Source organism: Dapis brunnea BLCC-M229 (genome assembly GCF_050015995.1).
In the GTDB taxonomy this organism is placed as follows: domain Bacteria; phylum Cyanobacteriota; class Cyanobacteriia; order Cyanobacteriales; family Microcoleaceae; genus Trichodesmium.
In genome coordinates, this window is record NZ_JBNHEP010000202.1 from 1 (window position 1) to 40,620 (window position 40,620).

Here is a 40,620-nt window from a genome sequence, read left to right on the forward strand (position 1 = left end):
CTTAAATACTTCTTCATGGCCATCTTTAGCTTTTTTTTACAAACAGTCTCTTAAGCAACAGGAATTAAAGTTTTAGAGTTTTGATGTATTTTGAGATTTTGATGGTTAATTGTCTTTGGATAGAGGAAATTTTTTTAATTATCCAGATAGAGTAAATCTCCAGAACTCTGATTTGTTTACAGCATTAGAGCTGCTATGGAATAAATTCAGAATATATTGAGATTTTTATGATTTATTCTATTTGAATAGAGGAGATTTTTTTCAGTTATCCAGATAGAGTAAATCTCAATAACTCTGATTTTTTTTACAGCAGTCGATAAAATTCGGGAAGTAGGCGAAAAACTTAAATATAGTAGTCGCCATTACTAGGGCGGATATTCTCGCTCTTCTCAAATTTATTCACAGCAATAATTTAATTTCCCACTTCTGAATTATGACTTCTAACTTCTGACTTTAGCTATATATTCTCTCCCTTTTTCCTACCCCTCTACTCTCAGTATTTTGGTAAGCATTCAGCTATTAGAATTCAGCTTTTCCTGTAGAATGCTGCGCAAACAGCTTTTAAATGTAATAACTTGACTTCGGTTAGCACTCATGTGACCAATTTATTCATAAGTTTTAATTTTCCTTGAAGACTAATTCCTCCTGAATGTGTGATAATTGATTAATAACTCATAGCTGATAGCTGTTAACGTTAGCGAAGCTCCTCTGAAAGAGGCAGTTCCGACCCAGGAGGCTAGCTGACGGCTGAATGCTTACGTATTTTGATACCTATAACTAGGGTAAATTATTGATAGTGAACTTTTTACAGAAGTTAAAAGTTAAAATTTAAAAGTCAAAAGTAATATTTTATAGGCTCAAAACTTTTACTATATAGTAATTTGAGGAAATTATTTCATACATTACATATAATTTGAAACTATTTGTAACATCTTTCAAGTGAATTGGTATGAGATGAAGTGAGTGGAGTAATGGAGAAAAAGAAACAAGGAAAAATCCTCTAATACTATTTATTTAACCAATAATATCGATCTAATCTCTTCCTACTCTCCCACTTTTGCTTCTCTCCAAAGCTTTGAAGACTTATGGGTAAGGAATATATCTAAAAATAAGGGGGGATAAAAAGTTATATGAAATACGAAAAATAATGGTACTTAATTAATATCCCCATCTCCTCATCTCCTCATCTCCTCATCACTCCATCTCCCTTTTTAAGGAGATAAAAAAACAATATTCTTTATTTCAAACCTCCCTATTATTAGAGATGCTGATAACTAATAACTGATTTTAGGTAGGGACAAGTTCGCCTGGCCTTAATTTTGCCCATTTACCCATTTCTTGTAGAAAACTTTCACAACCGACAACATCCCATTCCATCTCAATTTCGTCTTGTTTGGGACGAATATTGACATTAATAGTAGGTTCAACCGGTTCAAAATCTGGATTTTCTGTTAAATGAAGTTGTTCGTGCTGAGTTTCTACAGCATGATAAGTGACACACCGATCTACATAGTGGCAGTTAACACAAATACACATTTGTAAGTACCTCGTTGATGGTCAAGTTTCATCTTAATTGATACAATAATTTTCTATCTTAAATGATTTGATAAGTTGTCAGCATTCAGCTCCTAGCAGTCAGCTATGAGCAATTAATAATAAATAATTACTCCTCAAGTCAAGGGAGCGTAGTTTGGCAGTAACTTTTTATTCTCTCTAAATTTCAAAGGTTGCTGTTACCTCATCCTCTGATCAATAACTCATAGCTAATAGCTGACGGTTGAATACTTACGATAAGTTTATATTTTAACCCAAATTAATTTGATCTGGAATCGAGCAATTTTTGTCCTAGAGACAAAGGTTATTCCAGGGGAAAAATATATTTTTTTCAGACATAATGTTAACTTTAACCTAGGTAACACTCTAACTGCAAAGAAATTCATTTGATTTTTGTGGCAATGTCGATAAATTCCCTGTCTGCTTTATCACCGGAAAATTGGCCATTTGACGGAAGAATGCTCCCCCAACCTGTTTATTTAGTAGGTGGTTCGGTGCGGGATGCTTTGCTAAAACGGAAGAGGGAATATTTGGATTTAGATTTTATTATCCTTGACCAAGCAGTTAGTATTGCCAGAAATATTGCCAAGGAATATCAAGCGGGGTTTGTGGTTTTAGATGCGGAACGAAAAATTGCCAGGGTAGTATTTAAAGGAACGACAGTTGATTTTGCTGAGATTGAAGGTGATAGTCTGGAGGAAGATTTATGGCGACGAGATTTTACGATAAATGCTATTGCCTATAATCCTTTTACTGATGAATTGATAGATTTATTTAATGCTCTGAAAGATTTGCAAGAGGGTATTATTAGAATGGTAAAATCTGGGAATCTTAGAGAGGACCCCCTCCGACTATTACGCGCATATCGTCAAGCAGCACAATTAGGTTTTGTTATTTCGCCAGAAACTCAAACAACTATTCGAGAGTTTGCACCTTTGCTTACCCAAGTCGCAGCAGAAAGAGTGCAGACAGAATTAGGTTATTTATTGAGTCATCCTCAAGGAATGGTTTGGATAGAAAAAGCTTGGAAAAATGGTCTACTCTCAGATTATTTTCCCGCAGCAACAGAAAATCTGGAAATAGGAAAAAAGGTAGAGATAGTAGTAGAGCAGTTAGAAAAAAATTGGTCTAATTTGGGAGTAGAGTTAGCAACTGGGGTGCGCGATACCGTCAAAACATCTTTATCTTTATTGGCGATCGCTAAATTAGCAATATTAGTTAATCCTGACGCAGAAAAAGCGGAAGTAGAATTGATGCGGTTGAAATATAGCAATGCAGAAATTAAAAGTACAATTGCCGTGATTAAAGGTTTAGCAAAACTGTCAGAAAGAGAAATTTCTCAGATGTCTGTTAGACAGCAATATTTTTTATTTCAAGAAATAGGAAAAAATTTTCCTGCTCTAGCAGTTGTAGCAGTGGCAAAAGGAATATCTAGAGAGGAAATTAATTGTTTAATTCAACGTTATATTAATCCAGACGATCCAGTTGCTCATCCCATAGCTTTATTGAATGGAAATGATTTAATTACAACTCTAAAATTACCTAAAAGTCCGATAGTTGGTCAGCTTTTAACAGAAATTAAAATAGCGCGAGCTGAAGAAAAGATTTTTACTAAAGGCGAAGCAATTAAATTAGCAGAAAAGTTAATTCAATCAAAAGAGGGAATAGGGAATAGGGAATAGGGAGTAGGGGAGTAGGGGAGTAGAGGAGTATGGGAAAAGTAAAAATAAGAATAATTAACAATAAATAATGTGCTAATTATCAAAAAGTTTCTATGTGCCTATGTTAATTACTTAATAATTGAAGTATCACCTAAAGTCTAGGATTCTTTTTTTTAATTGGTATAACAATAGTTTTGATGATTTTTAAATTCCTGGCGATCGATAAAGTTAATTTTGAATAGTAGAAGTCATTAGAGGTTAGCTATTATCACTTTTTTATACTAAATCCTGTTTTGAAAGTAAGGTTTATGGTTTATCGTGAGGTAAAGCAGAAGGCAGAAGGGTTAGAAAGGAATTTGAAAAACGTAGTTTTGATAATCGGATTTAGTATTACTTCTAAATTCTTACTTCTTACTTCTAAATTCTAAATTCTAAATTCCTAACATGACATACTTTTTTATTGGTGGATGTCCTCGCTCTGGAACTACTTTATTACAAAATATTATTTGCTCCGATACCAATGTTAATCCGTTAATTGGAGAAGTAGGTTATCTGTATCATTTAGTTAATGCTTATAGTACGGGTAAAATAGATTTTGAAAGCCAGAGCAAATATTATTTTTCTGATATAACAGAACTCAGAAATTTTAGTGCTGAATTAGTCAATAAATTTTTAGAACATATTCGGAAATGTTATATTGATGCTACTCATATTATTCTCAAATATCCCCTCATAGGAGAATTATTTCCAGATATTTATGAGTTGGTAGAAGATGTAAAATTTATATTGATTATCAGAGATCCGCGAGATACTATTGCTTCTTTAATTAATGTCGGAAATAAAATGGCAAGTTTGGGTGAAAATAGACATTTAACTCCCATGTTTACAGAAAGAAAATTATCAGAATTTATAGAATTTTATCGCCGTGCTTATGCACCTTCCTGGAATTGTAAATTAGTAAGCTTTCAAAGTAAGGTTGCTTATATCAAATATGAACATTTGGTACTTAATCCCACTGTAGCTATTCAACAACTTCAAGATTTTACTGGTTTAAATTTAAGTAGCTCTATAAAAGATGATAAATGGCAGCGGAGTCAAATTAATTATAGTCAGTTAAGTGATGCAGAAAAACCTTGGTATTCAGAACTTTATGGCAAAGGAATATCACCTGCAAGTGTGGGGAGTTATCGTCAGGTTTTGCGACAGGAAGAAATTAATTTTATTCAGAGAGAGGCAGCAGATATATTCAGAATTTTTGGTTATTAAAAAGTAGCTACCTAATAAATTTAGAATTTAGAATGGCTTTGTTGTATGAAAACATATAGCTACCGCACAATAGGCAAGCATATGTACTTCATACTTCTACAACTATTGTCCAATAGACATCTCCAAAAATCAAAAATGAAATCAATTCACCCTTCTGAAATCAACAATTTCATTCCCTCCATACCTATTCCCTCTCTTGGTGCGCGTTCCGCAAGCGAGCTGTCGTCGTCGCGGAGTCGCACCGCTATTCCCTATTCCCTGACTTCTACAACTATTGTCCAATAAATAAATCAAACATCAAGCAACAAGCAACCTTAGATAAAAAATGCTGAAACTTATACCTGTAAAGGCTTTTAGAGATTTAACTATTGGCCAATAGAATAATAGAAATAGGGTGATATAGCTGCCACTAGGTTCACCTTTTATGTCGGCTCTGGCAACCGAAAAGCGGAACGGATGTTCTATGGCTATTACAACAAAGCCACTGGAGAGTACAAAGTTATTCTAAAAAAAGATTTACTTTCATTCTTGAAAGTATTACTGATAAAAGCTTACAGCACATACAGCTCAGTCTCGCGAGTTTCTAACTTGGAGTAGCCATGGCTAGCCATGGCTACTCCAAGAACTTTGTACTGTCTAGTTATTAATTATTAATTATTAATTATTTCCCCCCTTTTTAGTTAAATTTTTCTTTTTGCAGTCATAGGTAGGGTAATCATAAATTCTGTACCTTCTCCCAATTGAGATTTCACTGTAATTGTACCGCCATGTTTTTCTACTACAATAGACTTAGTGATCGCCAATCCTAAACCCGTACCTTTTCCGACAGCTTTTGTAGTAAATAAATGGTCAAATATTTTTTGTTTAACTGATTCACTCATTCCCTTACCATTATCAGCAATAGTAATTTTTACCTTTTCATTTTCGACCGATGTTTGAATTGTAATTCGGTTAGGATTAGCTTCAATTTTGGTAAAATTGCGACCGAGATTTGATTCATCCAAAGCATCAATCCCATTGGCAATAATATTCATAAATACCTGATTTAATTGACCAGGGAAGCAATTAATCACAGGGATATTACCGTAGTTGGTCACAACTTCAATAGCTGGACGAGTCTGATTAGCTTTGAGACGATGTTTGAGAATTAAGAGAGTGCTATCAATCCCTTCATGGATATTAAACGGTACTTTGTAATCTTTGTCAGCACGAGAAAAAGTGCGGAGACTGGTACTGATGTTTTTGAGTCTGTCGCACGCCATCATCATCGAATCAATCATCTTGGGTAAGTCTTCTAAGCTATAATCTAAGTCAATTTCTTCGGCATGATCGATAATTTCATCGGTTTTGTTAGGGAGACTTTCTTGATAGAGTCGTAAATGTTCAATAATATCTGTAATAGTAGGTTTAGCTAGCTCGATACTCGCGGAAATAAAGCCCAAAGGATTGTTCATTTCATGGCCGACTCCGGCTACTAAGTTACCCAAGGCCGACATCTTTTCACTTTGGATAATTTGTAATTGAGCTTGTTGCAGGTCAGTTAGTGCTTTTTGTAAATCTTGGGATTTTTGCTCTAAAGCAAGTTCAGCTTGTTTGCGACGACTAATATCCCATGTCATCCCATCCAAAACCAGAGTTCCATCAGCACGTTGGGCAATTCGAGCTTCGCAGTGAACCCACTTGATGATTCCTGATGGTGTTACCATACGGCCTTCCCAATGCCAGGGATCTAGGTTTTGTATAGAGTCGGCAATAGACTGATTATGCTCAATAATATCATCTGGATGTATCATATCTGTGAGAATTTGAATATTGCTAATCGCTTCTTCTGCGGTGACTTCGTAGAAACGATAACAGTCAGCACTCATGTAGGTCAAAGTTCTGAGTCCCGATGGACTAATGCAAAATTGATAAACAAGACCAGGTACATTGTCTACCAGATTATGAAAACGAGAGTTGCTTGCACTTAATTCGGATAATGATTGCTCTAGCTGTTGCGCATATTGCTGTGACCGCTCATAAAGTCGGGAATTTTCCAGAGAAATAGCCACTTGAGTACAGAGTAGATTGAGGAGTTCGACGCTATCCCTGGTAAATGCTCCCGTTGCTAAATTATTTTCTAGATATAAGATTCCCTGTAACTTGCCTTGATGTAAAATTGGGCTACACAAAATACTCTTAGGCTGCTGACTTATGATGTACTGGTCATTAGTTAAGCTCGGCTCGTTACTCACATCAACAAACATAACAGTCTGCCTTTCATGCTTCACTTTATAAATTAGCTTCAGGGGAATCACCTGACTATCCTCAATAGGAAGGTGCTGCAACACAACTGGCTCTTTCCCCACGGTAACCGACCCTTCAATCAGCAAGCGTTCTTCTGGCAGGAGCATTAACACACATTTATCAGCTCCCGCATTTTCGATGACGATGGAAAGTAGTAATGACAGTAGTTTTTCTAGTTCCATTTCACTAGAGAGTGCTTGGTAAGCTTTGAGAATGGTAGCTAAATCTAAGGCAGCAGAGACACTGCTGGTAGCAGTTGCGGAACTCGTCGATGTGAGAGTCCCTAATGGCAAAGTAGTTTCGTGATTCAAAAGGGTCGAACTGGTTCGCTGTAGTATGGCAGTCAGCAGTTGGGGATAGCGTTTTTCTAAGTCGGCGATTTTGGCTTTTGCTCCCCAACGAACATAACAGTAGTAAGCTTCCTGCATATAGCCGCTCGCGACTTTTTGTTTGCCCCAATCTAAGTAAAATTTGGCTGCCAGTTCGTTACCGAGTGCTTCTTCTTGGATATATTCGTTTTCTTGGGCTAGTGAAATAGCGCGCTCGTACAATTCTATAGCTTCCGTTTTGTTACCCAAGACGCGGTATCGTTCTGCTTCTACTAAATAAAACTTTGACAAATAATTTTCTGGGGAACGATCTGCCCAATTTTTCATTTTTTGTTGATTAGCAGCGACTAATTTCAACACATCTTCTTGTGTCGATGTGATTAGTTGATTCCATGCTGCTAATCTTGCCAAGGAATCATAGAAGGGAAAAATTGGTACGGCAGCATTACCGACTAAAACGCCAATGTAAGTTTTACCTAATTCTGCTGTAGCGATCGCCTCGGAATAATCATCAAACAGATAGTGCAGAAACAATTTTGAGAGATAAAGTTGGGCTAGTGCGTAGGCATCATTAGCTTCCTGATGTACTGATAACATGGTTGTTTCTTGATAAGCAGATCCATTCAGTTCCCAAGGTTTTTGATCGTCATCTACGTCATCCAATAGATTTAAAATTAACTGCCAATAAATTTTTAAGTAGGTGCAAATTGTTTGTTGATTAAATTCACCCATTGCAGCAGTGTAGTTAGCTATCTTTTGTTCAGTCTCAGTCAATTCTTGCCCGCTCCAAAATGAATTGAGGCTATTATTTAAGGCGCAATATCCGACAAACTCAATCTCTCCGCGATCGATACCAACTTTATAGCCTTTTTCTAAAAATTTGATTGTAGTGTGTAGCGGTTGTTGCCAATGACGAATGAACCCATTAAAAATATTCAAAATTCGACATTCAAACTGCTGACAATCAAATTTATCTAACAGTTGATTTGCCAGTATTCCAAATTTATAGCCTAATTCAATGTTGCCTAAGACACCGCAGAGAATCAGTCCATACATTACGTAAGCATAAGCTGAAAGTTCTGTGTTGCCAAATTCTAATGATAAATTCACTTGTTTCAAAACCAGCAGAGGCAACAAGTCTGGTGCGCCTACATAAGCTGGTGCAATGGTAGTTGAGATAATTTGCATGGCAGCAAGTTGATCGGGATCTGTCATTTTTGGCAAGGTAATCAGTTCTTCAATTTCCCAACCGCTTAAATTATTTTTTGTCTCTTCAATTGCTGGTTCTAAATCTACTTTTTCGGGATACGCTCCAAAGTTAATCTCTAGTTTTTCTAATACTTCTAATCCTGTTGATACGGCATCTTGCAACTTGTTTTGTGCAGTCAAAGCTTGAATATTAATGTCGTAAATTTTCACTTTGTCTAAAAAAGTTTTAGCGTTTTGCAACACAGTTTCTACGCATTTTTTCATCTGTTCAAAACTGCCATTAAGATAAGCGGTTTCGGCAGCAGATTCAAACAAAGTTAACGCCAGGATATAGTTAGTTTGCCAAGAATTTTCAGCAAGTAATTTGCATCCAGTAAATAAATATTCTATTGCACTTGCATAAGCAGTTGCCGCCTTAGCTTTACGCCCCGCAAGTAAATTTAACTCCGCTAATTCATGTCGTTTCAGCCGCTCTTTAATTAATTCCGAACCAAAATTTAATTGATTGACAATGGCAAAAATATTTTCTTCTAGTTCATTTTTTGATGTGCTGTTAAGCAACAAATTTCCAAGTTTTAAATGAGTGGTTTGTTTCTGATTTTCAGGTATCAGTGAATAAGCTGCTTGCTGGATACGATCGTGTAAAAATTTATATGAAGCTGTTACTTTTCCATTATCATCGCCCAAATTATTAATGAATGAATCTTGTTGATAAAACTTGTAAATATCGCTAATGGGTAAAATCAATCCTGACTGCAACGCTTTCCACAAATCGGCAGATGTTTCTACCTCTAATTGCTCCGAGACAATTGCTAAAGTTGCTAAATCAAACTGATTACCAATACAAGCAGCTAACTGCAATATATTTTGAGTTGATGTTGGCAATTTTTGTAATTGAAGTGCCATAAATTCAACGACATCATCTGTAAGTGCTTGCTGATTTACTCGTGCCATATCGCATTGCCAACACCCTAATTGAAAATCAAATTCAATCAGTTTTTCCTGATACAATGCTTTGAGAAATTGTGTCGCAAAAAATGGATTTCCTTGAGTTTTTTGATGAATTAATTGAGAAAAACTTAAGGCTAAATTTTCTGTACATTTCAGTGTATCAGCAACTAATTTATTAACTTGTACTTTACTCAATGGCAATAAAGTAATCGTATTAACTATTGCCTCTGTTTTTTCAATTTCACTCAAAGTTAACATCAATGGATGTGCTGGATTAACTTCATTATCACGATATGCTCCAATTAAAAATAGATAATTTGTATCAGCAATTAATAACTGTATTAACTTCAATGATGCTGAGTCTGCCCATTGTAAATCATCTAAAAACATCACTAATGGATGTTCTACACTGGTAAATACTTGAGTGAATTTTTGAAATAATAAATTAAATCTATTTTGAGCTGCTGTACCTAATAATTCCGTTACAGGTCGTTGTTCGCCAATAATTTTTTCTAATTCCGGGATAACTTCAATAATAACTTGCCCATTCTCTCCAACAGCCTCTAATATCTTGCCTTTCCATTCCTGAATTTTACTATCACTTTCTGTTAATAATTGCCCCATTAAATCTCGGAAAGCTTGCACAAATGCACTGAAAGGAATATTCCTTTGAAATTGGTCATATTTTCCTTTAATAAAATAACCCCGTTGCCTCACAATAGGTTTATGAACTTCATTAACAACCGCTGTTTTACCAATCCCTGAAAACCCAGCTACCAACATCATTTCTGCTCTGACTTCACCCCCCTTACTAAGAGGAGACTGGGGGGGATTACTAACTCTTTCAAAAGCTTCAAGTAGGGCTAATACTTCTGCCTCTCGTCCATAAAGTTTGTCAGGAATAATAAAGCGATCGCTAATATCCCGTTGCCCAATTTCAAAATCTTCAATTTCCCCAGTTTCTATTAGTTGGTGTAAACAAGTTTCTATATCTAATTTTAATCCTAATGCACTTTGATAGCGGTCTTCTGCATTTTTTGCCATCAACTTACTGACAATTTTTGAAAGTACAGACGGAATTTGTGGGTTAATTTCATTGACTACAGGTGGTGATTTTGCCAGATGACAATGTACTAATTCCATTGCATCATTTGATGTAAATGGTAACTCTCCTGTGAGTAATTTGTAGAATGTTATACCTAAAGAATAGAAGTCTGTACGATAATCAATGCCACGATTCATTCGGCCTGTTTGTTCGGGAGAAATATAAGCAAGAGTTCCTTCTAAAATATTAGGATTAACCAGTGTTTGGGTTTCTTTTGGTAGTAGAGAAGCGATGCTAAAGTCGATTAATTTTAGTTGTTGGGTTTCGGGATTAATTAATATATTGCTAGGTTTAATATCTTTATGAATAATGCGTTCGTGATAGAGTATATCTAAGGCATTGCAGAGGCTAATTGCAACTTCTAAAAACTCTATTAAATATAGTTTTTTTTCCTTTTTGACAAGCCATTCTTGAAGAGAAATACCGCCAAAGTCTTCCATTACCAAGGCATAACCATTTTCGTATGGTTCTAGGCTATAAGTATGGATAATTAGGGGAGAATTAAGATTTTTAGTAATGGTATATTGATTGCGAAATTGTACTAATTCGCTAAAACTGGGATAATCATTTTTCAGTAGTTTGATAACTACAGGTAATTGGTCACTTACTCGATACCCTTGATAAACAATAGTTCTATAACCATTGTAGAGTTCTTTGCTGATGTGATATCCTAAAAGATTTACTTTTTTGCTAACCATAGTGCTAAATCCTATAAATCCTGTAGAGTTCTAAATTTAGTATTCTAAAATTTTTGAATTAGTTGACAAAATCATAGTAAAAATTGTAGCTGCTAACTCGTATTCCGGCAATCTTAAGTAGGTTTAGGAATTTTGAATTTATGATACTCCAAGCTATAAATGATTGTCTGGCAATTTTATGGCGATCAAGCCACCAGAATTGATATTACTCCCCATTTTTATCAGATACTGTTGCTCAATTAAATATACAGCAGATTCCATGTAAATCTGGCAAGTAGTTCATAGTCTAAATAATCAAAGCTTATTTAATAAAATACTCAGGATTGGAAAAACTATATTCTTTCCTACTCCCTACTCCCTACTCCCTGCTGTACTTCATAAACCTGGAATACGCTATAAATAAACTATTTCTGATTCTCATTCTTAAGGATTCATCAAAATAATTTATCCTCCTACTAATTCCATTTGATAGTCTGGATGTTCGGCTACCAATTTCTCTTAAGTAGGTAAGCATAAATAAACATTAAAACGAAAAATCTGAAAATAAAACTAGAAGCCTATTTTTAAAAGGTTTTCACTAGAAATATGAATTTCCATCGCTATTTTACGGATAATTACACCCACCTAGTTAATATCCTCATAATTATTATCTGGGAACATAGCAATTTTGGTAATATTTTTCTCATATAGTAATCCTATTTAAGTTGTAATATTTTGGTGGTAGGGGCGAATGGCTATTCGCCCCTACATGAGTCATAATTTACTCATGTTTTCAGTTCAAATTAACTATTATAAAAATTGTCACAATCAATGCGCGGATTGCTATAGATATCTCCAAAAAATAAACTTCCCCTTTGTTTAATATAAGCAAGAGAAGTCAAAGTCACTTCACTTTCGTTTTTCGTACCTTTTTCCTAAAAATATCTTCCCTGTTGCCTACTATGCGCAAAAAGTCTATATCTTTATTCGGAGATATCTAATGGCGAGGCGATCGCAATTAATCTTTGTTCCTTGTTATATATTTTGCTATTTTATTATATCAATGATAATGATATAATTTAAGACTGTTTAAAAATCATCCATAGAGGCCATTAGTTATGAAGTCTTAGGAAAAACTTTATATATATATAGTGTATTTTTCTCTTATAATAAAAATCCGTCACTATATATAGAGTAGAGTGCATTCTTACATGACCCCTAATACCCAACCACAAATTAATTATTTCCGAGAATGGACTAATAGCTGTGTTGATGACCAATTAATCCACCTGAATGTTGTCCCATTAGAAGGACAACGACCTTATGAATTTTTATTTTATTCTAATGCCATTCCTCGACGTAATGATGGTCGAGTAACGAGCGAAATATTAAAGCGATACCAACATATTGAAGAAGGTGGATGGTGGTGTTCTGGAATTGATTTACTCTCAGGAGAAGAAGACCTTTGGGGTTGTTTCAAACCTAGTCAACCACGTCATAGTTACGATCAAAAAAAATTAATTAAATACGAACATCCTCCCAAAACTCCTACCAGTTTATTTGCTCTAAAAATTCCCCTACATTTATGGCAGAAAATAGCTAGTCATTATCAATTAGAAATTCTCCCAGAAGATATTGATAATAATCAACCAGACCAGGGTTTTTGGCAATGGTTTATCGCCCATCCTCAAATACCTTTATGTATTACTGAAGGAGCGAAAAAAGCAGGAGCTTTACTAACAGCATCTTATGTAGCTATTGCATTACCAGGAGTATTTGGTGGATACCGAGTTTCGAGAGACGAATATGGCAACCGCATTGGCAAACCAAATTTAATTCCCCAGTTAGAAAAGCTGATTAATAATCATCGAGAAATTTATATTGCATTTGACCAAGATACTAAACCTAAAACTATTAAAAATGTTAATGCTGCCATTAGAAAAACTGGATATTTACTCAGAAGAAAGGGATGCAAAGTTAAAGTAATTTCCTGGAATCCAGAATTAGGTAAAGGAGTAGATGATTTAATCGCTAATCAGGGAAAAAATATTTTTGATGAGGCTTATGAAAAGGCATTACCTTTAGAACTTTGGAAAGCTAAATCATTTAGCCGTCTCACATATCCCGTAAATCTGAGAGTTAATAGCCGCTATCTTTCAGAACAAAATATTTTTGCTTATTTAGGCAATAAGAATTTACAGAAATTAGATAATCTCGATTTAGCTTATAGTACAAATTTTCCAGCAAAACTTGTAGGGATAAAATCTGCTAAAGGAACTGGAAAAACTAAGTTGTTAGAAAAAATAGTTGCTGAAGCTGTAGCTCGTAATCAAAAAGTTTTAGTTATTGGTCATCGGGTGCAATTAGTACAAGAATTATGTCAACGTTTTGGATTGAAATATATTACAGAAGTCAATTCAGAATCCCAAAAATCCCAAGATAAATTATTAGGCTTAGGTTTATGTATTGACTCTTTGCATCCTAATTCCCAAGCAAACTTTAATCCGGAAACTTGGTCGGATGGAATAGTAATTATTGATGAAGTTGAACAGGTAATTTGGCATGGTTTAAATTCTAATACTTGTAGGCAAAGTAGAGTAGAAATTCTCAGATGTTTTCAAGCATTAATGCAAAATGTTTTAGGAGGTATAGGTCAAGTATTTATAGCTGATGCTGACCTCAGCGATATTTCCATAGATTATTTACAAGCTTTAGCAAGAGTAAAGCTCGAACCTTTTATTATTCAAAATGATTGGTTGCCTGGAGAAAAAGAAGCTTGGCAAATTTTTAATTATCCAGAAACAACTCCCAAAAGATTAATAGCAGATTTACAAAAACATATTCGTGAAGGTGGCAAACCAATGGTTTGTTTATCAGCACAAAAACTAACAAGTAAATGGGGAACTCGTGCCTTAGAAGCTTATCTCAAAAAACAGTTTCCCCAATTAAAAATTCTGAGAATAGATTCGGAATCTTTAGCAGAACCAAATCATCCTGCTTATGGTTGTATCAAGTCATTAAATCAAGTATTACCAAAATATGATATTATCTTAGCTTCTCCCTCAATTGAAACTGGAGTTAGTATTGATATTCAAGGGCATTTTACTTCAGTTTGGGCAATTGCTCAAGGAGTGCAGGGAGCAACATCTGTTTGTCAATCTTTGGGTAGAGTTCGTGAGAATATTCCCAGATATTTATGGGTAGCAAATTGTGGTTTTAATCAGGTAGGTAATGGTTCGACTTCCATAACTTCTTTACTTAATTCTGAACAGCGCTTAACTCAACTGAATATTAGATTATTACAACAATCTGATTTTGATAGCTTAGATGATTTGGAAGTAGGTTTTCAGGCAGAATCTTTTTTGTGTTGGGCAAAAATGGCGGTTCGTTTTAATGCTGGAATGAATCAATATCGACAGTCTGTTTTAGAATTTTTACGAATAGAAGGGCATCAGATTATAGAAATTTCTACAGAAGTTTTACCTGATAATTTAAAAGAAAAAAAAATCTCAGAAACCCCTACAGAACTTAATACTTTGCAGTCAGCTATAGCTACCGTAATCAAGCAAAATTATCAGACAGAATGTGAGGCGATCGCTACTGCAAAAAATATTAGTTTATCTGAGTATCAAAAACTCAAAAAAAGATTATCAAAACCAATTAAAAAACAACGAGAACAACGAAAATTTGAGTTAATGTTGCGTTATAACATTCCCATAACTGCTGAATTAGTTGAGAAAGACGATCGGGGATGGTATCAACAGTTGCAACTACATTATTTTATGACAGTAGGGCGACCATATTTAGCAGTGCGGGATGGAGAAGTAGCAAAAAAATTGTTGGATTTGGGTAAAGGTAATATTTTTATTCCTGATTTTAATGATTGTTTATTAGGTGCAATTATTGGAGTAATGGAACTATTAAAAATACCCTCATTACTCAAGGATAAACAACGGGAATTGAAAAATATCGATCCAGATTTACAATTATTAGGAAAAACAGCTTTGTCAAACCGAACAGAAATTAAAACCATATTAGGAATAGGATTAGCTGCCAACTCTAGTCCAGTTACAATTGTGGGACGTTTTTTAGATAAAATTGGTTATAGTTTGGAATTTTTACGAACAGAAACTCACCAGAAAAAGCGATTGCGAATTTATCGAATTGTTAATCCTGATGATGGTAGGTTTGAAGTATTTCAACAATGGTTGAGTGGGAGGAGATTAGAGAATGGAAACTCTTACCAGGGTAAAATTAAAATTGGATTATAATCGAATATGGAGAAACTGGCAATATTAATGTCGGCTTAAACGCTAAACTTTGGAACTGGAATCCCCAAACTAAACCAGGTAAAATTTTGATTTATCCACAGGTTTAAAACTCCCTAATGGTGCAAATTATTCTCCTGATTATTCTTGGATTAAAATTGAAATATGGAATAGTTTAACTCCCGAACAAAAAACTAGATTTTTACCTCTTTGCCATGATTTTTTTAGTGTAATAAATGTCACATGAACATAACTTATATGATATCCAATATCTAGTTTTTTTGAAATAATTTATCCTGATTTTATTGTGCTAAATAACTAGGATTTGCGCTCAAAAGTATGAATGAGTTCGGGTAGAACTCAGAATTCAGAATTCAGAATTATGAATTCTGAAGGAACAGGGAATTTAGAAGAATGTAGTCAGAAGAATTATCCCTTGATTTTTCTGCGATATTTAGCCTCAGATACTAAGTTTTTAGTTGCTCAAGCTGAAAAAGTTACACTTTTTTCCCATCTAAAAAGTCTAAAACATATATCTGTAAACGCTTTTAGATTTAATCGGCAAGCCCTAACTAGAGTGTAGTATGATTATGGTACTATTTTTTCCTTGAATAGAAAAAACCTGTATCATAATCTACCAAATCAAAACAGCCAATCTGCTATGATTCTAAATCACTAAAAAAACATCATCAAAACTCCATGCGCCTAGAGCAGTTGCAAGCCTTTCTATGGGTTGCAGAAACGGGTAGCTTTCAAGAAGCAGCACTAAAATGTAACGTCACCCAATCAACAGTCAGTCGGCAAATACAAGCCTTAGAAACAGAAGTCGGTGCTACCCTATTTCACCGTAGCAACCAAGCTAAACTAACCCTAGCAGGAGAACATTTGTGGCCTTATGCTCGGAAAATTTGCCAAGCTTGGGAAAATGCCACCCAAGAAATAGCCGAAATGCTAGCCGGAAAACAGCAAGAATTATGTGTCGCAGCTATTCACTCCGTCTGCGCTGCCTACCTCCCTCCTGTCTTGGAAAAATTTTGTCGCCACTACCCAGAAGTAAAATTACGGGTAACTGCTCTAGGAAGCGATCGGACCCTGAAAGTTCTCAAAGACGGTTTAGTAGATATCGCCATCGTCATGAATAACCGCTTATTTACCACCAGTCCAGAAATGGTAATGGATGTTCTCTATACCGAACCTATAGAAGTATTAATGGCAGCAAACCATCCCCTCACCAAATACAAACAAATACCCTGGGTGGAACTTATTCGCTACCCCCAAGTAGTTTTCAAAGATGGGTATGGAATGCAGAGATTAGTCAAAGAGCAATTTGAACGACTAGGAGCAAAACTCAATGCAGTATTAGAGTTAAATACCCTTGATGCTTTCCGAGGAGTAGTACGACAAGGAAATTTAATTGCTCTACTACCCTATTCAGCTTTAATAGATGCTAGACTTGACCCCACTCTAGCTATTAGAACAATAGGTATAACTCCTGCAACTTCTAAAGTATCATCAACAAAAGATTCTGTTTGGAGTCGTGAAGTGGTAGTAGTGACAACTAGCGATAGAATGGAAATTCCGCCAATAATATATTTTTGGCAGTTAGTTAAAGAATTAATTCCAGGAGGAGTCAGGAAAGTTAAAAGTCAAAAGTCAAAAGTCAAAAGTTCAAATTAATCTATGATATCAAATCCCTATAATTAGTTATTGGGTGGTGGTGCATTGTAATAGACATCTCCAAAAATTATCAAGCACTTACTATAACTATCTTTCAAGGAGCGATGTAGCTGCGGCACTTGCTCCCTCCGCCAACGCCAGTTTTTCCAGATAGTCATTTTTTACGCGCTTTTCTGATTCTTTTTTATGAGCATTTTCTCTTAATTTTCTTAACTGTATATCGGTTATACCAATGACTCTCTTTGTCTGTTCTGGATAGTTACTAAGATATTCTAATACTTGATTCAGATCGGGACTATATTTAGACACTAGACTACTATAATTTTATCTTATAGCGCTACTTGAATCGGGAATAGGGAACACTTAACTGGGAACAGGAGACTATCAAAGGATTTGAGGATTTATAAATGTCAAATACCTTAATGCGTAGCGCTATAATTTTTATTTTGGAGATGTCTAATGGTCGTCCATTGTAATTATTTTTGTTACGAGAACAGTGGGAGCATCTTGCTCCCGTGCTAGTAGGCATTGCTTGTTCCTATCTATACTATGGAAGCCCTAAGCGTATCTCCAGAAAAGAGGGAGTAGAGAGTAGGGGGAAAGAATTTATGAGTTAGTGTCGATAATGAGCATGATTTTTTATTATTAGATATGTCTATTTGGTATCAATCTCCAGGATATTTATTTTTGAGGAGCGCTCTGGGGTCTAGGGGAATTAGGCATGCTTGAGAAAAAGATTGAAAAATACTCCCATACACCTCCAATACCCCATCTTCCCACACGGACCACACTCCCTTTTCATAGATCCGCTTAGGGGTTCTATAGCACTACGTCTTTTGGTGTTTGACAATAAATTTTCCTTGTAACAGAACAGGGAATAGGGAATACGGAACAATGGTCGCCATGACAACTTTTCAGTATTAACTAATTCTTAGTAATGAAAAAGTAATGAAGCAGAATAGTTTTGATATCCTTAACTATATTTAAAACTACCAACTAAATTAACCGGAGAGATAAATCAGATGAGCGATCGCTTTCGAGAATTACTTAAAACCATTGGCAGTGGTACTCACACAGGGAAAAGTTTAACTCGCCAACAAGCAGCAGCAGCAATGGGAATGATGTTGTTAGGGGAAGCAACACCTGCCCAGATAGGTGCTTTCTTAATTGCTCACCGTATTAAGCGTCCCACTGGTGAGGAGTTGGCAGGAATGTTAGATGCCTACAAGGAATTAGGGCCAAAACTCCGAAGTCAACCATCTATGGGTGCAGTAACAGTATTAGGTTGTCCTTATGATGGGCGATCGCGTACTGCACCAGTCACCCCACTTACAGCTTTAATTTTGGCAACGGCAGGAGTGTTTGTTGTGATGCACGGTGGAGCGCGGATGCCGACCAAAGAAGGAGTACCTTTTCTTGAGATATGGCAGGGTTTGGAGGTTGAGTGGGAAAAATTATCGCTGATGGAGGTGCAACAAGTATTTGAGCAGACTGGTTTAGGGTTTGTTTATCTACCAGAACATTTTCCCCAAGCAGATGTTTTAGTAGAATACCGTCGAGACATTGGTAAACGACCACCTCTGGCAACGATGGAATTAATTTGGGTGCCGTTTATGGGAGAAGTTCATTTAGCTGCGGGATATGTTCATCCTCCTACAGAAGGTATGTTTCGTGAAGCATTGGAATTACATGGTTTGAAAAATTATACAACGGTGAAGGGGTTAGAGGGGAGTTGCGACTTACCACGCGATCGGACAGCTATTATTGGGGTGTCGATGCCATCTGGGTATAATGTCACGTTTGAACGTTTGTTGTTACATCCGAGTGACTATGGTTGTGGTGGGAAGGAGGTTGTATTAGGTTCAACTGCGGAGTTAGTAGAGGAGATGCAAAGAGTTTTGCAGGGTAAGGGTAGTGAGTTAATGTCAGCAGCTATTTGGAATGGGGGTTTTTATTTATGGCGTTGTGGAATTTGTTCTGATATTAACGAAGGTTTGTCAAAAGCGGAGAGTTTATTAAGCAGTGGTGAAGTTGGGGATAAGTTGAGGGAAACTAAGGCAAAAATTGGAGAAAAAATGTAGTAAAAAGTCAGGTAGGTTTGGCAGGGATAATTATACAACTAATCAGATAATTTAACGGTTATATTCCTTAACCTACCGAACATATTTCAATCTATTCAATTCAAATATAGAGATGCTATAACATAAGTGCTTTAGCACTATACTCGAAATATACCATGTGCATAATAGATTTTTATAGTTATAATTTGTGATATTTTTATGATAGACTAATGTAACTAAATACAAATCATTCTATATGTTGAAGGAGAAAAATTATGACGGCAAAAGTTATTTCTATGTTTAATAACAAAGGTGGTGTTGGGAAAACAACCATTATTTGGAATTTAGCTGTTTCTATAGCATCTATGGGTCATAATACACTTCTAATTGATTTTGACCCTCAATGCAATCTATCAATTGCTACAATTGGGTATGAAGAATTTGCTGAATATCTTAAGGAATCAGAGAAGTTTCCTTATGGCCGAACAATAAGAGCCTATGCGCAGCCTTACATTTACCAAATGCAGATTAATAACATACATTTAACCCAACCTAAGCATAAACCAGACCAACAATTAGAAAAGCCAGGAAATTTAGACATAGTACCTGGTGATTTTTGGTTGAATAAATTTGCTGACATCCTAACAGTTGGAACAGATGTAGTAAGTGGAGCTGGATTATATCGATTTTTAGTTCCATTACTATTAGTAAATAGACTATCTGACACATTTAACAAGTCATATGAATATGTCTTAATCGATCTACCTCCATCTTTTAATACACTTGTTCGGTCTGCTTTATACTGCTCAGACTATTTTTTAGTTCCTTGTACTCCTGACCTATTTTCTGCATATTGTATTGGTTTAATTGGTGAGGTATTACCCAGTTTTGTTAAGGATTGAAAGCAAGGAAAAGAGAGATTTCTGGAATCTAATAAATTTGATGACCTTGTATGACACAAAGGAAAACCAAAGTTTGGTGGCTGGATTTTTAATGGTTTTGATACTAAGGGTGGAAAAAAATTGGGAGCTGACCAATATCAATACGACAAGATATTAAAGATAATTGAAACAAGACTAATACCAGACCTTAAAAAAATATCTGATTATAATTGTGTTCCTGAGTTTATTAAAAATTTGGAACCAGTAGCCAATATCGAAGATTTAAATGTTATGGCTCCTGACAGTATAGGTCAAAACGTTCCAATTAAATATTTATCAACAAAAAAACCAACTAGAGGTGCAATAAGTTCTACTTCATGGAATCGAGGTCAGACTAGATTAATGGAGGATATGGACAAAGAATATGACAAATTAGGAAAGCATATAATTGATAATTTCACTTAGTAAATATAGTATTGGTAAAAAGCAATAAAAATTAAATATATTCTATCGGAGTAAGTATGAGTCATCCCCATATAGAAAGTAAATTTGCCATCTGCATCAACAACAAAAACTATCCAACCTCATTAGAAATTCGCAAAATTTATCAAGTCATTCCCGACACTACCGCCAGCAAACATCAAATGATTCGAGTCATCAACGAATCAAACAAAGATTACCTCTACCCAAGCAATTATTTCATCCCCATTGAATTACCAAAAGCAGCATGAATTGTCTTTTCCATAACACCTTAAAACCATGCAAATTAAACAACAAAAAAACTACACCCCACCGAATACCTAAACATTGAAACAAATTCACAACAACGACACGAATACATCAATGGTGAAATTATTTCCATGACTAGTGGAACTCCAAATCATAATCAGATTGCTCTTAATTTCAGTGCAGCTTTAAATTTTTCTCTCAAACGTCAACCTTATAGAGTATTTATTTCCGACCAACGACTTTGGATTCCGAAAAAACCCATCTATACTTATCCTGATGTGATGATTACTCCAAGTAATTTACAACTACAACAAGGAAGAAAAGATACAATTACTAACCCCATAATAATCGCGGAAGTTTTGTCAAATTCTACTAGAAATTATGACAAAGATAAAAAAAATGCAGCCTATCGAACTATTCCTAAATTTCAATAATATCTACTCATAGACCAATACACAATCCAAGTCGAACAATATTATAAAGCTGCTCAAAAACAATGGATTTTTTCAGAATATAATGAACTCGAATAAACTATCTCTCTTGACTCAATTAATTTTCAAATAACCCTGGCAGACATTTACGATAAAGTCGAATTTTAAACAACAGAAAACAACGATAATTAGAAAAATTCAAACTTATTTCTATTGGGTTTCGTTACTCTCAATTAATTTTCAAATAATCCAGGCAGATATTTATAATAAAGTTGAATTTGAAACAACAGAAAACAACGACAATTAAAAATATTTAAACTTATACCAAATTCAAAAAAGGTCGTTAGAGTATTAATCTCTAAATTACCGATAAATAAAGGTATAAAGCCTCTTCTTTAAAGGATAAAAAAGCGGTTGAGGGATGGCGAGGTCTCCTCGCCATATCCAATCAACCAAGAGAAGAAAAAAAATCCTTTTTAACCGATCCTATCTATTTTAAGAAGAGGTAATTATTAATTATTAATTATTAATTGTTAATTATTGAACACCAGCAGAGAAAACTACTGTAGCAATATTTTATGAAATTGGTATTATTTCTGTTGGGTTTCGTTCCTCAACCCAACCTACTGTAAATACTAAAAATCCTACTTACAAGAAGATCAGGATACTCTCAATAGTCAAAAATTAAATCTTGATAAACAACAAGTATCACTAATTCCTAACTTCTATACTATTAAAATAGTAAAAAATTTCAACTTAAATTCAAAAAGGAGTCCCGCGCTGTAATATCTGATTCAGCGTCGGGAGGAATTTTTGAGAACAAATAAAAATCTGTTTCACTATTGATTTTATTCACAATTTGAAGTATCGTATAATAATGAAACAGATAACGACTATATCCTGCAAATTGAAGGTTTCCCCAGAAGTAGCAAAAGAAATGAATGCTACCATGGAAATATTTGCTAATGCTTGTCAGTATGTTCATAACAATAGTGATCAGAAACTGACAAATAATGTGGCAATGCAATCTTTAATGTACGATACAGTTAGAGAAAAGTTTCAGTTATCAGCACAAACTACAATTCACGCCATTAGACGAGTATGTTCTAATCGCAAAACTTCTATAACTAATCATATTAAAAAAGAATTAACTTTTGCACCAACATCAGTTGATTACGACAGTAGAACATTTAGTTTAGATACAAAGAAATGGATTGTGAGTTTAAAGCTTTTGAGTAAGCGCACAAAGTTTGAGTTATTAATAGGTAATTATCAACGTGGAATATTAAAAGGTCGTAAGGCTACTTCAGCAGTCTTAACTAAAAGAAATGATGGAACTTACTATATAAATATTCATGTTAATCATATTGTTCCTGAGCCAAAGTCAACAAATAAAATAATAGGAATTGATTTAGGCAGGACAGATATAGCCTCAACATCTGAAGGTGAATCATGGTCAGGTAAAAATATAACTTCTAAGAGAAATCATTATTCTCAAATGAGAGCAGTTCTACAAAGAAAAGCATCTAAAGGCACTCGTAGTAGTCGGAGAAGATGTCGGCAACTACAGCAACGGTTATCAGGTAAAGAACGACGCTTTCAGAAACAGGTTAATCACGAAATAACAACTTATTTAGTCAAAAAAGCAGCGACTAATAAGAATTCAATTGCCATAGAAGATTTAGCTAATATTAGAAAAAGAACTAATCAGCAACCAAGAAGTAGGAAAGAAAGAAGATTATCTAATAGTTGGGCTTTTTATCAGTTCAGAATGTTTCTTGCTTATAAATGTGTGTTACATGGCGTGAAATTAATATTAGTTAATCCAGCATATACAAGCCTTACTTGCCACAAATGTTTGCATATAAGTCCGACAAAAGAAACTACATATAGAAAGGGTAAAAACTACCACTGCTTGAATTGTGGGTGGAAAGGCGATGCTGATTATAATGGTGCCAAAAATATAGCTGCTTTGGGGTTGAGTGTAAACCAGCCTAGAGGTTCAGAATTTCTGTCTTGTGCAGTAGTTCTAGGGCTACCAAAAGCCCGCGCTGTAAAGAATTTCAGCGCCGGGTAGTTTACTATATCTAAAAACAATGGTAGGTCCTACTCCTAACGGATTTTATGAATTAACTTTAGATTCTGATAATTTTCAGCTAACTCCTCAATTACTAGCAAATTTGCCTGGAGGTTTACTTGGTTTAAGTGGCAATGACTCAATTATTGGAGCTGAAGATGCAGAAATTATTAATGGTAATCGAGACAACGATTCAATTAGTGGAAATCAAGGCAATGACACAATATTCGGAGGCAAAAACTCAGACTCTATTTTCGGTGGAGATGGGGATGATTTTCTCAGTGGAAATTTAGGCAATGATTAAATTTTTGGTGATGCTGGAAACGATATATTGAGAGGAGGAAAAGAAGATGATTTTCTCAATGGTGGAGAGAGTGATGATAGTTTGTATGGAGATTTAGGAATAGATACTCTGATTGGAGGAAACGGTGCAGATGTATTTTTCCTTTCCCAAGAAGCAGACATAATTACTGACTTTTCAATAGGCGATCGCCTAGATTTACCATCAGGTTTAATAGCTAATGATTTAACATTTGAAACTACCACCCCAGGAGGCAACGATACTTTCATTAAAATTCGACAATCAGGAGAAATTATTGGTTTATTATTAGCTACCTTGCCAGCAGAAATAGACCAAAATACTTTATCTTTTATAGATATATCCGGTAATGGAAACCTTAACAGCAGCTTCATAGAAACCGAACCATTAGCATCAGAAAATATCCGCATTTCTCTAGATTCATTACCACAACCTTTTGCCAGTGATAGTGCTTCTAATCCTGCCGATATTATTCCAGTTCCTGATAATCCAACTTTGCAAGTTCCTGATGGATTTACAGTTAATGTATTTGCTGAAGATTTAGAAAGACCTCGTTGGTTAGCAGTCACTCCGACCGGAGATGTATTAGTAACAGAAACACCACTAAATCAAATCCGTTTATTGCGGGATACAGACGGCGATGGAACAACAGATTTTTCTCAGATTTTTGCCTCAGAAACAAATGGATTAAATCAACCTTTTGGCATGGCTTTTACTGAAGATTATTTTTATGTCGGAAACACAGATTCAATAGTTAGATACCCCTACAATATTGGGGATATACAAATTAACGGCACTGGTGAAAAAATTGCTGACTTACCAACAGGAGGTCATTGGACTCGGAACTTAGCAATTTCTGAAAATAATCAACTTTTTGTTTCTATTGGTTCCCTCTCCAATGTATCTGTCGAACCATTACCTAGAGCATCAGTTCAAGTAATGAATTTAGATGCTTCCGATCGACAAACTTTTGCTTTTGGTTTAAGAAATCCAGTAGGTTTAGACTTTAACCCAATTACAGGTCAACTTTATACTACTGTAAATGAACGGGATGGATTAGGAGATGACTTAGTTCCTGATTATTTAACAGGATTAGAACAAGGTGAATTTTATGGTTGGCCTTATGCTTATTTATCTCCTAATTTGGAAGACCCCAGAAGAACAGGAGAAAATCCTAATTTAGTAACTCAAACTCAAACTCCTGATGTTTTATTTCAATCCCATTCTGCACCTTTAGGACTCCAATTTTATGATGAAGCAACTTTTCCAGAAGAATATCAAAATGGAGCATTTGTTGCATTTCGAGGAAGTTGGAATCGTCAGGAACCTACAGGTTATAAATTAGTATTTGCACCCTTTGATGAAAGTGGAAATCCTACAGGAGAATATCGAGACTTTTTAACAGGATTTTTGGATATTTCAGAGGAAACAACTTGGGGTCGTCCGACTGGTTTACAGGTATTGCCAGATGGAAGTTTATTATTTACTGAAGAAGTGAATAATCGGGTTTATCGTATTCAATATAATGAGTGATATTAAATCCGAGACTAATATTTGGGGCGGTATGTTATGTAGCGAATTTAACAGAATTTATTGATCTACTGACTAAAATATAGTATGTGTAATTTTATAATTGTTACTTAATCAAAACTATAGTGCTATAGTAAAAATGACTTATATTGGAACTAGAGAAGCAGCTTTCTTATTGGGTATTTGTTGTCAACGAGTCAGAGTTCTACTTTCTCAAGGTAGAATAAAGGGAGCTTACAAACACAAAGGTTTTTGGCAAATTCCTCTTTATGGGAAAATTCCTGTTGTCATACCGGGAAGTAGAGGTCCAGAAGGTGTTTGGTGTAAGAAACTGCGGAAGAAGCCGACAAAGATTCATGTTAATCAACATAAAATTAAATCCAATGGCAAAAGAATTAAATACGATCCTCAAATGACTCCAGATCAACTGATTCCAGTAATCACTTTGAAGCAAGGGGGTCGTAACGATATGGGTTATCAGATGGAAATACATGGTCCGTGTCGTATAGTTTATAAACCTTATGAACCTTTAGATTGTGGAGCGCATTTGTGGATAGAAACCTATTATCCGGTGCAGTTTGTCGATACTCAGTTTAATCCTGTGGCTGCGAGGCGATCCTATCAAAACGTCAAATGTAAATACGGTTAGTGATGAGGAGCATCAACTGCCAATAGACCTCTCCAGAAAATAAACTTGCTCTTTATTTAAGAGAAGCTAGAGTTGTAAAATCAACTCTCCGAAATCATTTTTCGTATCTTTTTCGTGAAAATCTATTCCCTGTTAAGTGTTATACCAATTCCCATGCATTAATGCTATACTTGGGAAATACTTCATTTATTGGCGTTGCATATTTATGGGATGAATTAGTGTGGGGAGAAGCGGGAGTGTGGGGGTGTTGCATAGGGTACGCATTGCAATTATAATTTTAGAGAAATGAGGAAGTAAAAGATGGGATTTACCTTTTATCATTGATTCATCCCGCGCTTCAGCAACGCCCATTTATTAAGTAATTAACACAACCTGAATAACTTTTTTGCTAATAATTAGCAAGTTAGTGTTAATTAGACATCTCCAAAAATAAAAAATAAAATCAATTCTTATCGATAAATTATCAATTATTTTTCCCTGTTCCCTGTTCCTTGTTCCCTCTTTTCTGGAGATGTCTATTATTCTTATGTTTACTTCTTCTCCACTCCCGTACTCCCCTACTCCCCCGCTCAATAAAATGTAGAAAAGTTTTTGAGAAATGGTATTAAGTGTTCCCTGTTTCCTAGTAACCACAAAAAATCTATATCTTTATTCGGAGATGTCTAATAGTAATATGAAATCTGTCTAATTATTCACGGATGCCATTTATTACAGAATAAGAACCAGCTATTCTCAGTGAAGTTGTTGAACTAGCTATACTGAGGTTAGTAAGGCTGCACGCAAAGTTTAAGGGAGAAGATTTTGATCCCTAATGATTCAAAAGTGGTATGAGATAAAGAACAAAAGTAGAGGGTTTAGCTGGTAAACCTAGTATTATATTTCTGTACTGTAATTAATTAACAACTTAAGAAACACTTATGTATTGTGACTACCTAGTACAAATTCTCACCGCCCGTGTCTACGATGTAGCTCAAGAATCTCCACTTGAACCTGCTTCCAATCTATCAACCCGCCTTAATAATAACCTCCTACTCAAACGAGAAGATATGCAGTCAGTCTTCTCCTTCAAACTGCGGGGAGCTTACAACAAAATGGCTCAACTGCCTCCCGAAATTCTCTCCCGTGGAGTTATAGCAGCTTCCGCAGGCAACCACGCTCAAGGAGTCGCCCTCGCTGCAACTTACCTCAATACCAGCGCCATCATAATTATGCCAGTAACTACCCCCCAACTAAAAGTTGATGCTGTCAAAGCTAGGGGAGGAGAAGTTGTTTTGCGTGGGGAAACTTTTGATGAAGCTTATAAATACGCCCGTCAACTGGAAGAGGAAAAAGGCTTAACTTTTATTCACCCCTTTGACGACCCCTACGTTATCGCCGGACAAGGTACAATAGGTATGGAAATTCTTCGCCAATACCAAAAACCTATCCATGCAATATTCGTTGCTATCGGTGGTGGTGGGTTAATTTCCGGTATTGGCGCTTATGTCAAACGGTTACGCCCCGAAATCAAAATTATTGGTGTTGAACCTGTTGATGCTGATGCCATGTCACAATCTTTAAAAGTCGGACATCGAGTCCGCTTACCCCAGGTAGGATTATTTGCTGATGGCGTAGCAGTACGACAAGTAGGGGAAGAAACATTTCGCCTCTGTCAAGAATATGTAGATGATATTATTCTCGTAGGAACCGATGATACCTGTGCGGCAATAAAAGACGTTTTTGAAGATACCCGCTCAATTTTAGAACCTGCCGGAGCATTAGCGATCGCTGGTGCCAAAGCTTATGTTGAACAAGAACAAATTCAAGGAGAAACTCTCATCGCTGTCGCCTGCGGAGCGAATATGAACTTTGACCGTCTGCGCTTTGTCGCCGAACGCGCCGAACTGGGAGAACGTCGCGAAGCTATCTTTGCAGTTACCATTCCTGAAACTCCAGGAAGTCTCCGCAGGTTTTGTGACTGTCTGGGCAAACGTAATATTACTGAGTTCAACTATAGAATTGCTGAGGAAAAAGAAGCACATATTTTTGTTGGAGTACAAATAAAAGACCGCGCTGATGCTGCGAGAATACTAGAAACATTTGAAACCCAAGGTTTGAAAAGCATAGATCTAACAGATGACGAACTGACAAAATTACACCTACGTCATCTGGTCGGGGGTCGTTCTCCCCTTGCCCACCACGAACTACTTTACCGTTTCGAGTTTCCTGAACGGCCAGGTGCATTAATGAAATTTGTCGCCTCCATGAGTCCTAACTGGAATATTAGTTTATTTCATTATCGCAACAATGGGGCAGATTATGGACGTATTGCAGTAGGAATGCAAGTCCCCCCCTACGAGATGGCAGAATGGCAAGCTTTTCTCGAAAGCTTGGCTTATCGCTATTGGGACGAAAGCCAAAATCCAGCTTACAAACTATTCTTGGCCTAGTTAGGGTTTAAGGAGTGAGGGAGTAGGGGAGTAATTTTTTTGCCCTCTGCCCAAAATGCTAAATTTTGGAGCACTCATTATTTAGACTGAAAAGCAGGCACTTTTTTCAAACTCAAAAAGGCTAAAAACTTTATTATTAACTGTTTCAGATTTAGAGATTGTTTGTAAAGGAAATATAAAAAGGAGATAGGGAACAGGGAACAGGGAACAGGGAACAGGGAACAGGGAATAGGGAATAGGGAATAGGGAATAAGGAGGAAGAAATCAAGACAAATATTTGTCGCTTAAAAATCTAGGAATATATGTACTGAATACTTCTCTACCTACCAAATTTCAATCTCTTGAAGTATTACCGCTTTTAGATTTTAGTCACTCGCATGTTCTCTTAATACTTATTTTACAAACAGTCTCTTAATCAGCAAGTCCTAATTAAGAAAATTTTTGTGCCTAACTACTCCCTGATTATGCTAAAGTATATACTGTTTCATCTTCCACTAGCTACTTGGTAGTCTTGTAGAAGTAGTTTTACGAGTTGGTGTAACTCTCTTTGTATTAAGAGAGATATAGCAAAAATCCCTACTTGTTTACTACTACCAGCTCTTTTTTCTGAGCTAATGGAATTTGTCCTGGTGCAGTAAAAGTTCCATAAATTTCTACCCCTCTTCTCTGTTTTTATTCAGCAGAGCCAGGGGTAACTGATAGGAACTTAACCTGCTCCATATAATACCAATTCACTTTTAAAGATGTCACAAATAATTTCACATCTAAAATTTGAAATTATTTGCTGAAATTACTTTAACGTCAGAGTTTTGAGCCGAGCAAATATTACTTTTGACTTTTGACTTTTGACTTTTGACTTCCGTGAAACGGTGTAGCTTGTGTAAAGATGAAATATCGGTCATACTAGATAAACTGAAAAATTTAGTGCAATCAAACACTGTTCTCGATCAAGCAACTGACACAAACTCAACTCCCTCAAAAATAGAGTTACCCTTTACTCTCCAAGAGGTGAAGGCAGCTATTCCTCCTCACTGTTTTGAACCTTCCCTCTGGAGGTCTCTGAGCTACTTCTTTCTAGATATTGGGATTATTGCAGGTTTATATGCCATTGCCTACAATCTAGATTCATGGTTCTTTTTTCCCATTTTCTGGTTAATGCAAGGAACCATGTTTTGGGCATTATTTGTAGTAGGGCACGACTGCGGTCACGGTTCCTTCTCCAAACATAAATGGGTGAATAATTTAATTGGGCATCTGTCTCATACTCCCATTCTCGTACCATACCACGGTTGGCGCATCAGCCACAGAACTCACCACGCCAATACCGGAAATATTGACACTGATGAAAGTTGGTATCCAGTTACCGAGAGTAAGTATAATATGATGTCTTGGCCTGAAAAGCTAGGTCGCTTTTATTTAGTATTATTAGCCTATCCATTCTATCTATTTAGGCGATCGCCAAATCGTGAAGGCTCGCATTTCATGCCCGACAGTCCATTATTCCGTCCTAATGAAAAATGGGATGTTTTAACCAGTTCAGCACTCTGGATGTTAATGGTAGGCTTTCTTGGTTTCCTGACCTATCAATTTGGTTGGGTTTTTCTAGTAAAATATTACTTGGTTCCTTATGTGATATTTGTGATGTGGCTAGATTTAGTCACCTTCCTACACCATACAGAACCGGATATTCCTTGGTATCGTGGAGATGATTGGTATTTTCTCAAAGGTGCATTATCAAGTATTGACCGCGACTATGGTTTCATCAATTCCATTCATCACGACATTGGTACTCATGTCGCTCATCACATATTCCTAAATATGCCTCACTATCACCTGAAAACAGCAACAGAGGCAATCAAACCTATCCTGGGTAAATATTATCGCAAGTCAAGCGAACCAATATGGAAGAGTTTCATTAATTCTTACTTAGCTTGTCATTTTGTTTCAGATACAGGTTCTCCAGTATATTATCAATCAGCCTGGAAAAAATGATACCTATCAGGATCAAAATTTTTCAACTGATATCAGATATTTTTGATTAGTTACACTCAAATACTAGGGGCGGGTTTTTTACACTTAGAAATCTTTTTGTTAAACCTGTCCCGACAGTAATAACTTCTGCTAATACCTGATTAATCACGAAGCTAAATAGTTCCAAATCATACAATGGAGAATAACTCCATACTTTGATATTGCCCCAGATTCAATAAAACTAACATTGTTGCCAAAAACTTGATTGTAAATTTCTCGAATACTGTCATCTTCTGGCTGATTATAAATGGGGGCATATACTCGGTTTTGCGTTCTCAATAAATTCATATAGTTTCCTTGTTCATCAGTCCAACCAAGATACTCTTGATCTGAAATAAAATAGGGAATTTTCACTTTCTCAACTTCTGGCAATTCCTGTTCTAAACAACTATCTAACTTCTTAATAAACATCTGCAAATCAGAACCTTGAGTTTGATAATCATTCATCATAATTCGATCGGAATCAATCCATTGAAGCATTCCATCAATATGTCCCGTCATATCTCCAGGCTGTTTTGGAACGACCACTAGCTTTTCAATTGAAGTTTTTTCTTTGATGAGTTGATTAATTTCTTCTTTGCTTTTCTGGGGATTTTGAGCATATAATTTTTCGGTTACAATTGCCGTTCCTTTTCCATTATGAACAAAATTTCCCCCTTCTAATTCTATGTCTATAAAGCTGGTATTTACAGATTTTTGTATTGATTTATTAAAGTAATTTATCAAACTTTCTTCAATATATTTACAATTTTGTAAATAAATTTAATATAGCCTCGCTCTGACTGAATTGGAGCAAAGTCTCGTATCCAAATATCTTCTACATTCGCAATTTTAAAAACCGATAAATCTAAGTTAGTAAGTTTCACCATCTTTTCAGCATGAGCTTGATCTCGAACCAGGCAAATTACCCGATCGTACTTTGCAATTTCGATATAAAATTTTTCTAGTTCAGTCAAATATTCGTTATAGTATTCGATCCATACATTCGGCAGAACTAAGGTCACAGTATCAGTTTTCCAGTCAGGGATAAGATTCATAGCTGTCAGTTTTAATAAGTAGATCGGCGTTAAAATTTGTCACTATGTAACAAAATGTAAATTCACCTCAAATAAACTGTAAGTCAGAGTTTGGAGCTAGTTTATGAAACTTAATATAGTTAAGCTTTTTTGTGCGTACCTACTTAGAGTTGTGTAAATTGAACTGGAGAAGTTCTTGCTCATTTTAGAACCTCTCTTCTGTTTCTACTCTCTAAGTAAAATTATTACGATTCAAGTGCATAATCATACAAGATAGAAGAGCGCCAGATTTATGAAATTCCGAGAGGTTAAAGTATACAGGTTCCATTCTCAAAGATGAGCAGAGCTGATTCAATGACTTAATCTTTGATTTTTCCAGTTCATAATATTTATGGGATGGATACAGTTCATCAATATTAGATGCACAAAGAAGATAATTTCCACATCGAATACTATTCGTTAATCCAATATAACCATCATTGAAACTGACATCATAGATATTGACATATTTCTCTAACTCTTTTACGGTACTAGAGTCTGCAATCTCTGTACAAACAACTTGACGTTTCGTAGATTGAGGTTTTAACCTCTTCGGTATAGTAGCGGTGATTTGACCTATACGCGCTTGGCTTTTAACTTTCCAGAATTATCCCAACGCTGTAAAGTTTTTACGCTAACTCCTAATCTTTCTGCAAATTCGTGATTGTTTCATATCCTAGACATTGTGTACAGATTTGTCTAGGATAGTCTATATTTTTGCACTTTAGCAAGCTACAGGATAATCAGGCTTCAATTTTGTGACAACATAGGAAGTATCTAAGAAACTTTCCACTTCTTCCATACATTTTCTTCTCCACTAGATAATTCTAAAACTTCGCCTAGCTTACTATAACCTCAACTAATAGCCGTCTTCAAACTCTGACAAAACTGCCTGATCGCCTCCAACCCCTCATCCGGAGTTCCCTCAGCTAACCGCTTCACCACCGCACTACCAACAATAACCGCATCACTCCCCCACTTTTTTACCTGTAAAGCGTGTTCCGGTTGAGAAATACCAAAACCGACACCAATAGGTTTATCAGTAACCCCCCGCATTTGTTTCAATAAATCTTGTACCTCCGTCTGTACTTGAGTACGCATTCCCGTCACCCCAGTTACACTCACCAAATAAATAAAACCTTGAGATTGACGAGCGATCGCCTCTATTCTCTCTTTTGGGCTAGTAGGAGCTACCAACAAAGTCAACTCTATCCCAATATCTCTTGCTGGTTTCAACAAAACATCTGCTTCCTCCAACGGCAAATCTGGAACAACCAAACCCCTAGCACCCACATCATAAATTTTTTTCAGGAAGCTATCTACCCCCCGATATAAAATTGGATTATAGTAAGTAAATAGAATTATTGGCGATCGCAACGTCGGACTAACGGTCTGCACCACCTCCAACACCGACTCCAAAGTTGTCCCCCGACTCAAAGAACGAGTAGCAGCAGCCTGAATTACCGGGCCATCCGCTAGAGGGTCAGAATAGGGCACACCCAGCTCTATCAAATCAGCCCCACTACTATCTAATACCTCTAAAGCCTTTGCTGTAGTTTCCAAATCTGGGTCGCCTGCGGTAATGAAGGGAATCAAAGCGCACTGACCACCATTATTGTGTAGAGATTCAAAACAATGAGAAACTGAAATCATTTTTAATTTTTAATATTGGATAGTTAAGGAAGTCAGAAGTCAAAAGTTAGAGGTTATTTTTGTAACGAGGATTTTGAGTAACCCTCCAAAAACATTTCGCCAATCAAGGCAGGGTTTTAGACCCAATTATTTTTGATAATTTATTCCTGTTTGTTTGTCTTATCTGCTTTTTCCTGTTCAACTTCAGCCTGCAATTGAGCCAACTCTTCTGGAGTCATTTCTTCTAGACGCTTTTGCAGGACTGCCTCTTCATAATCCTTCAACTGTTGGTTATAGGTCATATCGCTATTCGTAACTCTAAGTAAATAGGTCAGTAGCCAGACAACTAAGCCACCGACCAAAATTGCTTGTGTCCAAATACCAGAGTTAGTACTATTTATACCTACTATTTGTAATACCAAGTATAGGATACCACCAGCAGCAAAAATACCGATACTTATTCCAATAGCATCAATTCGTCGCATTAACCTTCAATCTGTCGCCGTCTAGGGCGAAAATTTAAAAATGGGGACAAAACCAACATACCAGGGAAGAATAAGAACATCAAGAAGTACATGAAGACCCGTTCAATGGAACTAGCAACATACCAACGGGTATTGAGATAAGCATAAACTATAGCTGGCATTACTAGGAGATAGGCTCCGGCCAGGGCTGCATAAATAATTAGGATTATTAGATTCGTGTCTAGGTCTAAGTTCATAAACAAGATTGAGAAATTACAATAGTTAATCGTATTCTGTTTAATATACTATTGTCTGGATGACTGTTTTTCTAGCGAACCTCCAGATTATTCCATATTTTGTCCTACCAAGAAATTTTTGGAGCTTGATCGTTCTAACTTCTGACTTCCAGTCATTTGTGCACCATCTCCGTCATAAGAAGGCTGTTAATCTCCTCACCCAGAGTCCTTAATAATTTTTTTATTTTAATTTCTCTTCAAAATACTTGCCAAAACTTTGAACATTGTGATTAAATAAAAAAATGAGCTTTTTAATGCTTATGTAATTCTCCAGATTCTGGGGGTGTGGCGGAATGGTAGACGCTACGGACTTAAAATCCGTTGACCTTAACAGTCGTGTGGGTTCAAGTCCCACCACCCCCACTTTTCAAATCCTTTCCCAGTTTAAGTTTTATGATTTGACCCATAGCTTGGCTTTGAAGGGTTGATTGTTATTACAAGAGGGAAAAAACGCTATTTGTGACATTTTTGTGACAGTTTTTGTGACAAGAATTTTTAATATTGGTCTACAATTTGACACCTTTCCCACTTAAAGGCAGTCCTCTCTTAGTCTCTTAGAAGTCCTTTTTTCATAATAATTACTGCATAATTAATGAGTTGAAGTCCATCTACTCTCGCCTTTGGCCCCACTTGAAAATCATCTATTGATTTATGTGGGTATATTGGGTGACTTTGATTATCTAAACTTCTTTTGTTTTGAGACTGGTGACAAGCATTAGTGACAGTTATAAAATGTTTATCAAATTGACATGGAAATAATAAACCTAAGCTTTAGTAAAAATTAACATTCTGAGACTAAGGATATTAAATTCTCTCCAATAATCAGGATTTTGTGTAAATCTTCTCCACATCACTAAACTTAACCCTTCTAGTTTCTGGCTTGACCCTATAGCCAGTTCTTTCAACCCATAACCGATTGCTCTCCACACTCTTAATTTCCCAGGTATTGAAACTAGAGTCATCCCCACCCTTCAACTGAATTAAATGGCCAACCTTTAACTCTCCACCAAGCTGTCTCTCGTAAGCCCAAAACTTAATTTTCTGGAATTGCTTTTTATCTTCCTCGTCATTAGAACTGTCTAGGATTTGGCAAGCTTGCTGAAGTTCCTCTTTTCCAGACTTATCACAAAGCATCATAAACTTTTCTCTGTCACAGTTTCTCAGGTCATCAACTATTTTTGAAAGTCTCTGTGAAGTATCGGTTACAGTAGTGACCACTTGGTCTGTATCCCTATCTATAACTGGGGTTTGAGTTTTGTTAATTGTAGCAGCATTCACCTGAGTCTCTACCTCAGAAGTAACTACTGTGACTGGTTTTGGTAAACTGTCACCGGATTTAGATATCTTAGTTACAACTTGGACAGTAGTTGATGGGTCTGATATCCTTCTCTCTTCAAAAGCCTCAAACTTAATTGTCCTGGGAGTGGTTATTGTTCTGCCCCATCCCATCTCTTCCAGTCGGCGAAAAAAATCAATAGCCTCACCTCTATCCTTGGCCTTCTTAGTCTTATACACAGCATCCCTAGGCGTAATCGGTTCTCCTTTTCTCAGAGCATACTGATAAAGCTGAAACATTTTACTTGGCCCAGAATCATCCATAATAGACAACAATCCCCGAACTTGAGACATTTGGTAAATTGCCCGTTCCTTGGCAATTTGGATAAACTTTTTAGAGACTATTTCATCTGGGGTTTTGCCCTGACAGACAGCGTGGAGGACATGATACAGCATTGCCCACCGCAAAATTTTCCCTGACATTTTCCCGTACTGGTAAATCATAGCTGGGCGATCGGCTTTAGCCTTTTGGCTTTCGGCGTGATTATGACAAGACTTGAATAGTTGGTAGGCATCTGGGGAAAGCTTGAAAGTAATAGCAGGCAAACGGTTGATGCTTTCGTAGGTATCAACCAACAGAGGCGTAATGTCCATGCCTACTTCATTATCATCGTCCCAATAGTGAGGAATATTTGGTAAGGTCGCAATATTGTATCTAGCAAAAAGCCCTGTAGGGTCTGAGCTGGAGATAATTTCAGACAAAACTTCAGGTTGAATCCCTCCCAGCAAACATTGATTAACTACACCACCGGGATAAATCTTACCTCTACGAATGACAGTATCCATAAGGCCATCATAGGATTCTAACAGCAACTGAGCATCGCTACCCTTACCACCTTTATACTGACCTTGGGACTTTTGCTCCTTAGCCAATTCATCGAAACACCTCAAAATCTTGGGATTATGTTGAGCTAATTCTCTCATCCCTTCAGGAGTATAGTCTCCAGTGCTAAATACTCGCAGTTTTGGTTCTTCAGGTTTGTCACCTCTTGTCGCCTTATCTGCTGCCTCCCAATCTGCCAAGTCTCTCTCATAATCAATTTTCTGGCGATCGTATAATTCTGTAGCTTTTTCCTGCATTTTTGATAAAGGCTTCCTAGCGATCGCTTGAATTAAAGGAGACTTCCTAGATGCTGGCTCTCCCACAATAGCTGAGAATATTGTCGCATTCTGGTCATAGTTACTACACTCACGTCCAATAATTTTAGTATCGGGGTCAATTAATGAAGCTGCTGCTGCTTCCAAAGCAACTAAAGTTGGTTCGTAAGGAACTCCTAAGTTATCTGCAAATGTAAGGACTGGGTGTAACTCTTGTGGTAACATGGCGTGACATTTTAACTTAACATTGGCTGAGAGAATTTCCGAAAATTCCTTTTCATCGTCTGGTAGTTCGGCATCCGCATCGAAATCCTCAATCGTACTCTCGTAGATTTCCTTTAATGAACGTATATCCCACCCGCTATCAAGGGAAAGCTGCTTAAGCTCAATGGTGACTCTGCTTTTTCTGGGGCGTTGCTCTGCCAGCTTAATAATCTCTCCGAGAACTTTAAGTTTATCCCATTTTTTGGGGAGAATTACGCCTTTGGTTTGACTATTATCCTGATGACGCTGTGAAGTTCCCTTGCCAGAGTCACTATTGCTGCTATTTCTGCTGTAATGCTGATTTTTCTGCCATGCTTTCAGGCAATTTTCTATAGCATCATCTGTAAGAGAAGCGATGGGGTTGCCTTTTTGGGCTGATTTCCAAATTTGTTGCGCCTCCTTACTATTATGTTGCGCCTCCTTACTATTAATAGGTGGGCTGCATCGACTACAATAATCTTCAAAAAGTGCTTGTGGTGTATCGGTGTAGTTAATTCCCAGATAATTAAGTCTTTGTGCAGTGCCAATCAAATTTCTGGCAAGCTTTGCACCAGCATTGTTTCTACCTCCTTCACTTACACCCCTTTCAATTAAGTCTCTGTCATCCTTAGTCAGGAATATTGCCAAAGGGGGTGTATTGGTTTGAATTGTTTTATCAAAGTTAAAGATAGGTTCTTTCTGTCGAGGTATTGTACTTCGTAGTTCCTGATAGCTGTACTTAGTACCGCTACTGCTAACTATTTCCGCTACCTTTCCCGACTTCTGATGTTTAAACCCAGGTACTCGCATAACTCTGGATGGATTCTTGATAGAGCGATCGCCATCAGCATATTCCAATAAGTCCGCTTGCAACTCCTGCCACTGCTTAATTGCTATGGGTTGTTCAAATACCCAATAACTGTGAATTGATTTACCACCAGTATCAACTTGTATAGTCGGTTCTGGCAAACCTAAATTTTGCCATAAAACCAATTGTTGCTCTTGAGGTAAATCATCATGCTCGTAGAATATAGCTTTTCCTGTTGTCACATCAGCGTCAGCATCACCCCCGCCATTAACGACAATGTAGACCCCATAACCAAGGCTTTCCCATTGCAATAATTCTTTGTAGTTAATTAACTCTAGGCTATAGCTAGTCTTTTTACCGAAATTTTTGCCATTTTCCTTTTTAAAAGCACGGAAGTATATGTTATCATTTGATGTATATCCTAAAAAGCAAAGGAATTGATTCACTTTGGCTTTGAGATTCTTTGTATTCATCTTGTTATCATCTCACTAGATAATTGTGTTTTTGTCTCCTGAGATAGACTGATCGTCCGCTTACGCGCTTCATGTCGCGCAGCGAAACACCAAATTTTTTGATTAACTTTGAACATCACATTAAACAGTGGACAGCTACCAACTGCCCATTTTTTTTTAGGGAGGTAGAAACTTAAGTCAGAAGTCAGATAGATGGGAGAAGAGTGAGCATTTATAAATATCCCCGCCCTATTGGTGTAGTACGATATGGCCTAAAAACGGACATTCTCGTACAGAAAGAATTGAACTTCTGACTTCTAAATTTCGACTTATGACTTCAGCTCTAAATCTACCACCATCACCTTCACAAATCAAGCATTTTTGCCTATAGTTATTTGAATGTAAAAATCGCTGTAATAATAGCGTATATTTACATCAATTACATTTCCTGAAAACTTGGCCCAAAATCACCAACAACTTTTAACTTATGACCAAAAAATAAGGTCAATAGCTTTCCCCTTTAAGGGAATGAAAAGCAGCGGTGGGTACTGATAACTGATAACTGATAACTGATGACTGAAACGACTTATGGCTGATAGCAACCGATTGTCCATTTCTTTGCCCAAGGGTGTTTACAAGAAGCTGGAAGAAAGAGCACAGAAGGAGGGGCGAAATGTTTCCTCCCTCGCATCTGTTCTGATTGAGCGGATGATGCTCGAAGACGAGAAAAATCAACTGTGGGTAGAGGCAATGGCTCACTACCAAAGGCAACTAACAGAGGAAAAACAAGCATCCGCCCAACGGATAGCCGAGCTACAAAGTGAACTAGATGAGGAACGCTCCAAACTAGATATCACCTTGCCAATAGTCATCAAATCTCCTCTGCTCAAAACCTTATCGGGAGAAGAGCTATCAGACTTAGAGTTAAGTGTGCTGTGTGATTTTTTCGGCTATGACCAACGTCTGCTACAACAGGCCAGGTCTACTCAGGACAAAAGTCTTGTAACTGAAGAAAGAACTGCAGATGAAAGAGGAGAAGAATTTACCGAGACCGAAATGCCTTGATAGTTGGCAAGAAGGGGTGCTGTCAAATCAGGGTATTGTGTTCATTGCACCCCCAAATCTAGGGCGAGAAGATGCGATGGCAGCCTATAGCCAATGCGAGTCTTGGCTAGAAGCTGTGGCTAACATCTGGGGAGAGGTTAGATTAACCTGGGTAGGAGCGACTTATGGCCTGAGAAAATTATCACAAATACCATCACCATCACAAGGAAATTCCACACTGATATTGTCTATGACTGAACAGTCTCAAAACCTAATAATTCCTGAATTGGATCTAGATTTGAACGAACTATATCAGCGGACTCATCCGTGTTACCTAACTGAGATGGTGACTCAGAAGGTGATCTGGATGAATGCTAAGGCAATAGAAGTTAACCACCTGAAAACTCCGAGTAAAGTGATTGGCAGTTCTTGTACTTCGATGTGGAATGGTGACTCGATGGAAAAAATGATGAAGCATCTGCTGGCAGATAAATTTATCCATCAGTTTGAAACCCAGGGCTATCATTGGGTTGATGAGTGGAGACGGGAGAAGATTACCACTGTCTCCGAATATGGCCTTGTTACCGTGTTTGGTACAGAATGTCGGCTTTGTGAAACCCTGGAATATCATGTTGTTGGGGTAGATTGATTCTATACCGTAGGTGGTAGGACAGGAAAAACTCACTCACAGATTACTTATGAGTTCTGACTTTCGCCTAGCGCTATAACTCCTTCCTCTGCCTGGATAGACCACTTCTGGCTCAACTCTGCTGCTAGTCTTTGCACTGGTAATATAGGGTTTGGCCTTGTGCCGTAGAGATAATTGTCTATAGCTTTCGAGGAAATTCCGAGAAATTTGGCAATTATTGCCTTTTTCATGGGGTACTTTCGTAGTAGTTCCATTGGATGTAGTGTGGGACAAAATTTGTCCACATTATACTCGTTAACTTCTGAAAGTATGATTCTTTGTGGGTAGACAATGTTTGGACTTTGAATTATGTTCATAATAAGTAAAAAAAGTTTTGATTTTTAGAGGCTTTGGCCTCTTTTTTTTTTGGTTGCTGCTATATATTACCTAATTAGCAGCTAATTAAATACCATACAGCCACTAAATAGTGGTGTCAAGCTTTGCTGCTAAATTGTTCCTAAACAGTAGTAAAACATTGAGCAAAGGCAGTAATGGTTAGTCAAAATGAAAGAATTGTTCTGGCCACTATGGGAGAATGGCATAGAGATATGCTTGTGATTGATTCTTGGATTAATAATCGTCCTAAAAGCCAGCAAGCAGTGTCTCTTCTGTGTGCAAAGCTTCAGGAGTGCAAGGACGAAATCAAAGAAAGAATGGAATACCTGGCAAGAAAAAGGGGAATCAGTGCTGATGAACTATGGATTCAAGTATTGCGAGGAGAGGCAGAAAGGCTAACTGCTGAAGAATGGGCAAATGAAAGCGGGGATGAAGAGTAATACCTCCAGCCCCAAGAAATTACTAATCTTAACTGAGCGCACTAAAAACACCGTAGCATAACTTGCAATCACACAACCGCCTTTTACATAAAGGCGTTTTTTTTATTTTTACTTCACAGGGGATTGCACTCACAAAAAAAACACGCTTGAATAATTTATATGAGCAATAGACGATTATTAATCAACTAATACTCATCACTTAAAAATAGTAATCACTTAGTAATCACCACGAATGGAGTGGGAACCTTTTCCAGAAGAGTTAGAGCCAATTTGCTATTGGACTCGCAAGCAAGTCCTATCTTTGTTTGAGTCATGCTTTCAAAAAGGGTCAAACTCTTTAACAAGGGACGTAGCAGATATCAAAGCTCTAATTGAGTCTGGAGAAATAGCAATTGAAGACTGCCCCTTGCAGGTGGGTAGCAAGCGTAATTGGATTTACCAGATAGAAGCTGTGCGATTTCTCTGGTACTACAGACAAATTGTGCAAACCTACGGTAATCGGGCAGTAGCAAAGGAATACATAAAAAAGAACGGAGTTCCATTATGAGCGACTCACAACGCGAGCGCATAGCAAAGGCTTTGTCTAACCGCAATATTCAACCAACTGATG

Annotated in this window: 30 protein-coding genes, 1 tRNA gene and 1 pseudogene; 21 read left to right on the plus strand and 11 right to left on the minus strand. The window is 36.7% G+C overall.

What is annotated here, in order from left to right; translation table 11 throughout:
- Positions 1-1,287: 1,287 nt before the first annotated feature.
- Entirely contained in the window at positions 1,288-1,536 is a 249-nt protein-coding gene (locus tag ACP6PM_RS22405) for a Ycf34 family protein (RefSeq protein ID WP_426588528.1), read from the minus strand.
- Positions 1,537-1,955: 419 nt separating this feature from the next.
- On the opposite strand from ACP6PM_RS22405, the gene ACP6PM_RS22410 reads away from it, so the two are divergent.
- Together ACP6PM_RS22410 and ACP6PM_RS22415 are read left to right on the plus strand one after the other, a co-directional pair.
- A complete protein-coding gene (locus ACP6PM_RS22410; protein WP_426588530.1) occupies positions 1,956-3,236 on the plus strand; it encodes a tRNA nucleotidyltransferase/poly(A) polymerase-related protein in 1,281 nt (426 codons plus the stop codon).
- Positions 3,237-3,659: 423 nt separating this feature from the next.
- Complete coding sequence (locus tag ACP6PM_RS22415; RefSeq protein ID WP_426588532.1) at positions 3,660-4,481, plus strand: sulfotransferase family protein; 822 nt, start codon at positions 3,660-3,662, stop codon at positions 4,479-4,481.
- 680 nt (positions 4,482-5,161) lie between these two features.
- Here ACP6PM_RS22415 and ACP6PM_RS22420 read toward each other — a convergent pair.
- On the minus strand, positions 5,162-11,059 hold the full coding sequence (locus ACP6PM_RS22420; protein ID WP_426588534.1) for a trifunctional serine/threonine-protein kinase/ATP-binding protein/sensor histidine kinase: 5,898 nt from the start codon (positions 11,057-11,059) through the stop codon (positions 5,162-5,164).
- Positions 11,060-12,249: 1,190 nt separating this feature from the next.
- On the opposite strand from ACP6PM_RS22420, the gene ACP6PM_RS22425 reads away from it, so the two are divergent.
- The 3 genes from ACP6PM_RS22425 to ACP6PM_RS22435 all read left to right on the plus strand — a co-directional run bounded on the left by ACP6PM_RS22425 (position 12,250) and on the right by ACP6PM_RS22435 (position 16,983).
- Entirely contained in the window at positions 12,250-15,309 is a 3,060-nt protein-coding gene (locus ACP6PM_RS22425) for a plasmid replication protein, CyRepA1 family (RefSeq protein WP_426588537.1), read from the plus strand.
- Positions 15,310-15,688: 379 nt separating this feature from the next.
- Entirely contained in the window at positions 15,689-15,889 is a 201-nt protein-coding gene (locus tag ACP6PM_RS22430) for a hypothetical protein (protein WP_426588539.1), read from the plus strand.
- 116 nt (positions 15,890-16,005) lie between these two features.
- On the plus strand, positions 16,006-16,983 hold the full coding sequence (locus ACP6PM_RS22435) for a LysR family transcriptional regulator (RefSeq protein WP_426588541.1): 978 nt from the start codon (positions 16,006-16,008) through the stop codon (positions 16,981-16,983).
- An 87-nt stretch (positions 16,984-17,070) separates the two neighbouring features.
- On the opposite strand, the gene ACP6PM_RS22440 is transcribed toward ACP6PM_RS22435, so the two are convergent.
- Positions 17,071-17,292 (minus strand): hypothetical protein, encoded by a 222-nt coding sequence (locus ACP6PM_RS22440; RefSeq protein WP_426588543.1) that lies wholly within the window; start codon positions 17,290-17,292, stop codon positions 17,071-17,073.
- 713 nt (positions 17,293-18,005) lie between these two features.
- Here ACP6PM_RS22440 and ACP6PM_RS22445 point away from each other — a divergent pair.
- From ACP6PM_RS22445 to ACP6PM_RS22495, 11 genes are all read left to right on the plus strand, one after another.
- Positions 18,006-19,064 (plus strand): anthranilate phosphoribosyltransferase family protein, encoded by a 1,059-nt coding sequence (locus ACP6PM_RS22445; RefSeq protein ID WP_426588545.1) that lies wholly within the window; start codon positions 18,006-18,008, stop codon positions 19,062-19,064.
- 254 nt (positions 19,065-19,318) lie between these two features.
- Entirely contained in the window at positions 19,319-19,945 is a 627-nt protein-coding gene (locus tag ACP6PM_RS22450; protein WP_426588547.1) for a ParA family protein, read from the plus strand.
- Positions 19,946-20,065: 120 nt separating this feature from the next.
- A complete protein-coding gene (locus tag ACP6PM_RS22455; protein ID WP_426588549.1) occupies positions 20,066-20,389 on the plus strand; it encodes a hypothetical protein in 324 nt (107 codons plus the stop codon).
- 56 nt (positions 20,390-20,445) lie between these two features.
- The gene (locus ACP6PM_RS22460) at positions 20,446-20,655 is read left to right on the plus strand and encodes a hypothetical protein (RefSeq protein ID WP_426588551.1); all 210 of its coding nucleotides are present in this window, start codon (positions 20,446-20,448) and stop codon (positions 20,653-20,655) included.
- A gap of 120 nt (positions 20,656-20,775) precedes the next feature.
- Entirely contained in the window at positions 20,776-21,087 is a 312-nt protein-coding gene (locus ACP6PM_RS22465) for a Uma2 family endonuclease (RefSeq protein WP_426588580.1), read from the plus strand.
- 874 nt (positions 21,088-21,961) lie between these two features.
- Complete coding sequence (locus tag ACP6PM_RS22470; protein ID WP_426588553.1) at positions 21,962-23,161, plus strand: RNA-guided endonuclease InsQ/TnpB family protein; 1,200 nt, start codon at positions 21,962-21,964, stop codon at positions 23,159-23,161.
- Between the two features lie 19 nt (positions 23,162-23,180).
- Positions 23,181-23,465, plus strand: a complete 285-nt coding sequence (locus ACP6PM_RS22475; protein ID WP_426588555.1) for a calcium-binding protein — start codon at positions 23,181-23,183, stop codon at positions 23,463-23,465.
- Positions 23,466-23,492: 27 nt separating this feature from the next.
- Positions 23,493-25,013 carry a PQQ-dependent sugar dehydrogenase gene (locus tag ACP6PM_RS22480; protein ID WP_426588557.1) on the plus strand — a complete coding sequence of 507 codons (1,521 nt, stop codon included), beginning with the start codon at positions 23,493-23,495 and terminating at the stop codon, positions 25,011-25,013.
- Between the two features lie 136 nt (positions 25,014-25,149).
- On the plus strand, positions 25,150-25,659 hold the full coding sequence (locus ACP6PM_RS22485; protein ID WP_426588559.1) for a hypothetical protein: 510 nt from the start codon (positions 25,150-25,152) through the stop codon (positions 25,657-25,659).
- Positions 25,660-26,576: 917 nt separating this feature from the next.
- The gene (gene ilvA, locus ACP6PM_RS22490; RefSeq protein WP_426588561.1) at positions 26,577-28,088 is read left to right on the plus strand and encodes a threonine ammonia-lyase, biosynthetic; all 1,512 of its coding nucleotides are present in this window, start codon (positions 26,577-26,579) and stop codon (positions 28,086-28,088) included.
- Between the two features lie 924 nt (positions 28,089-29,012).
- The gene (locus tag ACP6PM_RS22495; protein ID WP_426588562.1) at positions 29,013-30,080 is read left to right on the plus strand and encodes a DUF3474 domain-containing protein; all 1,068 of its coding nucleotides are present in this window, start codon (positions 29,013-29,015) and stop codon (positions 30,078-30,080) included.
- A gap of 144 nt (positions 30,081-30,224) precedes the next feature.
- On the opposite strand, the gene ACP6PM_RS22500 is transcribed toward ACP6PM_RS22495, so the two are convergent.
- The 6 genes and pseudogenes from ACP6PM_RS22500 to ndhL form a co-directional block, all read right to left on the minus strand.
- Positions 30,225-30,845, minus strand: a complete 621-nt coding sequence (locus tag ACP6PM_RS22500) for an agmatine deiminase family protein (protein WP_426588563.1) — start codon at positions 30,843-30,845, stop codon at positions 30,225-30,227.
- A complete protein-coding gene (locus ACP6PM_RS22505) occupies positions 30,842-31,156 on the minus strand; it encodes an agmatine deiminase family protein (RefSeq protein WP_426588565.1) in 315 nt (104 codons plus the stop codon). Before ACP6PM_RS22505 ends, ACP6PM_RS22500 begins: the two co-directional genes overlap by 4 nt.
- Positions 31,157-31,728: 572 nt before the next feature.
- Positions 31,729-31,834: pseudogene (locus ACP6PM_RS22510) on the minus strand (MerR family DNA-binding transcriptional regulator); the annotation flags it as partial.
- Between the two features lie 195 nt (positions 31,835-32,029).
- A complete protein-coding gene (gene trpA / locus ACP6PM_RS22515; RefSeq protein WP_426588567.1) occupies positions 32,030-32,827 on the minus strand; it encodes a tryptophan synthase subunit alpha in 798 nt (265 codons plus the stop codon).
- Positions 32,828-32,967: 140 nt separating this feature from the next.
- Positions 32,968-33,291, minus strand: a complete 324-nt coding sequence (locus ACP6PM_RS22520; RefSeq protein ID WP_426588569.1) for a DUF3007 family protein — start codon at positions 33,289-33,291, stop codon at positions 32,968-32,970.
- Positions 33,291-33,527 carry an NAD(P)H-quinone oxidoreductase subunit L gene (ndhL, locus tag ACP6PM_RS22525; RefSeq protein ID WP_426588571.1) on the minus strand — a complete coding sequence of 79 codons (237 nt, stop codon included), beginning with the start codon at positions 33,525-33,527 and terminating at the stop codon, positions 33,291-33,293. The genes ACP6PM_RS22520 and ndhL overlap by 1 nt, the downstream gene beginning before the upstream one ends.
- 318 nt (positions 33,528-33,845) lie before the next feature.
- Between ndhL and ACP6PM_RS22530 the strand changes: the two genes are divergently transcribed.
- Positions 33,846-33,929: transfer RNA gene (locus ACP6PM_RS22530), tRNA-Leu, on the plus strand.
- A gap of 459 nt (positions 33,930-34,388) precedes the next feature.
- Here ACP6PM_RS22530 and ACP6PM_RS22535 read toward each other — a convergent pair.
- Positions 34,389-37,523 carry a DUF3987 domain-containing protein gene (locus ACP6PM_RS22535; RefSeq protein WP_426588573.1) on the minus strand — a complete coding sequence of 1,045 codons (3,135 nt, stop codon included), beginning with the start codon at positions 37,521-37,523 and terminating at the stop codon, positions 34,389-34,391.
- 567 nt (positions 37,524-38,090) lie between these two features.
- Between ACP6PM_RS22535 and ACP6PM_RS22540 the strand changes: the two genes are divergently transcribed.
- Both ACP6PM_RS22540 and ACP6PM_RS22545 read left to right on the plus strand, forming a co-directional pair.
- Complete coding sequence (locus ACP6PM_RS22540; RefSeq protein WP_426586569.1) at positions 38,091-38,567, plus strand: ribbon-helix-helix domain-containing protein; 477 nt, start codon at positions 38,091-38,093, stop codon at positions 38,565-38,567.
- A complete protein-coding gene (locus ACP6PM_RS22545; RefSeq protein ID WP_426588574.1) occupies positions 38,527-39,195 on the plus strand; it encodes a hypothetical protein in 669 nt (222 codons plus the stop codon). The genes ACP6PM_RS22540 and ACP6PM_RS22545 overlap by 41 nt, the downstream gene beginning before the upstream one ends.
- Positions 39,196-39,242: 47 nt before the next feature.
- Here the strand turns inward: ACP6PM_RS22545 and ACP6PM_RS22550 are convergent, their stop codons facing one another.
- Positions 39,243-39,551, minus strand: a complete 309-nt coding sequence (locus tag ACP6PM_RS22550) for a hypothetical protein (protein ID WP_426588576.1) — start codon at positions 39,549-39,551, stop codon at positions 39,243-39,245.
- 174 nt (positions 39,552-39,725) lie between these two features.
- Here ACP6PM_RS22550 and ACP6PM_RS22555 point away from each other — a divergent pair, with 174 nt between their 5' ends.
- On the plus strand, positions 39,726-40,010 hold the full coding sequence (locus ACP6PM_RS22555; protein ID WP_426588578.1) for a hypothetical protein: 285 nt from the start codon (positions 39,726-39,728) through the stop codon (positions 40,008-40,010).
- Positions 40,011-40,242: 232 nt separating this feature from the next.
- Positions 40,243-40,557 (plus strand): hypothetical protein, encoded by a 315-nt coding sequence (locus ACP6PM_RS22560; protein WP_287286981.1) that lies wholly within the window; start codon positions 40,243-40,245, stop codon positions 40,555-40,557.
- The last annotated feature ends 63 nt before the right edge of the window (positions 40,558-40,620 follow it).

Bases quoted from the DNA above. Each gene is read 5' to 3' on its own strand.
- ACP6PM_RS22425 (WP_426588537.1), top strand. From the start codon at position 12,250: ATGACCCCTAATACCCAACCACAAATTAATTATTTCCGAGAATGGACT.
- ACP6PM_RS22555 (WP_426588578.1), top strand. From the start codon at position 39,726: ATGGTTAGTCAAAATGAAAGAATTGTTCTGGCCACTATGGGAGAATGG.
- ACP6PM_RS22505 (WP_426588565.1), bottom strand. From the start codon at position 31,156: ATGAATCTTATCCCTGACTGGAAAACTGATACTGTGACCTTAGTTCTG.
- ACP6PM_RS22430 (WP_426588539.1), top strand. From the start codon at position 15,689: ATGAATTCTGAAGGAACAGGGAATTTAGAAGAATGTAGTCAGAAGAAT.
- ndhL (WP_426588571.1), bottom strand. From the start codon at position 33,527: ATGAACTTAGACCTAGACACGAATCTAATAATCCTAATTATTTATGCA.
- ACP6PM_RS22410 (WP_426588530.1), top strand. From the start codon at position 1,956: ATGTCGATAAATTCCCTGTCTGCTTTATCACCGGAAAATTGGCCATTT.
- ACP6PM_RS22550 (WP_426588576.1), bottom strand. From the start codon at position 39,551: ATGAACATAATTCAAAGTCCAAACATTGTCTACCCACAAAGAATCATA.
- ACP6PM_RS22415 (WP_426588532.1), top strand. From the start codon at position 3,660: ATGACATACTTTTTTATTGGTGGATGTCCTCGCTCTGGAACTACTTTA.
- ACP6PM_RS22540 (WP_426586569.1), top strand. From the start codon at position 38,091: ATGGCTGATAGCAACCGATTGTCCATTTCTTTGCCCAAGGGTGTTTAC.
- ACP6PM_RS22470 (WP_426588553.1), top strand. From the start codon at position 21,962: ATGAAACAGATAACGACTATATCCTGCAAATTGAAGGTTTCCCCAGAA.
- trpA (WP_426588567.1), bottom strand. From the start codon at position 32,827: ATGATTTCAGTTTCTCATTGTTTTGAATCTCTACACAATAATGGTGGT.
- ACP6PM_RS22435 (WP_426588541.1), top strand. From the start codon at position 16,006: ATGCGCCTAGAGCAGTTGCAAGCCTTTCTATGGGTTGCAGAAACGGGT.
- ACP6PM_RS22485 (WP_426588559.1), top strand. From the start codon at position 25,150: ATGACTTATATTGGAACTAGAGAAGCAGCTTTCTTATTGGGTATTTGT.
- ACP6PM_RS22475 (WP_426588555.1), top strand. From the start codon at position 23,181: ATGGTAGGTCCTACTCCTAACGGATTTTATGAATTAACTTTAGATTCT.
- ilvA (WP_426588561.1), top strand. From the start codon at position 26,577: ATGTATTGTGACTACCTAGTACAAATTCTCACCGCCCGTGTCTACGAT.
- ACP6PM_RS22445 (WP_426588545.1), top strand. From the start codon at position 18,006: ATGAGCGATCGCTTTCGAGAATTACTTAAAACCATTGGCAGTGGTACT.
- ACP6PM_RS22405 (WP_426588528.1), bottom strand. From the start codon at position 1,536: ATGTGTATTTGTGTTAACTGCCACTATGTAGATCGGTGTGTCACTTAT.
- ACP6PM_RS22535 (WP_426588573.1), bottom strand. From the start codon at position 37,523: ATGAATACAAAGAATCTCAAAGCCAAAGTGAATCAATTCCTTTGCTTT.
- ACP6PM_RS22545 (WP_426588574.1), top strand. From the start codon at position 38,527: ATGAAAGAGGAGAAGAATTTACCGAGACCGAAATGCCTTGATAGTTGG.
- ACP6PM_RS22450 (WP_426588547.1), top strand. From the start codon at position 19,319: ATGACGGCAAAAGTTATTTCTATGTTTAATAACAAAGGTGGTGTTGGG.
- ACP6PM_RS22420 (WP_426588534.1), bottom strand. From the start codon at position 11,059: ATGGTTAGCAAAAAAGTAAATCTTTTAGGATATCACATCAGCAAAGAA.
- ACP6PM_RS22560 (WP_287286981.1), top strand. From the start codon at position 40,243: ATGGAGTGGGAACCTTTTCCAGAAGAGTTAGAGCCAATTTGCTATTGG.
- ACP6PM_RS22520 (WP_426588569.1), bottom strand. From the start codon at position 33,291: ATGCGACGAATTGATGCTATTGGAATAAGTATCGGTATTTTTGCTGCT.
- ACP6PM_RS22460 (WP_426588551.1), top strand. From the start codon at position 20,446: ATGAGTCATCCCCATATAGAAAGTAAATTTGCCATCTGCATCAACAAC.